Raw genomic sequence first — 57671 nt, forward strand, 5'->3', positions numbered from 1 at the left:
CCATATTCGCGAACAATGGTGTCTAAGGACTTGCCAGATTCAAATTCCTTAAGAATCTTTGCAATTTCGGTCGGACTAAATTTGCTGCTTTTCATAATACTTACCTAAAGTTAAAAAATATCACACTTTTTAAACTTTTAATCCGTACTATTTTTGGGGAAGCTTACAACAGAGGAACTACCAATGCTAAGAGTTAAAAACCATTAAAGCTTGGTAAAATTCTATTTAAATTAGAATAGTCTAACTTTTAAACAATTATTTATGGATTTATACATAAGTGAAATTTCTAATTTGGTACAACATTTTCAAGTACCACAATTGGTTTTTCTCAATGTTCTTACATGTGAAAAAGTCTTGCCTGTATATTCTTTATTTTCAGAATATAATTCATGGGGTAAGAAAGAAGCTCTTGAAGAAGCTATACTCTTACAATATCAGTATCTTCAAACTTATACCTTTTCAGAGCTTGAAATAGAAAATACTCTTGAAGATATAGAAACAGTTACGCCTGACCTTGATATGTTTGATAATGGATTAGCATCTTACGCACTTGATTCATGCATTATTTTTATTGAATCTCTCAATTTTTTACAAACAAAGAATATGGATGCTGTATTAAATGTTGCATCTTATGCAAGAGATTTAGTTGATATGTTTGTTCAAGAAAAGAATGATTTAGCGCCTAATGATAACCATCTTGAGCTAAAAATACAATCAGATGTATTCATGAAAAAAGAAATTGAAAGATATCATGAAGTTATAAAAAGAATACAAAGCTTAGGAAATATCTCTAGGCAAAATATAGACGAAATTAGAACTTTAAATTTGCAATTTGGTGAAATTATAAGTGTAGAAATATTAAATGACTTGTATTTAGATTAAATCCCACTATTACAGTCTTCTAAACTAGTACTAGCTAATTCTAAGGATTCCAATTCTGCTAGTAAAAGATTTAAACTTATCTGAAGTAAAGTTTTAAAACTAGAATAATAGAGAGCACAAGTCTAAGACTTGCGCAAGTGGGGCACCGAGTTAGCTATAATGGCTTCTTAGGTTTAAATGATTATATGAAAACGCTTAAACAGATGGATTACTTTATTTTTACTACTGATGGAGGAGATCCAAAGGTTACGGGTATGAATATGGGAACTAGTCAGGCATGGTTTGACGATGACTTTTGGTCTAAAAATCAGCAAATTAAAGCGTTCATGTGGCCTGATGACAGACAAGATTTGAGATTTCTATCGGGTACTAAACCAGAATTCAACCTAGATTTAATAGGCTTACCAATGCACAAAAATGCAAAACACACTGATTTGATCTATCTAAATTCATTGCTTCATGGTTACATAGTTTCTTCAAGGTTTCGAGAATTGTTAGAGCACTCTAATTTACCCCCACATCATTTTTACAAAGTCACTTTTTCCCAACCCAATAAGAAAACAAATGAAATTAATGAAGTAAATGAATATTGGTATTTTTATTTTCAAAATGAAACAGGAGAAAAAGTATTAGAATTTGACAAATCTGAGTTTGAAACAAATTTTCATACAAAATATCTCAACCTCCAAAAGGATGAATTAAAAGTTAGCACCTATGAAGAATATTTAGGTATTTTTCATAAAGGATTTCCAGCATTGAAGTGTAAAAAAATGGTATTTAATGGTACATTTGATAGAAATCTTGATTTTTGGGGATGCAGATTTTTATCTACCAAGAGTTATATTTCTGAAAATTTATTAAAATTAATTAAAGAGAAAAAAATTACTGGTGTAAAAACTATAAACCAAACACTTGCAAAAAGACGAGCAGAAATCTTAGGAGATAGTTATTGTGAACTAATATTTTCATAAACAGAAAAGTTATCTATCTAAAGACTGAGGTTTTAAACTTGTTTAAAAATATGTTTTCATTAGTTAAATACCTCGTTTGAAATTACAATTTTTAATTACACCTGCTAATCATCAAAGCCAGTACTTCCATTTCCAAGAATTCCCAAAAACTTCAAAATATCACTACAAGTCTTTGACTTTCTCTAGTTGGTAATTCTTACTAAAATTGAAAAATCCTACATGCTTCACTTCTAACACCTACAATTAAAGTATATTTGTGTTTTTTACACAAAACATCTTATGCTCTATGAAAAACCTCCTATGCTTAGTAAGCTTAGGCTTTATTCTTTCAATAAGTTCATGCTCAGTTGAGGAGACAGTCGCATTGCCAGAAAATAAATGTTTTAACGATGATGCTTCTGCCATCGAGCAGTTACCTTGGTTAAAAACGGTAGTATCCGAATTCCAAAAGCCTAAAAGTGGACCTGTGCAGGTAGTACTATACGTTTATAATCACGAGTACGCCAAAGACAAGTTTCAACTAGAGTATTTTATAGGAGTTTACAATTCATCGATAGCCTCTACTGATTCGTATATTTATACTTGTGCAGGCAAAACTATCGGAGAGGCTGCTATAAATGCAAAAGATTTCTATGCAAAAGCTACAGTTGTGAAGGTACTATTCGAAGGGAGTTATTAAATTTATACAAAAGTTTTAGGAAGCTATCAATAATCATGGATTATAGTTAACAGAACAGGGTCTTGCATTCATAATCCTGTTCTGTTAATCACACATAAATTTAGAAGAAAAATCATCAACACCTATAAATTACTCAATATCAAGTATTACGAACTGATAGTTATTTCCCCATATTTACAGAACTATTAATTTGCCATCCTGCGACAATCCAATTTTGTGGGTCGATTAATACACTTGGACTTTGAAGCATCGATTGAAGAAAAGTTAATTCTTCAAGAGATAACTCAGAAAAGACGTGTTCATTGCCAGTCTCATCCAAAATGGTTAGATATCCAACTTTATTAATAACGTCCCAACCGATGGTGTATGTTTTGATTGTTTGCATTGGTGTAAAGATTGGCTTTTTTTTTTAGTTGTAAAATACTGCCTGTTAGGTATATTAGATAATAATTATCGAATATGCTCAATATTCCCTATTCCCCTATCGATGTCTTTTATGCTCTTTAGAAGTGTACTGTTTTTATTTTTTGGGTGGTTAATTGTTACTGAGGCCAAATCTAATTCAGAATTGGATAGCCTGTACAAAACTCTAAAACAACTACCTCCAGTTGGTCGTAGCTTGAAGACTGATACGATTAGAGTTGTATTACTATGTGAAGTAGCATCTATTCAAGCCTCTACAGATTCAAAAAAAGCCTTAAATAATATTCTTGAGGCAGAAAAGATTTGTTTTAGCAGAACTTGGGAAAAAGGTCTTGCCCTTGTTAACTATTCTAAAGGATTTCATTTTATGAGTAGCGGTAAAAATATGTATGCTATAACATTTCTGTTTAAAGCTTTAATAAATGCAGAAAAAACTAAGGAATTTGAATTATCAGGTAAATCTTATGCTTTACTGGGATTGTGCTATTCTGATTTAAGAGATTTTGGATTAGCCAAAAAGTATATGACTCTAGCCATCCAAATTTATAAGAAAATTGAAAATAAAAGGCTTTATATTGAAGCTTTACAATATCTTGGACTTATTCAATTTGATTCCAAAAATTTTTTATTAGCCAAACAGACCTTCGAAAAATGTTTGTTTGAATGCAACAAGGAACAAGCTTTCCTTATAAAAATGTATTGTTTAAGTGGTATAGCACACTGCAATAAGGAATTAAAAAACTATGATGAAGCAATAAGAAATTTCAAAACACTTCAACAATTAGAGAATTCACAAAAAGACTACCCTGTTTATGATAAAATTACGACACTTACCAATTTAGGAGATATTTATAGAATCAAGAAAGACTTCAACAAATCAAAAAAACACCTAGATAAAGCCCTGAATTTACACCATGATGGAGGTAATGATGTTTATTCCAAAGATCTTTTTTTTACTCTTTATCATTATTATAAGGATATTTCTGATCATAAAAACTCACTGTTTTTTTACGAAAAATATATATCAATAAAAGAAAACGTTCATGAACAAGATATTCAACAGCAAATTAACAACCTAAAGTTTGAATATGAGAGTTCAAGAAAAGATGCGACGATTGCAATTACACAAAATAAATTACAACAAGAAAGCAGGTTAAAGAAAATTCTTTGGGGAGGCATAGTCATACTTTTTGTTATTGGGTGTGTACTTTGGTACTATTCAAAAATTGTAAGACAGAAAAATGCAAAAATTGAAGCACAAAGCCTTCAGATTGTTCAATCTAATCAACAACTAGAATTTCTTAATAAAAATCTTGAATCGTTAGTAAATGAAAGAACAATAGATTTGAAAAAAGCTAATACAGAGCTTATTCAGAAAAACAACCAAATACTAACAGCACTGGTTGAAGGACAAACAATTGAAAGAAAAAGAGTAGCCGTAGAATTACATGATAACTTAGGCGCTATGCTATCTGCAATGAAATGGCGTTTACAAGTTATTGATAAAGAAAAACTTAGCGAAAAGGAGAAAAGCATATTTGAAGGAATTCTGTCTATGATGGAAAGAGCTTACGCTGAAGTAAGGCTCATTTCTCACAATTTATTACCATCTGAATTAGAAGAAAAAGGTTTGTTGGGAGCTATTCAAAAATTAGTACAAGATATAAATTTGAGTGATAAACTAAGCGTAATTTTTGATTATTCTGGTTATAATTTACAAGCAAATAAACGATTTGAATTGGAGTTGTATTCTATTTGTCTTGAACTTGTAAATAACATATTAAAACATTCTTACGCATCAAAAGCATGTATTAATCTTTCTAATACTAAAAATGAGCTTTCCTTAAAAATATTTGATAATGGTATTGGCTTAAATGCTAACGTTAATGGTTTAAAAAGTGGTGTAGGACTATCAAATGTTAAAAATAGAGTTGAGTCCAATCATGGTACAATGGAAGTTATTTCTAAGGACTCAGGACTTGAAATCAATATTAAATTTGTTCTTTAAATAGCAGTAAGGGTCAAGTCAATAATATATCTGTGGCATAATCCGGCTATAACATTTTACCCCCTTCAAGTAACTAATATACTATTAATAAACAACGTCTTCTTACTTAAACTTTGGGTTGTTATCAAATGGTACTTCAGAAAAAATTCTAGGATTGTATAACAGAAGAAAAAATAGCCCGATACCCGCACTACCATCCAGTCCTGCACAAAAATCGTAGGTTCCGTGTAAGTTACGAATCGGAAGTCCCTCTTTTTCATAATACTTATGTAGAATATATCCCAATAAAGTTGCATCCTTTTCCGTGACCTTACTAAAATTCTTAAAACTGCCACCAATAACATCAACCATTAATCTAACATCACTTGGCTGAGTTTGATTATCTGATAATATTCTTTGAATTAGAAACTCTATGATATCGGAGTCAAGTTTCAAATCATTCAGTTCTTTCTTAGGAGACTGTTCTTGTATTAAATGTTTGAAAATAAATCTAATTTTACTTTTAGCTTTCTCCTTAACATCTATATCACTATTAACAATTCCATTACCACTAGGAATGGAAGTCCAAACTTTTTGATAAAAAACAGAATCCTCAACGTAAAGGGAGTATTTTGATAAAAAGAGTTTTACTGCATCAAGCTCTTCCTGTTCTGCTAAGCGATGATATGGCTTTGGGGTTGACATTTCTGAAGTTTTAAGATCAGCTGGATGGTATGTAATCCAAGTACATTCATTTGAACTTAACCAGACTGCTTTACTACAAAGGTCGTTTGCATATTTCTTAGCTATGTCCAAAAAAATAGAACGTTCAGAGTTTCCCCAGAAAGGAATTTGAGTCTTTCGAAATCGAGTATCGATTTTCTTTGGGAAAGAATATCTAAAACCTGTACTTGGATTTCTATAGGGAGCATCAATTGAGATTATATTATTTTTTTGTATGTAATCAATGATAGAATCAAGTGCTAATTCTGTGTTCTGATTCCCTTCTAAAAAATATTTTTTTAGATCATTCCCCTCAATAATTTCACTAATTTTTGTACATCTATCCATCCCAAAACTAGTTTCCTTATCTTTTTGATTATCAAAATCAACGATAGGCTCCTCTGCGAAGCCTATACCATTAAATAGTTTTTGGGTAAACAAGGGAATTTGTCTTCTTAGTAAGTTATTTTTTGTAATACCAAACTTCATACTTATTTCCCTTAAAAAAACATTCAATAAATTAAAGTTATTTTGAGAAACATACAAGACTGCTGAATCCGTTATTTTGTAGTCTTTTAAATTATTCAAATATTTACAGGAATATGGTATACCCTTTTCATCTAAATAATCAGCAATAAATTTAGAAAACTCAATGACTCCTCCTTTTATTGCTTTCAGATTGAAATAGACTCTAACAATATTTTTTCCATGTAGAAATGCACTTTTATCCCCAAATATATGAACCCAGTATTTACTATTACTATTATTTTCCGATGAAGTAATCTTCTTTTGAGTATTAATAAATATGAATTGATTATTTTTAATATTTGCGTCAATTTTACCCCCACTTGTATACTCTCCTTTTGGAACTGAAATGATGTGACTCTCTTTTTCGACTATAATCTCAGAATCAAGTTCCTTGACTACAAACCAAAACTTACTAATATTGTTTACCTGATCTGTAATTTGAAAACTCTCAATTACTTGATCTTTTAGTAAGTCACTATTTAAGTTAATACATCGATGATAATTATGATAAAGCAAATTTTCCAGAGTTACTGAGCTTTTATTGGCATGAACATTTTTCCATTCAGCTATATTATTATCATAGCTAATTCCATCAAGTAAGAATTTTATTTCAGTTCTAAGATTCATCATATTCTTCAACAAAGAAATTGATATTATTCATTATGGTATTTATGGTAGTAGGTTCTTGGACTATGAGTTCTAAATAATACATTAACCAGAATAACTTGACCTTTCTGATTTCGTTTCTTAGTTCTCCGTCTTTGAAGTATCCTTTGAAGAAAGCTGCTATAACACTTTTTGTTCTAATATACTCGTCATCACTTTTAACTATAGAACTAGCAAACCTTTCAGATTTCAAACAAAAACAATCAGTAATACTATTAAGTATGTTTACTATATCCCAAACTTTATCTCCTAAACCAGAGTGCTCCCAATCTATGAATTTAAAATAATTATTAACATAGAACATATTCCTAAATTTCAAATCAAAATGGATAAAGCTAGATATTTGCCAATTCTTGTTAAACTCTATAACATAAGACAAAATTTCCGGATTTAACAAATTCACAAACTCCTTAAGGGTATAATTTAAATCGGCTAAATTAGAGTATGATATCTGAGTTTGATCTTTTTGAGCAACTTGAATATTAGAAATCTCTGGGATATTACTTGGAAATATCTTTTGAAGTTTAACATCACCCATGAGCGATATATAATCATGCATTTCTCTCAAGGTATTCCCCAATTGCTCAAAAGTTTCAACACACTTGTTTAGAGTTTTATCAGTAAGGGGAGAATATAAACCTACGTATTTTGAAAACGGCTCTTCCTTTATATATTCAGTCACAAGAATGCCAAATTCTTTAAAATACTTATAAGGTTTAGGAGTAAATATCAAATGTTTTTCCTGTTTTTGAAAAAAGGATATCACTTTTAACTCATTTTTTAAAGAATCCAAATCTGTTTCCTTTTTTGCTTGCTTCATAAAGAAATGGCTGCCATTTCCATACAACTCCATATACCAATATCGTTTATAATCAACAGATTTTGGATCGTAGCTATTAGCTGTTGAGTAAAGAGACATACATCGCATATCCTTACTCTGATACATGTTAGAAACCTCTTCATAGAATGCTTCAGAACTCTGTGAGGGATAATTGGAAATGTACCAGAGTAAGAATTCCAATGTTCGATATTCACTATTTAGGATTAAATCTTTCATGAAACTCTATGGAAGTATAATGTCTCTTGTACCTCTGTGAGGTGGCTTAGAAATAGATAAATTGAGAGAACTAATTGCATTTTCCTTAAGAACTGAATCTTTTATAAACAAACCATTCTGGTCGAAACAATCTTTTATAAAAAGAGAAATAACTCTTTCGGGTTTCGCATCCTTATAGACAATAAAATACACTGGCGTAGCTCTTTCTAAACTAATCTCATACTCTTCTATGGTGGATTCTTTCCCATCTTTGATAGATTTTATACTTCTTCCTGTATTCACAATAGAAGTGTCAATATTATTAATAATAAGGTGTGAGGGGATATGAATTGTAATATACTTTGAAAGTGAGTTTTCGTTATCCTCAAGAATCACATCTTTTTGATCAAAAAGATGTACAACAGCAACTGAATCAGCAACTTGCTCTTTTTCCGATATATACTGGGCTTCGTACGAATTAGTTGGGATCATCAATACTCTGATTTGTTGTTTGCTCATAACAAAAGGTAGGTTGAAAAGTGATAGTTTAGATTATTATTTTAAGGTTCGACAAGCCCGTGTTTGATGGCCCATTGCATTAAGCCAATACTGGTATTGACTCCTATTTTTTTCATAAGATTTCTTCTATGAGTGTGTACTGTGTTTAAAGCCAAAAACAACTTTTCACTTATTTCTACACTCGATTTATTTTGTAAAACTAATCTCACAATTTCTAGTTCTCGTGGGGTTAGTGGCACTTCATCATTTAAAGTTGAATATCCACTTGGATTTTCTGGATTAGGAATTTCAGCAAGCTTTTTTACTATTTTTTCACTGAAATATTTTTGTCCGTTCGACACTGTTTCTATTGCCTGCAATAGCTCTGGACGCTCAGCACTCTTCATGACATACGCATAAATTCCAGCTTGTAAGCCTTCTTTTATATCGGTTGCCTCTTCGCTCATAGTTAACAGAATTACCTTCACCTTAGGATATTTTTCCCGTAAACGCATCGTCATGCTAATCCCATTTAGTAAGGGCATTTGTAAATCGGCGATAATGATGTCTGGCTGTGCACTTTCGACAAAGTTAAGAGCCTGCCAACCATTATTTACTGTTCCAATTACCTCTAGATCCTCTTGTAAATCGAGGAGCATTCCTAGACTTTCGGCTACTAATGGATGATCGTCAGCAATTAATATTTTGATTGATGGCATGATGAATGTGTGGCTTAAAAGTTCTTTACAAAGCACCAAACAAGAAACTATCAATTAGACCTTTGATAAGATAACCATCTGATGCACAGATTTATTACAAATAAATCTGTTAATAAAATGTTAAAGTGATTAAAGTCGCAAAAAATAATCAGTAGCAAGAACATTTTAGTTGAATTATTCAAAATTCAATTTTTATGGAGTATATTCCTATACCTAATAGTAAGTAAATTTAGGGGAGTAAATAGAAGATGGGAATCAATCTTAAAATGACATTATCCAAACTAGTCTACAGGATAAATCCTGAAGACTAAAGTTTAGAAGTGCCAACGAAATAATTGAAACATTTTACAATTATCTATAGTGCAATACATAAACTGACGATTTCTTACATACAAGTAAGTCTCAGTTTTTTGCTCAGTGAATATCCTTTTTATTGGATAAGTACCACTTGCTGACAGTACAGCTCTCTTAAATTAGATTTATTAACTTTGAATACCATCACAAAAGGTGAATTGTCTACTGATAGGTTCTGTTCTACGTCGTATTTGTCGGCGATGGCTTTCCAATATTGGCAAAGATAGCTGGTCATGGAGCGAGTAGATTTGTTTTCGATACCAGAAATAAAATAGGCCGTAATAATCCGATTATTGGGTAGTTGCATTGGGACTTTTGCCAAAAAACCTACATCAAACTCGGTATTACTTTCATAATAATCGCTCCAAAGTATTTGTTCCAAAATCTGATTATAATACCTTACTCTGAATCGTGTTTTATATTCATCGAACTCGATATAAGCGCCCAATTCTTGCTGTAAAGCCCATTTGACAAAATAATTAGAATAAAAACCTATCGCAAACACACAGTCCACTTTGTCCCAAGGAGCGTCTGATTCTTTCAAAAAATATTGTCCATGCTCTAGTTTTACCAAGTCTTGGTCATAATGCCTTTTGGGCAAAATGTAATTACTTTCGTGAAAAAGGTCTATGATTTCAAGCAAACATTCGGTATCTCTCGAATCTACTGTTTGTTCATCGCTTCTTGGCGATTTTCCTTCAAATAACCCACTTGGATTTTGTTGATCTTTAGCGTCAAATATCGCCTGAATCATCCAAATTTTACTTTCTTTTTTGATGCCAAAAAAGTCTAAAAGATTCATCGAAAACTGGTCGAGATAAGCCTGTGGGGTTTCATATCCAAGAAATTTCACAAACATGACCAAATAGTCTTCTTGAAAATTGACTACCTTTTTGGTTTGCACCTCATTCATTTTTCGCCAGAGGTACATATTATTAAAGGTTGCCGAAAAACTCAATCCAGTATTTTCTTCCAGTACTAATTGAAAATAGGTTTTCTCGAGCTTCGGTTCGGTCATTTTCCAAATATGTGTTTCAGACCCTCGAAACGTTTTCCCTCTCTTGGTAAGCTCTTGTTGAAGTTTAGTTTTTACTTCTGCATATAATTTTTCGCAAACGTTTTTCTCTATGTTCATCTTTTTCAGACTGTTCCAAATTGTTCCGATTTGTTACAAAAATAGTACAATATATTCAAAACATTCTTACTAAAAATAGAATAAAACAAATAATTAATTACACCACTACCTTTATATTTTTGCATTCATTCTTTGATAAATACCAAAACAGCTATCAGAAATTGGCATTAAGCTTTGGGCAGAAAAGCAGAAAGTGTTTAATAATGATTCTGATAAATGTTTTACTATTAAGGATACTTCAATCTCTAAAAAATAATCGATGAACAATAAACTGATACTTTGGGCAATTACGGTGGGTTTGGGGGGCTTCCTATTTGGTCTTGACACTGCTGTAATTTCGGGTGCTGAACTCGAAATTCAAAAATTATGGAATCTCGATAGCTGGACGCATGGTTTGGCAGTTGCCATTGCTTTATATGGTACGGTAATTGGCGCTGCGTTTGGTGGTATTCCTGCCGATAAGTACGGACGTAAAAACACACTATTGTGGATTGGTATCCTGTTTTTCCTATCGTCGGTTGGGGCAGCAATTGCTTCTGGCGTAAATATGTTTATGGTTTTCCGATTTATTGGGGGTTTGAGCATAGGGGCATCATCGGTGGTTGCGCCTGTGTATATTTCCGAAATTGCTCCGCCAAAATACCGTGGTCGTATGGTGATTTCATTCCAAGCAAACATTGTTTTTGGTATTCTGATTGCTTATGTGTCTAACTATCTACTTCAAGGCGGTGCCGATTCGTGGCGTTGGATGTTAGGTGTTGTGGCTTTTCCTTCATTACTATTCTCAGTTTTGATGCTATTTACTCCTGAAACACCAAGATGGTTATTGCTTTACAAAGGTGACGAAGCCAAAGCAAGAGAAGTATTGGCAATTACGGAAGAAAACGTCATGGGCGCTGTCAATGAAATTATGGTGTCAGCTAAACAAGAAGCATCAAGCAGCACAGATAAACTTTTCTCGAAAAAATACTTCTTCCCGCTCCTATTGGCCTTTTTATTCTCTTTCTTCAATCAGGCATCGGGTATCAATGCGGTGATTTATTATGCACCTCGTATTTTCGAAATGACAGGTTTGGGTAAAGAAGGGGCATTACTTTCAACCTCGGGAATTGGTGTTTTCAACTTAATTTTCACGATTATTGGTTGGTATTTGATTGACCGCTACGGCCGTCGAGTATTGATGTATATTGGTTCGATTGGCTATATTATCTCATTGGCATTGATTGCCATGGCTTTCTATAATGAATCTTACGCCTACGTTCCGTACTATGTATTCGCCTTCATTGGTGCACACGCAATCGGACAAGGCTCTGTGATTTGGGTATTTATTTCTGAAATTTTCCCTAACTCAGTTCGTGCTTCGGGTATGGCTTTCGGCTCATTGACTCACTGGGTATTTGCGGCGTTGATTGCCAATTTCTTTCCATACTTTGCAGACCATCTAGGTGGTGGTCCCATCTTCGCCTTTTTCAGTGTCATGATGGTTTTCCAATTGATTTATGTCTGGAAAATGATGCCAGAAACCAAAGGTGTTTCGCTCGAAGATTTGCAAAAAAGATTGATTCATTAATCAAAAACAGCATTTTCACTATGTCATTAGTCTTAAAAAAAATACAGCATATAGGTATTCCTGTCACTAATCTCGAAAAATCAGAGGCGTTTTATCAAAGTTTAGGTTTTGAAAACGTCATGGGTTCTTCCTTTGAGCACCCTGAGGGAAAAGGGAAAGTTGCCATGATGAAAAGTGGTGAAATTATCATCGAAATTTATCAATTTCCTGAGGTAGTTTTACCCGAAATTGCTAACAGAAAAGATGGACATGTTGACCATATTGCTTTTGATGTGGAAAATATAGACCAGACTTTTGAAACCTTAAAAGCTAGAGGATATGAAATTTTTGAAGAAGTGCCTGTTTTTCTTCCTTTCTGGAAAAATGGCTGTAAATACTTCAATATCAAAGGACCAGACGGTGAACGATTGGAGTTCAATCAAGTTTTATAAGTTTCACTGAATTTTGACAAACAAATAACGATTTAATTTTTCAGAAAAATGCAACAATATATCTGCTGTTTTGGTGAAGTTTTGTGGGATATGCTTCCCAGTGGCAAATTGCCTGGAGGTGCACCAATGAATGTGGCGACGCATTTGCAAAACTTGGGTATTCCTGCCAAAATGATTAGTCGAGTAGGAAAGGATGAGTTAGGAGCAGAAATTAAAGCTTTTCTGGAAAGTAAAAATTGTACTACTGAATGGATTCAAGAAGATGAAACGCTCAATACAGGCTGGGTAAAAGTGCAATTATCTGAAAAAAATGAGGCAACTTATACCATTGTTCACCCTGTGGCATGGGATTTTATTCAGACCAATGACACCGTTCAGCAATTAGTAAATCAGGCTTCTGCTTTGGTATTTGGCACATTGGCAAGTCGTGATGATACCTCGTATCAAACGCTTTTGAGTATTTTGAAAAATTTGCCACAAGAAACTCATGTTTTGAAGGTATTCGATATTAATCTTCGTCCTCCACATTACTCACAAAGTTTGATTGAAGAGTTTTTACAATATGCTGATATTGTAAAATTAAATGAAGACGAACTAAAAATTGTGGCAAAATGGTACGACATAGCAGGAGATGAAGAAAAGCAATTGCGTGAAATTAGCCAGAAATTCGACATTAAAACTTTAATAGTAACCAAAGGTGGCGACGGAGCGATTCTGTTAAGATTAGAAAATGATGGTAAAAAACATTTTTATCAACAAGCAGGATACAAAGTGGTCGTGGCAGACACCATCGGAAGTGGCGATTCATTTTTAGCAGGTTTTCTCAAAAATATTCTTAATGGAAAATCCTCAGAATACGCGCTCAATTTTGCCTGTGCCATTGGTGCTGTTGTAGCTTCTCACAGCGGAGCTAATCCTGCTATTTCCGAGGCTGATATTGAGGAAGTGATGGTAGGGGTTAGGGGTTAGGGAAAAACGCTCCCACATCCTATCTAATCACTTTTTCAACTTTTTTCGAAAAAAACTAAACCCTATACCCTCACCCCTAGTGCCTTAAAAAGATATTCTCTGAGTACAACCAAATATGGAGTTCAACTCCTTTGGGGACTTTAAACAAAGCCGCACAATTTGTCACTGAAGTCCCTACTTTATATTGTCGCATTAACCATTTATATAAATTTGATAGAGGAAAATAGGGCAGTCGATATTTGACTGCCCTATTTCCAAACAAAAATTTTAACACTATCTATCCCCTTTCAACAATGCCGTAGGAAGCTTCTGTTTCCTGCGGTTTTTTATTTTTATAGTGTTGCATTTCAGCACCTTACCAACATATACAAACCAGATACTCAATTAAAACCTTGCGATACATATTACATAAACTAAAGGTTTATCTTTACTAAAATTGAACCTTAAATAAAGCTTTACTTTATGAAAAAACATATACTTCTGTCGCTATTCCTCCTTTGTGTAACTTCCAATTTGACATTTTCTCAAAATGGGTTGTTTCATCGCTACACAGATTCTACATTATTGGTGAGAGATGCCAACGTGGTTAGACTCAAATATCAAATCAGAATTGCTCAAAAATTAGGTAATATTTTACCAAAAGCTAAGGCTATTTTAAACACGAGTCCCTATTTGGTGTACTGGGATAATGATTTGTTTACCGTTAATTTACCCATTTGGTCACAGGTAATCGAGCCTCAAAAAGCCTTTTTTACCGAACTAAACAAGAGTAAAAGTAAAGGAGAAGAAATGTTTGGGTTATTCTTCAATGGCTTTTATATCATCCATGAATTAGGGCATGGAACTGATGCTTATTTGACCAAAAAAGCTAATCGAAAATATTTAGATTTCTACGAGGGAGAATATTTAGCCAATCAAATTGCCATTGCTTATTGGCAAGAAGCAGGCTATGAGAAAGAATTACAAAAATGCTATCAGTATGCTTTGAAATTTACCAAACAGCTTGCCAATCCTATTCCAAAGGGGGAAGACCCAATTAAGTTTTTTAATAGCAAATATGAAGAGCTATCAAGGGATCCATACAAATATGGCTATTATCAATTTAAACAGTTTGTCGAGATTTATGAAAATAGAAAAACGCTTCGTCTCGACGATTTGCTTAAATAATTACCCTTTGTGACTATTTGTAGAAAACTCTTTATAACCTCACCAAGTGTGAGGTTATTTTTTTGTAATTTTGCCCTCCGAATTTTATCAACAACAAAACCATCCATTCTCTTGAATACTTTTCTCAATCGTTATAAATCTGATTTTAAAGCTACTTTTAACCTTGCACTACCCATTATTACCGCTCAAGTTGGGGTAATGTTAATGGGTTTTGCAGACACCGTACAAGTAGGTCGAATGGCACAAGGATCAGTACCTGCGCTTGCAGCTGCCGCCGACGCCAATGGAATTTTCTTTAATATTGCCATTATTGGCTATATCTGCTTACAAGTGGTGGCACCGCTTGTTTCCTCAGCTCAATCGTCAAACAACCCAGGCGAATGCAAGCAACTCTTACGTGCAAGTGTAGTGGTCTCACTCATTATGAGCGTGATATGCGCCGTGCTTATCGTGTTGATTGGATTGAATATTGATTTGTTGAAACAGCCGAAAGAAATCAAATCTATGACACTAGATTTTCTTTGGATAATAACCATTTCCATTTTTCCTTCTTTTGTATTTTCTGCCATTAAAAGTTTTACTGATGGACTTTCTCATACTAAGGTTGCGATGCAAATCACCGTAAGTGCCTTATTGCTTAATGTTGTCTTAAATCATTTTTTAATCAATGGTTACAAAGATATCATTCCTGCATTAGGCTTGAATGGCGCTGGTTATGCTACTTTAACTGCCAGAACTTATATGGCGATTGCTATTATAGTTTATACCCTTCGAGACAAAACATTCAAACCGTATTTACAAGCCTCCACACAAGGTTTGGATTCTATCAAAACACTGGTTGGCAAAATAATGAAGCTCGGAATTCCGAGTGGTTTTCAGGGATTTAGTGAGGTTGCAGCCTTCTATGGCGCAGTGGTAATGATGGGTTGGATAAGTTTACCACACAAAGCTGCACACCAAGTAGCGATTGGTTTTGTGTCCATGACCTTTATGGCTGCTACGGGTATAGGCGCTGCTGGAGGTATTCGTGTAGGTTCGGGTATGGGTGAAAAAAACAGAAAAATGATCATCGATGCAGGGACTTCTGCTCTATTAATGGGCTTGCTATTTATGGGCACTTGCAGTCTTATATTTTTGATATTCAATGATTTTTTGGCGAGTTATGTCAAAGATGACCAAGTTGTAGCACTTGCAGCCGAATTGATTATTTGGGGAGGAATATTTCAGCTATTCGATGGAACACAGGCTGTTAGTGTAGGTATCTTACGAGGCATGGCGGATGTAAATGTTCCTACCATTATTACTTTTATTGCCTATTGGGTGGTAGGTTTGCCGATGTGCTATTTCTTGGGTTTTGTGCTAGATTTAAAACATATTGGTATCTGGATTGGACTCACTTCTAGCTTATTTGTTTCAGCATCTCTATTGAGTTGGAGATTTTATGTAAAAGCCAATAAACTGTGGCATTAAAATATGAGACAGTTCCTGATTTATTGAATGTTGAATGAGTGATTTAGTGATTGTTTTAAAAATAGTAGAGACGCAATGCTTTGCGTCTTAAGCTGAGTCAGCCAGTATAGTAATATCAATATGCTAAACAACTCAAAATTAGACGCGAAATATTGCGTCTCTACAAATAAAATATGTAGTAAAAAATCACTCAATCACAATTCACTAAATTAATCATATCATTTATTTCCCTAACGCCAATTTAATATGTTCCAAATGATGTTTGGCATGCCAAGCACCCATGTCTAAGGCGTCGATAAGCTTGATATATATTTGACGAATCGGATGATAATATCCTCGCTGAAATTCTTCCTCAGACATTTGTTCGATGAGGTAAGTCCAACGAGCGTGAGTTCCTTCGATCATTTGTAAAGAAAATGCAATAGGAGCAGTTTTTGCCTCCTCCATTGTTGCCCAAGCATCAATTTTGGCTACAACGCCATTGGGATCGGTTTCAGTCAACGCGTGTTTGAAACGGATGTAATGCAAAAGGTGCATATCCGCCACATGATTGATTAATTGCTGAATAGTCCAACTTCCTTCACGATATTGTTTTTGCAAATCTTCATGTGACAAAGTTTCAGTTAAAGCACGATACTCTGCGGGAATATTCTTTAAGATATTGAGTCTTTCTTGAAACTCTTCTGGTGTGTACTCGCCTTTTGGCGACCATTTTCCGATGGGGAATTGTAATGCTGAAATGTCCATTTTTTCAAAGTTGTTTTGTTCAGAACGAATAAAGGGATGATTTATGATTTTGGATAAAGATGAATAATATCTCTCCTAAGTAACAAACAGTATATCAATAACATTTCATCTCAACTCCATAGTGGCGAAAATTTAATAGAAAAACCTACCCTATCTCAAAATGAAAGTTTGAATGATTCCACTTAGCGGGTGAATTTATTCACCCGTGACAAAAAATTTGAATACCATCAACAAAAAGGCGGTCGAAAAACTAATTTCGACCGCCTTTTTTGATACTATATTTCAGAATGATACATTTTTAGACGCAAGCATTGCGTCTCTACGCGTGAATTTCTTTTTACACTCGCAATACACCATTCTAAATTATCCTACAACACAACGTTAACAATACGTTTTGGCACAACGATAACTTTCTTAGGTGTTTTTCCTTCAAGCCATTTTTGTACTACTTCGTTTGCCAATACGCCAGCTTCGATTTCTGAACTTGCCAAATCTACAGGGAAAGCAATGTTTGTTCTTACTTTACCATTGATAGAAATTGGGTATTCAAAACTTGATTCTACCAAGTATGAAGGTTCAAATTTAGGGAAAGAAGCCTTTGAAACAGTTCCAGCTTCATGACCTAACAACGACCATAATTCTTCAGACAAGTGTGGTGTATATGAAGACATTAAGATTACTAATTGTTCCAAAATTTCCTTTTTAGAACATTTCAAAGAACCCAAGTCATTTACACAAATCATCAAACTTGAAACAACAGTATTGAACGAATAACGCTCCAAATCGTCTTCAACTTTTTTGATGGCTGTATGCAATACTTTCAACTCTTCTTTAGTAGCTTTTTCGTCCTTCACTTTCCATTTGCCCTGCTCATCGTAGAACAAACGCCATACTTTTTTGATAAATCTGAAAGAACCATCGATACCATTTGTATTCCAAGGTTTGGCTTGCTCCAATGGTCCTAAGAACATTTCATACAAACGTAAGGTATCTGCTCCTACTCTATCTACTAACACATCTGGGTTTACGACATTGTATTTCGATTTTGACATTTTCTCAACCTCTACTCCACAAACATATTTGTCGCCTTCCAAGATAAATTCAGCCTCTGCAAAATCTGAACGCCAAGCTTTGAAAGCCTCAATATCCAAGATTTCGTTGTTTACGATATTCACATCTACGTGCAATGAAGTCACATCGTATTGGTCCTTCAAGCCAGCCGAAACAAAGACAGGCTTTTTACCTTCGCCATTTGAAGATTTGATACGATACACAAAGTTAGAACGACCTTGAATCATACCTTGGTTAATCAACTTTTTGGCAAATTCTTCTTCGTTTACTAAACCAATATCTTTCAAGAATTTATTCCAGAAACGGCTATACAACAAGTGACCTGTAGCGTGCTCAGAACCACCTATGTACAAGTCAACTGCTTGCCAATAATCGATAGCCTCTTTGCTTGCCATTGCTTCCTCGTTCTGAGCATCCATATAACGGTACCAATACCAAGATGAACCTGCCCAACCTGGCATCGTGCTCAATTCGTATTCGTATTCGCCTTTATATTTCCAACCTTCTGCACGACCAAGTGGTGGCTCGCCTGTTTCAGTTGGCAAATATTTATCAATTGAAGGTAATTCTAATGGCAATTCAGATTCTTCAATTAAATATGGTAAACCATCTTTGAAATATACTGGCACTGGCTCACCCCAATAACGTTGACGGCTAAATACGGCATTGCGCAAACGGAATTGTGTTTTACCTTTACCAATACCTCTTTCTTCTAATGACTGAACCAAAGTAGCTGTAGCCTCTTTGTATTCCATGCCATTGATGATACCAGAGTTGATATATTTACCTTCTTTGGTATTGTCAGCTTGCGTTTCAATTTCTTTTTGCGCATCCAAAACAGGAATAATTGGCAAATTGAAATGGGTAGCAAAATTCCAGTCACGTTGGTCACCTGATGGTACGCCCATTACAGCACCTGTACCATAACCAGCCAATACATAATCAGCTAAATAAATCGGTACTTTCTCGTCATTAAATGGATTGATAACGTAGCTTCCTGTAAACGCACCTGAAACACGTTTTACCTCCGACATACGATCTAACTCTGAACGAGATTTTGCCCAATTTACATAAGCCTCAACTTCTTCTTTTTGAGCATCTGTAGTCAAATATGGAACATAATCGTGCTCTGGAGCAATTACCATAAAGCTTACTCCATAAATTGTATCAACACGTGTAGTAAATACCTCGATAAATTCTGGTGCTTCTTCTGTTACCGTAGAACGGTCAACTTTGAAGCGAACTGAGGCTCCTTGTGAGCGACCAATCCAGTTACGTTGTTGTTCTTTGATAGCATCTGACCAATCTACTTCATTCAAGCCATCTATCAAACGGTCGGCATACGCGGTAATACGCATAGACCATTGCTTCATTTTCTTTTGCTCAACAGGAAAACCACCACGCTCAGAAACGCCGTCTTTTACCTCGTCATTTGCCAAAACAGTTCCTAATCCTGGGCACCAGTTAACTACAGATTCATCAGGGAAAGTCAAACGGTATTTCAACAACATTTCTTGTTGCTGATGACCTGACATATTATTCCAGTCCTCAGCAGTGAATACTGGAGTTTCCTCATCACAAACCGCTTTTACGGCAGTGTTTCCAGATTCTGCAAAACGTTCCACCAAAGAATCAATAGACAAAGCTCTATTGGCATCTTTGTCATAATAATGGTTGAAAAGTTGCATAAAAATCCACTGAGTCCATTTGTAGAACTTAGGATCAGAAGTACGCACTTCTCTTGACCAGTCATAGCTAAAACCGATTTGTTTCAACTGACGGATATATGTAGCAATATTATCTTCGGTTGTAATGGCAGGATGCTGTCCCGTTTGGATAGCATATTGTTCAGCAGGCAAACCAAAAGAGTCAAAACCCATCGGGTGCAACACGTTGAAACCTTTGAGACGACGATAACGGCTCACAATATCACTTGCGATATACCCAAGCGGGTGACCTACGTGCAAACCCGCTCCTGATGGATAAGGGAACATATCCAACACATAATACTTTGGTTTTGAGTGGTCGATTTCAGTTTTGTAGGTTTGGTTTTCATCCCAAAACTGACGCCATTTTTGTTCTACTTCTCTAAAGTTGTATTCTGCAGACATTTCTATAAAATTGAATGATTGGAGCATAAAATGTAGTTAAGCATTCTGCGCTCGAAAATTTTGGCAAAATTACAGATTTTTGTCGGAATTTCCTGTAGGAGATTTTCTAGAGGCTAGGTTTAAAGTTTTTCCGTTAAAAATAAATACCATATTGCTCATGAGGATTTCAGCCATAAAATACCCAAGGCTTTATTACAGACATTATTCATGGCATGAAATAAACACACTTTCAGTATTATACTGTTTTCAAGATCCGTATTCTACTTAGCCAATTAATTTATGCACCCATAATTTCAATGCAAGACGCAAACATTGCGTCTCTACAGTGGGAATAAAATAATTCTCCAACAAAATATTTAATCTACCATATTTGTAGAATAATAAAACTCTATTAACTTTGTAGGAAATATTGATTTTATAGACCAATGATAGAAGGCTCGACACAAGCAGAAATTCAGGAAACAAAAACAATTGTCCCGAAAAAATCCTCTAAAAATCCATTTGAGGAAGCTATTATTAAATTATGGAAGCGTGAAAGAACCCCCGCAGAAATTGTTATTCATATCTTCAATGCCATAGCACTTATGTTGGTGGGTCATTTTTTATTTACCTATCTGACAGTTCAAAATATTACAACAGCATTTAGCGAAGTTACCTCCGATATTCTCTTTTTCATCATGGCCGGATTCATCGCCCAGATGGTTGATGGAGCATTGGGTATGGCTTATGGCGTTACAGCTTCAACATTTTTGGCTAACGTAGGTGTTTCGCCTGCGGTAATCAGTATGAGTGTACACGCCTCAGAAATCTTTACGAGTGGAGCCTCTGGTTATATGCACTTGAAATTTGGGAATGTAAACTCAAAATTATTCAAGGCAGTCTTGATACCAGGTGTAATAGGTGCGATACTAGGTGCCTATTTGCTTTCAACATTATTAGAGCAATATATAGGATATGTAAAACCAGCGGTATCCATTTACACACTCTGCTTGGGTATATTAATTATCAAAAAAGCATTAGTAAAACGTCAGGCTAAGAAAAATGTAAAAATGATTGGACCATTAGCATGGTTTGGTGGTTTTATGGACTCGGTAGGCGGTGGCGGCTGGGGACCGATTGTATCTTCTACGCTCATTGCTTCAGGACGTCATCCTCGTTATACGATTGGTTCGGTCAACTTAGCAGAGTTCTTTATTTCTCTTTCATCCTCATTAACCTTTATTTTCGTCATTGGATTTTCACAGTGGCAGGTTATTTTAGGACTGATTTTGGGAGGGATGGTCGCTGCTCCAATCGCTGCTAAATTATCCACTAAGATACCTACCAAAGCACTCATGATTCTAGTAGGTATTGTGGTAATTCTAGCGTCATTGAAAAAGATTATAGGATAAGAAATTTTTCAAAAACAATCGATAGATACAGCCTTCTCAGCCTAGTTGAGAAGGCTTTTTTTGTATTATTCGACCGCTTAGTCAGAATATCACTAAGTAGATAGACCTAATCTTGGTGATTCAAAATATTCCCATTAATTTTCATAAAAATTGATACCCTTAACATAGCTACTTTGTTTAACTTCCTTTTTCGGCATTAAACCTGCGTTTCTTTGAAAGGCTATTAGTTTCCAAAACTTTCGAGAACACTTCTCAATTCACTTGCAAGGCAATGCTATATCTCAAACTAATATAAAATTGCTCGGTATTAAAATCTGATATTTATTTTTTATGAGTATTATTAAACGTTTTTTTCAGAAAAAATCTGCACCCAATAACCCGTATCAAGAGTTCTGGAATTGGTTTTCGGAAAATGAAAAAAAGTTTTTTGAAATTGTTAAAGATGGAGAAAAAATCGATGAAGCTTTTTTTGCCATTTTAAGTCCTAGGTTAGAACAATTACATAAAGGAATCTTTTTTCTTTCGGGAATGTATGACGAAGACGTTGCCGAACTTATCCTTACCGCCGACGGCATTGTAAAAAACATTGTTTTTATTGAAGAACTCATTGAAGCAGCACCAGCATTTCCGAATTGGAAAATAACGGCACTCAAACAAGCTGTAGATATGGCAGATTGGCAGATTGGCATTGAAGAATTAATCATTAATTCACCAAGCCTAAGCTTTTTTCCTGACGAATATCCGCAATATCCCGACGAGATTGCGATTACGATTGTGTATCAGGACTACTCAACCGAAGAACATGGTACGATTGTCTCTGGTATTTATATGTTTTTAGATAACCTTTTAGGGGAACTAAACGCTGGTGTGCAACTGGACCAAATCAAAATTCAAGGACCAGACCCTTCCTATCCCGATTTGATTCCTATTTCCAAGCTTCCTGCCTACCTGAATTGGAGAGAAAAAGAGTTTATCGAAAAATATGAAGCTACCGAAATCCCTGACGATGATATTCCGCTCACTACACTTCAAGCAACTAGTGAAAACGAAATGCCCTTGATTGCGACCATCAATATGCCGCTCCTCAACTGGGATGCCAAACCTTCATTTCCATGGGTTTTGCGTTTAGAGTTACAATATAATGGTCAAGAAAACGATGGGCTACCAAATGAAAGCGATTTTGAAATTCTGAATGAATTGGAGGATACCTTACTCGATAATTTGTTGGATTCGGGCATGTGCTTGTACACAGGTCGACAGGTAGGTTCGAATATGTGTGAGTTTTATTTTACTTGCAAAAACTTCAGAGAGCCATCCAAAAAGGTGTATGAACTTACGCCCGAAATAGAACAAAACTTCAAGTTTGAATACTTTATTTATCGAGATAAATATTGGCGCTCCTTTGAGCATTTTCGCGTAGCGCTCTAATATCTAAATTGAGTGATTATTTTCATATTTGTCTTCTAGCTGTAGAGATGTAATACTTGCGTCTTAGGCAGAGGCAGATATAGCATAGTGGTATCAAAAAAGGCGGTTGGAAAATCATTTCCGACCGCCTTTTTGATGAAATCTAGGGAGCCATCTTAGATATGACATTCAGGATATTTCATTTTATCAAAATCAACTAAGCAGTTTTAATCGCTTCTTTCAAGGCTGATAAAACTTTGGCATCGACATTTCCAAAAAGAGAAACGCCTGAAGCGCCATTTTTTAGGGCTAGTTGAATACCTTTCACAATTTCTCCTTGATTATCAAAATCTGGTAAAAATAATCCTGCATATAAAGGGAACTTTCCATGGAGAGTTCTTACTCCTTCTTCTACTGCATCGCCAATCCAATTAACATCTTCTTTGTAGAATTTGTGATAAATCATAGGACAAACTCCTGACAAATTCCAGTTAGTCCAATCTTGACGAACGATGCGCTTGGCTACCTCAGGCGTTGGAAATACCGCAGCCGTAATAGGCTTTTTGAACGTGGCCGCTGTTGCAGACAAATGATTGACGATTCGGGTAATATTGTCATAACGGAACTTACGCCAAGAAAGATTTTGGTCTGGATTTTCTGACTTTAGAATATCAATTCCTTTTAATTCCTTGAACTTCGAGCGACAAGTATCACAGTAGCAAAAATCATATTCAGGTAGCTCCTGATTTTGCTGTATGCCGTAATTTTTCCAAAGATTTACAGGTAAAATAACGTCACAATAACGTACATAATCCAAGTGAATACCGTCAACGTAGGGCTTACTTAATTCTGTTTTTACCACATTTTCAAGATACGCTTTTGTTTCTGGTTTGGATGGACACAACCAACGATAATAATCCACATACGGAGGTTTCGTCGCACAAGAATCGCCCTTACGACTCACAGCATACATTTCAGGATGAGATTTCAACAAACTTTCTTCCCCACGATTCATAGTCCAAATCCAACGGTGTGTTTCCAGACCTTGTTTTTTGGCAATAGTAAAATGTTTTTCGTCATCGGCTTCAAAGAAAATACCGGTAATACCACTTTCTTGAAACTCTCTATACTGCTTGATCAGCGCTTCTTCTGTCGCTTTGTGGTCTGGATTTATCCAAATCCAAAACTTACGTTTTGCTTTTGCTGAAAAAATTTGCTGTTCTCCAGTTGCGACAGCAGTGCTAGAACCACCCGCCAAGGCCAAAGACCCTAAGCCAATTTGCTTCAAAAATGTTCTTTTTTTCATAGTTTTTAAAAATTGAAAATTGGAAAAATTAAGGTAAGATTGTTAGGTTGAAAATGAAAACTCTCAGATTAAGCCATATTGGAGTTTTGTACCATATACTTGTATTAGTAACAGATTAACTGAACCCTATTCTTAATAATTGACTAGTTGCTAACGCCAGATTTGTTGGAGAAAAACTCCAACAAAGGCTGAAAAGGCCGAAAACCTGTTGAAATTATCTTTCAACCCTTAACTTAGGTAAATTTATAAATCTCGCACTAAAAGTCTGCCATCCTGTGTGAGTGTCAGCAGTTTTCTGTTAGTCAAATCTTTTAGCAAAATCATAAATAGATGTTCAGATGCTTCTATTTTGACTTCATACTCTTTTGGCCAATTCAAACCTAACTGACTCGGGTCAGAGGTGTATGTTTTATTTTTTCCAAAAAAAGCTTGTTGAGCGTCATATCCAGCCCAAACCCATCTTTTAGCCGTTTCGATACTTGGCAATTGGTATTGAATAGGACTTTCTGAAACCTTTTTATCAGAGAAAACCAAATACCCCCAGCGATCAGGGATGTGCATATTAATCGCATCTTGTGGCGACCATACCCAGTTATATTCTGGCAATACACCCGTTCCATCTGCTTTAGCTTTTCTCACATATTTGCCATTTTTAACCTCGTGCTGCCATTCTACTCTGGAGAAATTGATACGCCATAGACTTAAATCTTTTGGAAATGGCACCTTCAATCCCATACCCACCGATTCAAAAGGAATAGCAATTTCGACCGTCCAAAATTGATCTTCATCTTTAGGGTTATTAACTGTTCCATTACAATAAACCGCTGTTTTCATACCTTTTATATCCCAAGAAATAAGGGCATCGCCCCCGTTTCTGTATGATTTGGGCAAAAACAAATCGAAGGTATTATTAATAGGATTGACTTCGAGCTCAAAATAGTCATGTCCGTCACCGTCAGGATCGATAAATACTTCAAAATCATTTTCGAGAAATACGACTTGGTCTTTCTTATTTTGATATGACCACAAATGTTTTTCGTCCAATTTGGCAGCGATGTACAAATACTTGTCATCCCACAACATTTTGGCTTTGGTCGCTTGCAAGGGCAAAGGCTGTTTGGCACCTTCTATGTCCACAAACTCGGTGGTCCAACTTGCTTTTTGCCAAGCTTCTTCATCTAGTTTTCCATCAATTTTTAGATTTTGAGGAGTTTTGTAGCAAATATATTGCTTGGGAAAATAAGGAACCTGCGCAAAGTTTTGAAAACCAAAGATGCCTAGACACAGGGTAAAAAAGAGTTTTTTCATAAGATATTAATAAAGAAAATTGGAAGTGTTCTATCTAGGTTTTGTACAAAATAGAATCGTACAATATTCTGACAGTTTTGTGTATTAACTATACCGAACTGTAGCGATTCCCATTCTAAGCTTTGATTTCAAGATTCATACTTTTATATTTCAAAATGGTATCAACTCAATCAAACTTCATCATGTCGAATTTATCGCTTCATTTTGCACAAAACTTTAATCATAAATTGGATTGTGAATATTTTACCTCGATTCGCCCACAACGAGATATTTATCAAGTCGGTGCAGAAATAGACATTTATTGTCAAGAGCATTTTCTCAAAAAAGCAGTCATCATCAACCTCAAAACATTAACTCTTGTAGAATTAGACGATTGGACGGCTTTTCTCGATGCGGGTATGAATAAGCATGAACTGATTACTCTACTCAAAACCTTTTATCCTGAAACCGAAGGTTTACTCTTTAACGTATTACTCTTAAAAAGCTGTTGAGACTAAAAGACAATTTACAAAAGCAGATAAAACCTTGTTTATCAATCAAAAAAAAGTCATAATTTTCCTTTTTTAAATTTTATCCAAAATCCCAAAATTCTATGAAAAAACCGTTTTCAACCTTCAAAGCTGGAGCATTTGCCCTTCTCCTCCTCGCTTCGGGAGGGCTCAAAGCTCAAGATAAACCCCATAATGTAATTCCTGAGCCTGTCAAGATTAGCACAAGCAAAGGGCAATTCTTCGTAAAATCAAGTACTACTATTCTTATTCAACAAGAAGAAGCCAGAACTACAGCAGAGCTTTTGGCAGCACGTTTGAACAAAGCTACAGGCTGGAATTTTACCGTAAAAAAAGGGCCACATCAGCCAAACGCGATTAGTTTTTCACTACACAAAAATCCTGTGGAAGAGCTAGGAAAAGAAGGCTATAACCTAGAAGTAGATGCCAATGGAGCTAAAGTAACTGCCAATCAAACAGGGGGCTTGTTTTATGGGATGCAAAGTATTTTGCAACTATTGCCAACAGAAATAGAAAGTAACACTGCCGTTAAAAAAGACTGGACGATTCCTTTTGTCAAAATCACTGATTATCCGCGTTTTGCTTGGCGTGGTATCATGTTTGACGTAAGTCGTCATTTCTTCACCAAAGACGAAGTGAAGCGTTTTATTGATGTAATGGCTCGTCTCAAATACAACACCTTCCACTGGCATTTGACTGATGATAATGGTTGGAGAATCGAGATAAAATCATTGCCAAAACTCACCGAAGTGGGTGCTTGGCGTGTGCCACGTATTGGTAAATTTAATCAGTTGGATGCTCCAAAAGATGGCGAGGCAGCAACTGACGGTGGTTTTTATACCCAAGAAGACATTAAAGAGGTAATCAAATACGCTTCAGACCGTAACGTAACCATCGTACCAGAAATAGATGTTCCAGGGCATAGTATGGCGGCAATTGCAGCCTATCCTGAACTTTCTTGTAGCAAAGACCCAAAAACCAAGGTAAACCCTGGAAGTAAATTTGCGGAATGGTATGGCAATGGTAAATTCAAGATGTTGACAGATAATACGCTGAATCCTTCTGATGAAAAAGTCTATGAATTTTTAGACAAAGTTTTTACAGAAGTAGCAGCACTTTTTCCTAATCCTTATATCCATGTGGGTGGAGATGAATGTTACAAGGGTTTCTGGGAAGCCGATGCCAATTGTCAGGCATTGATGCAGAAAGAAAACATGAAACATGTCGAGGAATTGCAAGGATATTTTATGAAAAGAGTGGAAAAAATCTTGAAAACTAAAGGTAAAAAACTCCTAGGTTGGGACGAGATTTTGGAAGGTGGAATTGCGCCAGAAGCCACGGTTATGAGCTGGAGAGGCATCGAAGGCGGTATTGAAGCAGCCAAATTGGGACACAACGTAGTCATGACGCCTTCTCCTTATGTGTATATTGACTTTATGCAAAGTGACAGAACGTTGGAACCACCCATTTATGCAACATTACGTTTGAAAAAATGCTATGATTTCGAACCAATTCCTGAAGGCGTAGATGGCAAATTTATCTTAGGAGGACAAGCCAACCTTTGGACTGAAGGCATTCCTACTCTGGCGTATGCGGAGTATATGACTTATCCTCGTTGCTGGGCGTTATCAGAAGTATATTGGTCGCCAAAAGAGAAAAAGAATTGGGAGAAATTTGTTACTAAAATGGAAAATCATTTCGACCGTGCCGATTTAGCAGGTATCAATTACGCTCGCTCTGCTTATGATGCAGCCATCAAACCGAGTATGAAAGATGGAAAATTAGTCGTAGAACTCGAAGCTGAAATTCCGAACCTAACAATTCATTATTCTATTGACGACACCGTGCCTAGCAAATTTAGCCCTGTGTACAAAGACCCTATCCAAATTCCAGAAGGACCTATTACTTTACGTGTAAACACCTACCGTAATGGGAAACCGATTGGACGAATGATTACTTTGAGTCGTGAGGAATTAGCCAAACGCTCAAAATAATTTTTCATCGTACTTTTTTCTCGATTGAGACTCTCAAACGTGTATTACATCGAATCATACGGTTGTGATTGATGGATTGTCTAAGAATACCTGTATTTTTAGGAAAAATCACTTATCCAACCTTCATCGCAACTGTATGGTTCTCCTAACTTCCAAAAAGAGAATCGTTGAAGTCGAGAAAAAAGTACTTAACAATGAAAAAAACCTTTATTCTGGCTGGGCTACTCGCTTTTTCGAGTTGTGCTTTTGCCCAAAGCTCCTATTCAACCCATGCGCAACTGAGCACACGCCTCAAAACCCTCAGTAGCAAATACGCCACCACCGTCAAATTAGAATCTATAGGTAAAAGCAAAGGCGGAAAAGACATTTTTGCCCTAACACTTAGTAAAGGCGATGCAAGTAATAAACCAGCTATAGCTATCTTGGCAGGTGCAGATGGAGCGCATTTAGCAGGAACAGAAGTAGCCTTGCAACTAGCCGAAAAATTTGTGGCTTCCGATTCTCTTGCTAAAGTTTTAGAATCAAAAACCTTCTATATTATTCCTAGCATCAACCCTGATGCACAAGAACAATTTTCAGCAAAACTCAAATTCGAGCGTAGTGGCAACGACGTAGATACCGACGACGACCGTGATGGACGCTTAAATGAAGATCCTTTTGAAGATTTGAACAACGACGGACAAATCACATGGATGCGCATTGAAGACCCAACGGGGAGCTATATCATCAGCAAAGAAGACCCAAGAGTCATGGTAAAGGCCGACCCAAGCAAAGGGGAAGTGGGCAAATATATCCTCCTAAGCGAAGGTATCGACAATGACAAGGATGGTGTTTTCAACGAAGATGGTGTAGGAGGTGTTAATATCGACAAAAATGGTACTTACGATTATCCATTTTTTACCCAAGGTTCGGGAGAATATGCTGCATCTGAATCAGAAACGAAAGCTTTATTAGACTTTTTGTACACCACCAAAAATATTTACGCAGTATTTACATTTGGTCCTGCCAACAACTTGAGCGAAGCCACCAAGTTTGATAAATCTAAAACATTGAAACGAATTGTCACAGGTATTTTAGAAAAAGATGCTTCGGTAGGAGAACAAATTACCAAACTCTACAATACGCAAACAGGCTTGAAAGATGCACCTGCTATGCCACAAACCAAAGGAAATCTTTCTCAAACGGCCTACTATCACTACGGAAGATTAAGTTTTAGTACGCCAACATGGTGGGCTCCAAAGGTTACTGCAACAAAAGATTCTACCAAGAAAGAAGTAAAAGATATCAAAGCAAGTGACAATGAGGATATTCGCTTTTTGAAGTGGGCTGATGCACAGCAACTAAAAGGAAGTTTTGTTTCTTGGCAAAAAATCAATCATCCAGACTTCCCAAATCAAACTGTTGAAGTTGGAGGAATTGCTCCTTATGCAAAAATGAACCCTCCTATCAGTTATTTGAATGACGCCACAGACAAACATATCAAGTTTTTCAAGGCATTTGCTTCTCAAATGCCAGATGTACAGATTCTTAATATAAAAACTGAATCTGTTTCTGCTGGTTTAACTCGCGTAACTGTCCAAGTAACCAATAAAGGTTTATTGCCAACTGGTTCAGAAATCGGGGATCGTGTGCGTTGGGTACAAAAGGTGCGAACAGAGGTGAAAACTTCAAGTTCTCAAACCATTATTTCAGGTAAAAAAGTCAACCTTCGTGGTGCTATGTCGGCTGGTGAATCACAGGAATATAGCTGGTTGATTAGCGGTTCGGGCAATATCACCATCGAAGCTGGTAATGCTATGACAGGTATTAAAACGGTATCTGTAGCGCTGAAATAGTTTTTTATCCTTCACAACGTACAATATTCAACAAATTATCTTAGCATTTTCTTATGAAAAAATATATATCCCTATTCTTGCTGTCATGCTCATTGGGTGCAGCAGCGCAAGAAAAAACCATCAACGATGACCTCACAGGGCTTCGTGCTATAGGAACTCCCGCTTCGCCAAAAGTAAAAATTAGCTGGAATCATTACAACGATTATGCGATGATTACTCGTTTTTGCCAAGATTTAGCAAAAGCTTATCCAGACTTGGTAAAGGTGGAGTCTATCGGAAAATCCACTCAAGGAAAAGAAATGTGGGTTTTAACGATTTCGGATTTTAAGTCAGGAAATGTAGATCGTAAACCGGGCTTTTATATCGATGGCAATATCCACTCCAATGAGATACAGGGAACTGAAGTGGCAATGTACACAGCTTGGTATTTGGCAGAAAGTTTTAATTCCGTAGATTTTATCAAACAACTTTTAAAAGATAAGGTCTTTTATATCGTTCCAACCATCAACCCAGATGCACGTGAGGATTTCTTGAAAAATCCTAATACCCCACACTCTCCTCGTTCGGGAATGTTGGCTTTTGATGATGATGGAGATGGGAAAGCGGACGAAGACAAATTTGATGACCTCGATGGCGATGGCAATATCGTAATGATGCGTCGCAAAACACCTTATGGTCGCTGGAAGGTTGATTGTGATAATCCACAACGTATGATTCCCGCTAAACCAGACGAAAAAGGCGAATACGAAATGTTAGGCTATGAAGGTATCGACAATGATGGCGATGGTGCTGTCAATGAAGACTTAATTGGTTATTATGACCCTAACCGTGACTGGGGCTGGAACTGGCAACCAGACTATATTCAACGTGGAGCCTTGTATCACCCAGGCACGTTGGCTGAGACGCGCAATATCAAAAATTTTGTATATGCTCACCCTAATATAGCTGGGGCACAAAGTTATCATAATAATGGAGGTATGTTTTTACGTGGACCAGGTGCCGAAGAAGACGCAGGATTTTATGTGCCTCAAGATGGTGCTGTGTATGATTATTTTGGAAAAATTGGAGAGAAAATCAATCCGGGATATAAGTACTTTGTGATTTACAAAGACCTATACACCGTATATGGAGGCGAAATTGACTGGCTTGCACTAGGTCGTGGAGTATTTACTTTCTCGACAGAGTTATTTACTTCTTATAAATTATTCGGAAAACAAAGTGAGGAGGGTCGTGGTCAGAATAATGATTTTGAAGAGTTTAGCAAAAATCTCTTATTCAATGATGCTTATGTCGCTTGGAAACCGTTCAAACACCCACAATATGGCGATATTGAAATTGGTGGACCAAAGAAAAACTACACACGAAACCACCCTGGTTTTATGTTGGAAGAAGACGCTCATAGAAACATGGCTTTTACGGTTTTGCATGCTTCGCAGATGCCTAAATTAGAAGTATCAGAGATTCGTCAAAAAGCCTTAGCAGGTGGTTTTACCGAAGTAACAGCCGTAGTTACCAACGCCAAAGTTATTCCAACTCACTCAGCACATGATTTGAAATACAAAATCGAAAGACCCGATTATATTTCTTTGAAAAATGCTAATGTAGTAGCTGGTATGATTGTTGAAAACGAAGACATCAATTTGACTAAAGAACAAAAATACACACCTCAAACGATTGAAGTTTCGAACATTTCAGGAATGAGCGCTGTGAAAGTTCGCTGGATTGTTAAAGGAAAACTGGATAAAGCAACCGTGGAAGTTGACAGTCAAAAAGGAGGCTTAACGAGTAAAACTTTGTAAATATACTCTAGGCTGTAAGCCGTAGGCATTAGGCTAAAAAGCTTAAATTATTTTATTAGAAATTCTTGTCAACTTTTAACCTACAGCATAAAAGCGGTTGGAAAGTATTTTCCGACCGCTTTTTTAATTAAAACTTGGAGGATAATCCCAATCTTAATATTCAGGAATACTCAGTTTTATTCCTACATATTGGCTGGCATTCAAATTTTAGTAATCAATCACAAATCACTCCGTTAGGATGGCTCATGATTTATGAACAGTATCTCGAATCCGAATAAGCCTAAAAATTCAAAACAGTATAACACAAGTTTTTCAAAATATAATCACATACCAATTTATAACTCTGACCGTTTACTAACTACACCTCTAGATTTACCCCTAAATAGCTGCTTTTCAATCTTCTGAGAAATACCATATACTATCTTTGTAAACAAAATTCTTCTTTGCCCTCTCTAATTCCTAAAACTTTATGACTCATCCTCTCAAAATTATCTTTCGCACATTTATACTTGTTCTTATTCTAGGGCTAGCTATTTATCAATTTTTACCCGAAACTCCACTCCCTAAAAATGCACAAATTGATAGTCTGGTTGTATTAAAATCAAAGCGACAATTATTAGCTTTTTACGATGGACAACTTCTCAAAACTTACTCGATTGCCTTAGGTCAACAACCGCTTGGTGCCAAAGAATATGAAGGCGATTTAAAAACCCCAGAAGGCAGTTATATCATTAATGACAAAAATCCGAAGAGTGCTTATTATAAAAACTTGGGTATCTCCTACCCCAACGCAAAAGATATAGCACACGCACAAAAGTTACACCGCCCAGCGGGAGGCGAAATTAAAATTCATGGACTAAAAAATTACATGGGACTTTTAGGCAAATTTCATCGCTGGTTTGACTGGACTTTAGGTTGTATAGCCGTTCAAAATTCCGAAATAGACGAATTATATAATGCCGTTCCTGTTGGTACTCCCATTATAATTTTTCCCTAAACCTCTTCAAATTCCACTGGTTCTTTCAAAGCATCTTTGGTATCTGCTTTTTTATTGACTGGAGTACTACAATTCCCTGCGGCACAACACCCAGTATTGGTAATAGCTTGAAAAAGTACAAAAGCACTTAACCCTAATAGTAAAAAATCCTTTTGCATCATCCCGTTTGTCAAAGCCCATGCTCCAACTGCCAAACGTAGAAATCGCATCACACTCCAATTCTTTAAATCCATGTCATTATTATTTAATTGCTCAAAGTAGTAAAAATTCATCAATTTTACACAAATATATGAACATATAATCATTTAATAAAGTTTCAAAAAAGGCTTTCCAGCCATTTTTGAATATACTAAACATTAAGCTTTTATATTATTTCGAATACGACTCAAGCTATCGGGATGAATACCTAGAAAAGAGGCCAAATCTTTTACAGGAATGAGCCTCAAAGCATCTGGTTGATAAGTAATCAAATTGAGATAGCGCTCTTCGGCACTTTGCGAAATCAAACTATAAGTACGTTTAGTTTCACGAATATATAAGCCCTCCGCAATTCTTCGGTGGAAGCGTTCTGCATTTTTGGAACGTTCTAAAAGCTCCAAAACAGGTTGATAACGAAGGCGCATAGCTGTAACCTTAGTAACCGCCTGAATGCCTATGAATGACGGTGTTTGTGATAAACATGAGGAAAAAGAGCTAACAAAATTTCCTTTAAAGCCTAAATCCACACAAATTTCTTTATCCTCTTTGAAGGAAATATATTTTACAGCACCATCCACGATAAAGTAAATACATGACTCTACCTGTCCAATCTCTGTTAAAAACTCTTTTTTCTTAAATTGAACTTCTTCTATATGACTACGATAGAAGTCCCACTCTTCTGACGAGAAGTTTGCTAGTCTGAAGATTGCCTCTTTCACGATTTCTATTTTTTGGGGATTTACTATCATCTCATTACATCTAATAGTGGGTTAATTACGCAATGTTTAGTCCTCAGGATAAGGAATATACACAAAACTAGCAAAATCATTATCAAAGACAAACAAACAGCAAAACTCATCTGGGTCTTTGTAACTTGTTTCAAAAACCTCAATACTTTCAGATGAAATAATTCCCCTTTGTATAAACTCCTCGGCAACTGTGGCATTATAGTTCCAAGTATTTCCATTCATTTCGTTGATACCGATCAATTTTGAACCAACAGGCACAACGGTACGAGATACTGCAAAAATAGGATATTTAGAAAAACCTCTTGTTCTAATTTGATAAGAAGCTTCCTTAACAAATTCTGCCACTAAGGCGAAGTCTGTTGAAATAATGCCCAAGTACTTTCCATTCAAATCAGGAGAGTTGGGGGCATTGGATATAGCTTGATAATCTTCAATCATTTTATTTAAAATTTTACTTTTCAAAAATTAATACCTCTGGAAGCATTAGTAAAAAAGGAATCGATTTTTCATAATCTAAGCCTTCATAATAAATACCTAACCTTGCTAGATTCTTATAGTAAGTATTTACGTTTTTGTAATAATACTTTTCGGATTGAATAAACCATGCACTTCTCCCTAATTTTTCAGCTAAAAACCACTTTTCTAATAATCGAGCTAGTCGTCCATTACCATCACTAAAAGGGTGAATATTTACAAATACCAGATGGATAAAGGAAGCGTAATAAAATACCTCTTCAACTGGCATTGGTTCTTGCAATAATTCATCTATTTCAGTCCAAAAAGCTTCAAATTCTTTCTCTATTAGTCCAAGTGGAGCTGCCTCATACTGAATTCTACCAGTTTTATGCTCCATAACAAGCATTTCGGTTTTCCGTAGCGTACCTCTTAGCCTTTCAGGAAGTAAATGAGCTGATATCAGCTTATCCGCCTCTAAGAAATTGGCGTACGTTAAGGGATAATCTTGAGCAAACAGGTATGCATTATATAAATCATTAGGCTTTTCTGTTAGCTCAGGAAGGTATTCAATTTGTAAAAGTTTGTGCTTCACAAAACTATCAACCTCAAGCTGTTCTCCTTCTATCTTAGAGGAAGACATTACTGAAACAGAAGTATAAAATGTAAAGCTATGAGGTTCCAAACGTATTTGTTCTACCTCCGAAAATTCATCCTGAATATCGAGGTCTAACAATGATTTCCAAGTCTTCAGATATCTTGAGGTAATCAATTTTCCCATCGATAAATTTAGTTTTATTTAGAACCTAGCAGCCGCCAACAAACTTAGGTCTTTATAAGCTATTCCTAGTTTTTTTGCTATTTGAGCATTTGTCAAACTTCCTTTGTAACTATAAACACCTTTCATGAAAGCTTTGTTGGCAAAAATTGCTTCTTCTATTCCACCTGTTTTTCCTGTCTTGAGCAAAAACGAGGTAAAAATATTGCTCAACGCCTGTGTAGCAGTATGTGCCACACGTGAAGGAATATTAGGCACGCAATAATGAATCACATCATATTTACGATAGGTAGGATTTGCTAAATCTGTCAACTCAGATGTTTCAAAACAGCCTCCTTGGTCGATACATACATCTATTAATACCGAGTCAGGTTTCATTCTCGACACCATTTCTTCAGTAATAATGCATGGTGTAAAGCCATTTTCGGCACGTAACGCTCCTATCACCACATCTGCTTGAATAATGGCCTCTGGCAACACATGAGAATCGATAATACAAGTATAAACGTGTTGACCAATGGCATGTTTGAGGCGCTGAAGTTTATAAATATCTTTATCGAAAATCTTCACATCAGCCCCCAGACTAATCGCTGTACGAGCGGCGTATTCTGAAACGGTACCAGCACCTAAAAAAACTACTTTCGTGGGTGGTACGCCTGTTATTCCTCCCAAAATTACACCCATACCATTATTGGCGCTACTCAAACATTCGGCAGCAATCAACATAACGGTACTTCCAGCAATTTCGGACATCGCACGAATCAAAGGCAATCCGCCTGCATTGTCTTCAATAAACTCATACGCCAATGCTGTGACCTTCTTACGATTCAGTTTCTCAAAATACTCTTTGGTTGATTTTTGCATATTGAGTGCCGAAATCAAAGTTGCTCCATGTTTTAAGTATTCGAGTTCTTCTTCCGTAAGTGGCTGAATTTTCACAATCACATCGGCTTTATACAGTTCCTCTTTCGAATAGGCAATCTGAGCACCAGCTTCGGAGTACTGAGAGTCTTTAAATTTGGCTCCTTCGCCTGCGCCAGTCTCAATCAAAACCTGATGACCATTTTTTACCAAAAGCGATACGGCATCGGGGGTTAAGGAAACACGTTTTTCGTGTAAGGTAATTTCCTTTGGTAAGCCAATGAACAAGCTCTTCGCATTTTGCTTGGTCCATAACAACGCTTCTTGAGGCATTAGAGCCGTTTGAGTAAGACCTGTTTGGGCGAGTATTTCTTTAAATCCAGATTGTTTAGCCATTGCTTTATTCAACACAAGATTGGGTTAGTATAGCACGAAAATAAAGTGTTGCTTGACCTTTCCAAAATTCTATCGTGAAGGTTTACTAATTTTTTTTCAAAATAATAAGGCGACTTCCATCAGTTTGCACCGAAATTTCAATGCTTAAATAATTCAAGGGCCACAAGTTTTCAATCTTTGAAGGCCATTCAACAAAGCAATAGTTTCCCGAATCAAAATACTCCTCCACACCCATATCCATGGCTTCTACTTCATTTTTTAACCGATAAAAGTCAAAATGATAAAGCGTTTCTCCATTTTCGGTAACATATTCGTTGACAATTGAGAAGGTTGGACTTTGTACATGATTGGTAACACTCCAATGAGCACACAAGGCCTTAATCAACGTAGTTTTGCCTGCTCCCATCTGTCCTTCAAACAACCAAATCAACTCGCTTTTGCCAAATTCTGCAATTTGAGTCGCTACTTCTGGTAATTGATCTAGACTTTGATATTGAATTTGTTTTTCCATTTCCAAAATTAATTCTACGATTTCAAAAGGTAGGATATTATTTAGTGATTTGTGAATGAGTGATTTCGACGTTTTGGGAGTTCCTGCCTTTGTTGGAGTTTTCTCCAACAAACTTGCGTTAGCAACAGCCAAAACCTATCCTCCACACTCAGGTAGTTGCTGACGCTTATGTCGTTGGAGATAACTCCAACGAGGGCAGAATTCACAACTCACTCATTCATTATTAAATATCTTCGCCGTTGTTGGAGTTTTCTCCAACAAACTTGCGTTAGCAACAGCCCAATACTATCCTCTACATTTGGTGAGTTGCTGACGCTAGGATCGTTGGAGAAAACTCCAACGAGGGCGGATAAATCACTAATTAACAACTTACTAATTCACCATTAAATATCTCCCAATTGTGGGCGTAATAAAATTTCTTCTAAAACCGTGCTGGCTGGCATTTTGTGTGCCGTCCAGATTACTTCTGCGACATCTTCAGAACGCATAAAACGCTCCGTTGGCAAATCGACACCTGCCCATGAATTGGTCAAGGTCGCTCCTGGAAGAATACTTGTAACACGTACATTAAAAGGCTTTAGCTCTTCACGCAATACCTTACTCATACCCAAAAGCGCAAATTTCGAAATACAATAAGAGCCACCATTTGTATAGGCTGTAATACTTGCAGTAGAACAAATATTAAAAATATGTCCCGAACGCAAAGCAATCATCTGATTTACAAATTGTCGAGTTAGATGATAAGCACTGTAAACATTGGTTTCAATCATTGCCTCAAGCGTCCCTTCCTCTTCGTTATGAATTTGACCGGGGATAAAGAAACCAGTATTATTTACCAAAATATCTACATTTTCGGTATGCTGACGAACAAAGTCTGCAAATGCTATCACCTCGCTACGTTGTGATAAATCTGCCTTGAAAAAATAGACATTCGATAATTCTTTTAAAGACTCATCTTCGGTACGAGCACACGTGAACACTTGATATTGTTCTTGGGCAAACTTTTCAACAATAGCTCTTCCGATACCTTTTGTTCCGCCCGTTACTATAATTGATTTCATAAATGATTGTTTATGGCATATATCTTCAATAATACCTTAACCTGAATTATTTTCCCATTCATAATAACAACATCAGTCATAAAAACTCTGTTCCCTTCACCGATTATTCCTGTAAGGTTTGTTATCTTTGAGGGCACAGCTTGCTAAAGTTGTCATAGCTACAAAAAACGTAGCAACGAAGTTACTAACTTATAACGCTTAACAGAAAACGAAGTGACAAGAATAGGTAGATATTTCATTTTCATGGGGAATTTATTTAAAAATCCTGAAAAATTTAAGGTTTATTTTGATTTGGTATTTGAGGAGGCTTATGAAATTGGAATTAATTCTCTACTCATTGTTTCAATTGTTTCCTCCTTTATTGGTGCTGTAACCTGTGTACAAACCGCTGCTAACTTGTCGAATCCTTTTGTACCGAAGTACATTATTAGTTTGATTGTACGAGATTCTACAATTTTGGAACTTGCACCAACCATTACTGCCATTGTTTTGGCAGGAAAAGTTGGCTCGCACATCGCCAGTCAATTAGGTACTATGCAAATTACTGAACAGATTGATGCCTTGGAGGTAATGGGTATTAATTCTACTTCTTATTTGGTTTTACCCAAAATCATTGGTGCCATTATTACTTTTCCAATGTTGGTAGCCTTAGCAGGATTTCTTTCTATTTATGGAGGTTATTTAGCAGGGTGGCTTTCGGGTGCTATTTCACCATCGGAGTATATTCAAGGCTTACGTTTTGACTTTCATCCTATATATGTACCTTTTGCGATTATCAAATCAGTGGTTTTTGCCTTTTTGATTGCTTCCATTTCGGCATTTCAAGGCTATTTTACCAAAGGTGGAGCATTAGAGGTAGGGCAGTCATCGACCAAAGCCGTGACAAATAGCTGTATTGCCGTATTAGTAGCCGATTATTTACTTGCGCAATTACTTGTAGGAAGTTGAGATAGGCATCTCTAATTTAGCGATTTAGTGATTGAGCGAGTGATTAAGTAAAAAATTGTATTCTATCAGTAGAGACGCAATGCTTGCGTCTTAAGCTGAGTAAAATCTAGTATGATAGCATCAAAAAGGCGTTCGAAATTTGTTTTTCGAACGCCTTTTTGATGAACGCTTGGCAAATAACCCAAATGGCAAAATTCGGGATAACTCATGTTTAATAATGAATAATAGTGCCAAATAAAATCCAACTAACCAACAAAATAACATACTGAAAATCAATTAGTTAAGACAATAACTCATCACTCATAATTCATTACTCACAACTACAAAAACTCCTCCAACTCGCCCAGTCCTTGACGAATCACTTCAAAATCGTCGGAGGTAGCATCTACAATCGTTGAAGGAATATTATTACCAAATCCTCCATCAATTACAATATCAACTACATTTTGAAATTTTTCAAAAATTAGTTCAGGGTCAGTTGAATACTCCACAATATCGTCCTCATCACGAATCGAAGTTGTGATAATTGGGTTACCTAACTCTTTGACAATTAATCGTGTGATTTCGTTATCAGGAATACGTATCCCAACGGTTTTCTTTCCTTGAGCCAACACTTTCGGTACCTTGTTGTTACCATCCAATACAAAAGTAAACGGTCCGGGCAAGGCTTTTTTCATGAGCTTAAAAGCGGCATTCGAAACCTTAGCATAATCCGAAATATGACTCAAATCATAACAGATAAAAGAGAAATTATTTTTGTTCGGCTTTATTCCTTTGATTTGACAAATACGTTCAACGGCACGGGTATTATGAATATCACATCCCATTCCATACACCGTATCGGTAGGGTATATAATGACGCCACCGTCTTTTAGGCACGAAATAATCTGATCGATTTTTCGCATATCTGTACCTTTTTCGTACAGCTTAATAAACTCTGCCATGGTACCTCCTTCTAAAAAATGTTCTGTGGATTGCGATTTATTGATGTAACAAGGTGGGAACTTGATGTCAAAAAACAAAATAGAACTACTTTTTTTTCAAAAATGCTTCTATTTCTTTCGAAAAGTAAAAATTTGGCACGATTATGGCGGAAAATTGATTATCAATGCTAAAAAGTAGGAATACTTCATTGATTTTTATGGGTTAGGGTACAAAAAGCCGTGCTTACTTTGAGTGCGGCTTTTTCAATTTTCAACCGATAAAAACTCCTCCTCGCTATCTGGTGGCACATTAATCGCATGATCGATACTCGCATTTATTTCAAAACCAAGAATCAATACCAACGCAATCAGATATAGCCAAACCATCAGGGCGATAAAGGTACCAATTGTTCCATAAAGCCTGTTGTAAGAGGCAAAGTTGGAAAGGTAATAGGAAAATCCGTTCGTAATAACAATTGTCAAAATAGAGGCCGTAATTGAGCCGACATTAATAAATTTCCATTTTTTGTGTACAGATGGTCCCCAATAATACACAATGGATATCACCAGAAAAAACAGCGCAAATATTACGAAATAGGTTAATGCTTGTAAGATATAAAACGTAAAATTGGGATCAATCATCCCTCCTTCAAACAGCATATCAACTAAAAGTCGTCCTACAATCAATACCACAATTGATACAAACAACACCATTGTCAACAAGAAATTCATCATAACGGCAATCAATCTAGCTTTGACAAAACCTCTTTTTTCTTGTGTTGTCAGGGTTAAATTAAAAGCTCGCATCAGCGCCATTGTCCCACTTGTAGAAGCATACAAGGCAAAGAAAAAACCGAGTGATAAAACACCTCCTCGTGGCTTACTTATAATCTCGACTATTGTACGTTTGGCTTCTCCATAAATTCCTGCAGGCATTACGTCTGAAAGTAAATTAAGAATTCTTTCGTCTAGATTCTCAACAGGAATATAGGGAATTAAAGAAAAAAGAAATATCAAAGTAGGGAAAACCGCCAAAGTAAAATTATACGCCACCGCCGCTGCACGAACGTCAATATCGAACTGAATGATTTTTTGAATCAAGATTTTCAGTACGTAATAAACAGTTGCAGTAGTATTTTTTAAATGTGTTGTTTGTAAAAAATAGATTACGAGGGAGTATAATTTAGTATTTCTTAGTCGTTTGAGCATTCCGGTATCTTTTACTTTCCTTCAAAAAATCTTTTAGATTTAGCCCGCAAAATAAGGTTGTAGCAATATTGTTAATTCTTTGGGGGCTTTTGTTAAGCGATTGGTTTCACGATTTACAAACACCAAGATGGTTTCACCAGTATGGACTAATTTTCCTTCCGTATTGAATATTTCATAATTGAAAACAACACGTGCGGATGGCATAGTTTGTAAACTTGTTTTGATAGTGAGCAGTTCGTCATAAAGCGCTGGCGCAATATATTTGGATTTGTTTTCATACACTGGCATCATGACACCAGAATCTTCCATTTCTTTATAACTAAAGCCTAAACTTCTCAGTGCTTCTACCCTACCAATTTCATACAAACGGGCATAGTTACCATAATATACATAGCCCATTTGGTCGGTATCCGCATAGCGAACTCGGTATGTGAATTCGTGAATATACATAAGAATTACGAAATTTTGAGGAAATTGGATGCTTTGATTTGGTATAAAAAACAAAGACTACAAAGTTGCCATGTATGCCATACTTTATAGTCTTTGGGTCTTTGAGAATTATTTTTTAGTACTATGAATATTGAGTTTATTCAAAGCATCTTGATAAATACGAGCGTTATTCAAGTGATCTTCGAAGCTCTCAGCAAAATTGTGATAACCTGAAAAATCTTCTTTTGCACAGAAATACATGTATTTATGATGTTCATAATTCAAAACAGCATCAATTGATTTCAAATCTGGCAAGTTAATTGGACCTGGAGGCAAGCCAATAACCTTGTAGGTATTATATGGCGATTTGATGCTTGTCAAGGTACTATTCACACGCTTTATCGTAAAATCTTGGTGCGCAAAAACCACCGTTGGGTCGGCCTGTAGAGGCATTTTTGCATTCAAACGATTCATATATACTCCTGCTACTCTTGGCTTTTCGTCTGGCTTTTTGGTTTCGGCTTCGACGATTGATGCCATAATTTGCGCTTGAATTGGCGTCAAACCAATGGCAGCGGCCTTTTGTTTGCGTTCTTCTGTCCAGAATTTTTTGTACCAACCGTGCATTGTATCAAAAAACTCATTGGGTGTAACGGTCCAATAAACTTCGTAGGTATTTGGTAAAAACATACACATGATAGTCTCATTTGTAAAACCATATTTATTAGCTACAGCACTATCATTCAGCATTTTGGCAAATGTTAATGAGTCGAATTGGAAACGATTACCTATTTTGTGTACCAAATCTTTTTTCAAACGAATATTATTGAAAGTCAAGCGAATAGCATCCTGACGACCAGAGCGAAGTTTTTTCAACAACTCATAATTACCCATTTCAGCCGTAATCATATAACGACCTTCATGTACATTTTCATGAAACTTTAAAAGTTTAGCTAAAAACTTAAATGATAGCTCATCTCTTACAATTTTATGAGCACTTAAAGAGTCCCATACTGTTTCAAATGTGGCTCCTTTAGGAATCAATAAAGCGAACCCTTTCTTTTCATCTACCTGATAATTAGGCGTTTTGGCTATTTGCCAAACATAATAAGAGAACATCGCCGAAAACAAAGCAACTGTAATAATCAGATAGCGAATGAGTTTGTTATTCTTTTGCATTTTTGATTTGATAAGCTATTTATTGAGTTAATCTTGAGATTGCTTTTTTTAAAATTTTATGCCAAAGCGAGTTGCCAAAGCATTTAGGTCATTAACAACAGGCTCCAACAAATTAATTCCATTGGCTTTGCGTTCAGCCTCTAATTCACGCTCTGGATCACCTGGAATAATTACATTTTTTCCGTCTACTGCTGGTGCTGCTTTAAAACGATTGATCCATTTGTCCATATCAGCTTTAAACTCGTCTGCTGGTCTAAATCCATCAATACGCATCGCACCCAAGAAATGTCCTGTACCTTTTCCTACTTGTTCGCCAGCAGCCATAAATCCAGCTGTAGCAAAAGGCGGAACCCAAGGACCAAAATTGGCTCCAGAAAGTACACCAGAGAATATATCGACAATCGCACCTAAACCATATCCTTTGTGAGACCCATGTTCGCGGTCGCCACCTAATGGTAACAATGCTCCTCCATTTTTCACTGCGTTGGCATCGTCGGTCGGATTTCCGTCTTTATCTTGTACCCAACCAAGTGGAGCAGGCGCACCTTTACGTTGTAAAATCTCCATTTTGCCATAAGCTACTGCTGTAGTGGCAAAGTCGGCAACAAAAGGAGGATTTTCAGCCGCAGGAACAGCCACAGCAATAGGGTTTGTACCCAATAATTTTTCCTTTGAAAACGTTGGTGTAACTAAAGGGGCAGCATTGGTCATAGCCCAGCCAATCATATCTTTATGTAAAGCCTTCATAGCATGATAACCCGCAATGCCAAAGTGGTTGGAATTTTGAACCGAAATCCAGCCAGAACCTACTTTATCAGCCTTTTCCATCGCAATTTCCATTGCTTTGGGAGCAACCACCAAACCGAGTCCTTTGTCACCATCTATAACGGCAGTTGAAGGTGTTTCGTGTATGATTTTGATAATTGGCTTAGGATTAAGTCGACCGTTGTCATACAATCGCACATAGCCACTTAAGCGAGCGATACCGTGCGAATCTACCCCTCTTAAATCAGCTGAAATTAATACTTGAGACGCCAACAAGGCATCTTCTTCGCTACATCCAATCGACAGAAAAACCTGTTGGATAAATTCTTGTAATTGTGTATATTGAAAATTCATTATCTAAAACTTTGACTATTTCTTTTGAGATTTCTGATGCAAAATTACAAATAAATGTTCGTTGAATGACTCAATTTTGAAAAATCACTATTATTAGCCATTATCCTTATTTTAAAGCCTTTGAAAAATATTTTGGTAAAATTCTTGCAAAAAACTTTAAAGACGGCACTTTTCACCCTCTTTTTTTGTACTTGTTACAGCATTCTAGCTCAAAAAAACAAGTCGCAAAAGTTACGCCCCATCAACAAACCCGATACACTTTCGTTGAGTGTTGAGGAAAATCTTAGAATTAAAATTAGACGTGATATTAAACATCATACCAAACAGGTAGACGATGAGCTCATTCACGAATATCGCTCCATAGCTATTCGAGTATATAATCCATGGTTGAAGACTTTAAATATTGTGGTAGGCGAAACCATTCCTAATATTAAGGACACTGATATTGTTTTTGAAATGGAGGAAAATTCAGATGCCACTGTTGATTACAACCGAAATAAACTTTTATGGGATTTTGCACTCAAACCCAAAGAAGCCAAAACAATCGTACTGAGTTATCGAGTTCATTATCCAAAAGGCAAAACCATAATAGATATAAAAAATGTCTTTCAGATTCAAACGTATAAGCGCAAAGCTTTTTAGTTATTTTGTACAAGGTCTACTTTTACTAGCACCAGTTTATATTACGGGCTATATTATTTTCAACCTACTATCTTCTCTTGACGAACATTTTTACTTTCATTTTCGAGGCACAGGACTTGTGGTTCTTTTAGCCATCATAATGGTCGTGGGCTTTTTGGGTTCATCATTTTTGGCGGTGCCTGTCCTCAAGATTTTTGAAGAAGGGCTTTCCAGATTGCCCCTTGTCGGACTTATTTATTTCTCGCTTAAAGACCTAGTCGAAGCTTTTGTGGGAGACAAAAAGAAGTTTAATCAGCCCGTACTATTTACGATAAATAAAGAAAATGGCATCAAAAAAATTGGCTTTATTACCCAAAGCGACCTGAGTTTTTTATCACTCGATGGCGATGTGATGGTGTATTGCCCACATTCTTATGCTTTTTCTGGCGAAATGATGATTGTGCCCAAAAGTAGTATTATTCATTTGGATATTCCATCCTCGGATGCCATGAAAATGATTATTTCGGGTGGTGTATCACTTACACAAGACAAGTAGGCATATCATGAAACTGTGCGCTTTATTACTTTTCCTTTCTATCTTAAAACGAGCTTAGAATACACCAATGGGCTTAATAAATCACACATATTTGAGTAGTTTAGAGTCTTAATTCTTTTTAACCTAAAGCAACAATAATTCCAATCAACTTTATGGATTTCATTCAAAATTTACACTGGAGCGTCTGGATTGTGATACCAATTGTAGGACTGGCAATCCGTGATATTCTACAGAAAAGGCATACTATCCAGCACAATTTTCCTGTAATTGGGCATATCCGTTACATGCTCGAAAAAATTGGCCCTGAATTGCGCCAATATATCGTTGCTAACAACCGTGAAGAATTGCCTTTTAATCGAGGTGAAAGAGCCTGGGTATATGCATCTTCCAAAAAAGAGAATAACCTACAAGGTTTTGGCTCAGACCAAGACTTCAACTCGGTAGGATATATCTTTATCAAACATGCCATGTTAGGGCTAAAGCTCCCAAAAGACCACCCTAACTTACAAGACCCAAGCGCGGTGCCTTGTGCCAAAACTATTGGGGAATACCACAATCGTAAACGTCCTTACAAGCCTTATTCAATTGTGAATATTTCGGGGATGAGTTATGGTTCGCTCTCGGCAAAAGCTATCGAATCCTTGAATAAAGGGGCTATCAAGTTTGGTTGCTATCACAATACAGGCGAAGGCTCGCTGTCGCCCTATCATAAATTTGGGGCAGATGTCATAGTCAATATTGGTACGGCCTATTTTGGTGTGCGTGATGATGAAGGGAATTTCTCAATGGAAAAACTCATCAAAATGACACAAGATAACCCTTTTATCCGTGCTTTAGAACTCAAGCTTTCACAGGGCGCAAAACCTGGTAAAGGCGGTGTTTTACCCGCTTCAAAAATCACCCAAGAAATTGCAGACATCCGTCACATCCCGATGGGAAAAGATGTTATTTCGCCAGCCTATCACTCTGCCTTTTCTACCATACCTGAAATGGTAGAATTTATCGAGAAAATGGCACACAATACAGGGTTACCAGTCGGTATCAAATCTGCGGTAGGTAAAGTAGAAATGTGGGAAGAATTAGCACAATATATGGTTAAGACAGGTAAAGGTCCTGACTTTATCACCATCGACGGTGGCGAAGGCGGTACTGGTGCAGCGCCACACGCCTTTGCAGACCACGTTTCGCTGCCATTTACGTTTGCGTTCAGCAAAATTTATAAGATTTTCCAACGCTATGGATTGGCAGACAAGGTGGTATTTATTGGTTCTGGAAAATTAGGTTTTCCAGAAAAAGCCATGATGGCATTTGCTATGGGCTGTGACTTGATCAATGTTGGTCGTGAGGCTATGATGTCGATTGGCTGTATTCAAGCACAAGTTTGTCATACCAACCGTTGCCCAACGGGCATTGCCACTTCTAGCAAATGGTTGCAGGGAGGTATCGACCCTGCTTTAAAAAGTGAGCGTCTTTACAATTACATCAAAACGCTTAACAAAGAAATGCTCGAAATTGCCCACGCTTGTGGTTATGAGCATCCTTCACAAATGACCATGAAAGACGTGGATATGGCCATGGGTGACAATAACAAAACTCAGTCATTAGCTACAACCTTCGGATACGACAAAACTACAGTACCATTCAAAGGTGTTTCTGACTTATTAAAATCGCCATATCTCGGCGGAAACAAAGCTACAAAATAAGCATTTTCACGCAGTTGGGGTCTTCCTCCCAACTGCGTCCTTCACTCATCACCTCCTATACTTCCTTATCACAAAAAAATTGAATTTTTTGACATTTTTTACGTATTTTACACTTTCATTGAGTTTTTTCATCACTGGGAAAATTCAATCCTTTCTGATACCTTAACAACTTAGTAACACACGCTTTGTATTTATAACCAGTAAATAAAAATTTATGTACACCCACATTAGAAAAGTAGTTTCACAATTCGTTTCGGACTTTACGAAGGAGGAGTTAGATTTAATTGAAAAGAATTTTTATCCAAAGAAACTAGGCAAGAATGAACATCTATTACAAATTGGAGAAGTGGCAAAGGAGGTGTTTTTCATTAATAAGGGTATCATGAGAAACTATGTTCCAGTTGTAAACAAGGGACAAATCACAAATTATTTTGCAGAGGAAAGTATGTTTAACACTTCGGCGGTGAGTTTTTTTACACAACAACCCTCATACGAAGCTGTTCAAGCAATTGAACCCTGCGAAGGTCTTGCTATTCAATTTGAAGATTTACAAAAGTTGTATGACCGTTTTCACAATTGGGAACGATTGGGTCGGTTATTTTTACAAGCCATTCTGATACAGCAAGATTTACGTTTGCGATGGTTTATCGAGAAATCCGCTAATGAAAGGTATGAAGCTTTTTTGCAAACTTACCCTCATTTGATGCAACGTATTCCACAATATCACATTGCATCTTATCTGGGTATCACCCCAGAATCGCTAAGTAGATTGCGTTCAAGAAGTCAAAAAATTTCGACAGATAAAATATGATAAAATTCTTCCGAAATTGACACGCCCTTCTACACTTAAACGGTTTTTGACCGCACTCTTCTTGTAAAGGTGCGGTCTATTTTTTTTAGATTGAACTAAAAACTTTCGCAGCGAATTAAAAGAACATAGACCTAAGATAAAACGCTATAAGCCTTGAAAAAAATCGTTGCTATTGTTGGCAGTGCCAGCGCCAACTCCTCTAATTTGAGTATTGTTAAGTATCTTGAATCTTTATGTTCATCCGAAATTGAATTTGAGATTTTTGAAGACTTAAAACACTATCCTCACTTCAGCCCTGAGCTCTCTGTTGAAAATACACCTTCGGAGATAGTCAAGTTTCGAGAATCTATTATGCATTCAGATGGAGTGATTATTTGTACGCCCGAATACGTTTTTTCGATTCCGAGTGGTTTAAAAAATCTCTTAGAGTGGTCGGTGTCTACGGTTATTTTTTCAGATAAACCTGTTGGCTTAATTACGGCCTCCGCCAATGGTGCTAAAGGGCACAAAGAGCTACAATTAATTTTAAGTACATTAGGAGCATCACTTCATGAAAACACGCAGCTGCTGATTCAGGGAGTAAAAGGGAAAATAACGCCAGAAGGTGACATTACGCATCAGGAGACGAAGAGATTATTGGAGGAGTTTTATGGGTGTTTCTCTAGTAGTCTCAAATAACGAATAAACAATCAATGACCATCTATTCAAATAAAACCTTTTATTAAAATAATAATTACCTATGAAAAATATCTACAAATTAATAGTACTCGCCATTGTAAATTCCTCATGCTCTTCATCGAACCAAAATATAGAACCAGAATTCACATACCCAATGGGAGTTGGTTCAAAATGGGTATATAGTTTCAAAACTGTCATATTGGAGGATGAAGGCAATCTTTATCCCAAAAATGTGATAGATACCACTACTAGAACTATTAAAATTGAAAAGGATAGTGTCATCAACGATACTCTTACCGTGAAGGTTTTCTCAATCAAACGAAATATCCCTAACCTAAGCTCGTATGACCAAGAGCTAAAATATATTGATAAACAAGGTGTTAGGGGGTATGCTACTAATGCTATTATGATTCCTCAACAAAGCAATACACCTAAAAAGAAAGATTTTATGAATACTTTTCTTGATAAAAATATTAATCTTACTCAAGGAATAAATGGGTTAGAAACGCCTCCAACCTTAGAATATAAACTACCCTATAAAGTTGGAAATACGTGGGCGTATAGGGATGGTACAGATGCCTCAGGCTACTATATTACCAAAACAATCGTGGAAAAGGAAACGGTAACGATAAAGGGTAAAGCGTTTGACTGCTTTAAAATTGAATGGAAATACGTAAGACAAATTGGAGAGATCGATATCATAGTCAGAGAGTGGCTTTCTGAGATTGGACTGGTAAAAACCGAAATCGAACAGTCATTTATTTACAAAAAAGGTTTCACTAATCCCAACGACCCTATCGTATTAGCCAAGGAGCATTTTATCACCACTACTTTGCTAGAAAGTTATTCCATAAAATAGCTTTCTATACCATCAACCACCAGCACCTTCTTTTCCACAATTTCCACTATCTTTGTGATATGTTATCTATTAATAATTTATCATTCTATTTCGGGAGTCGCCCGATGTATTATGAAGCCAACTTACACATCAAACCCAAAGACAAAATCGGTTTGATTGGGGCTAACGGAACAGGGAAATCAACTCTTTTGCGGCTTATCTCAGGCGAATATCAGCCAGATGGTGGAAATATTTCAAAATCAGGCAATTGCACTATCGGGTTTTTGAATCAAGACTTACTTTCTTATCAATCCGACGAATCTATCCTTTCGGTAGCCATGCAGGCTTTCGAACGTCAGAATTTCCTGCAAAAAGAAATCGACCGTATCCTGCACAAAATGGAAACGAATTACGAGGATACTGATGTCGATAAATTAGCTAGAGTACAAGACGAATTTGATGCCTTGGGTGGATACACCATGCAGTCTGAAGCCGAAGCGATTCTGGAAGGTTTAGGGTTTACCACTGCCGATTTAAGTCAACCGCTTCGTACCTTCTCTGGGGGGTGGCGTATGCGTGTGATGCTTGCCAAATTACTCTTGCAACGACCTTCGTTATTGATGCTCGATGAACCTACCAACCACCTTGACTTACCATCGATTGAGTGGGTAGAAAACTATATCAATAATTATGAAGGAGCTATCATCGTAGTATCTCACGACCGATATTTCTTGGATAATACCGTGAATACGATTGTGGAAGTAACTGGTTCTAAATTGATACAATATTCTGGAAACTATACATTTTATGTGGAAGAAAAAGCCATGAGAAATGAAATCCAGAAAGGTGCTTATGAAAACCAGCAAGCTATGATTCGTCAGACAGAGCGTTTTATTGAGCGTTTCAAGTCTAAAGCTACCAAAGCTCGTCAGGTACAATCACGTGTGAAATCATTAGCTCGTTTGGATGTAATTGATGATGTGATTGATGAAGCGGCAAAAGTGAATTTCAAATTCAACTTTGGCACCCAGCCTGGTCGCTTTATCATGAATCTGGAAGATGTAAGTAAAGCTTACGGTCCCAAACGTATTTTGAGTGGTGCCAATGCGGTAATCGAACGTGGTGATAAAATTGCCTTAATTGGGGCAAACGGAAAAGGTAAATCAACCGTTTTACGAATCATTGCAGGTACCGAGAACCTCGATGGCGAACGCAAGCTCGGACATAATGTGATTGACTCCTTTTTTGCACAGCACCAACTTGAAAGTTTGGATGTCAATAATACACTGTTGGATGAACTCAAAATGGCAGGAACTGCCAAGCTAGAAACAGAATTAAGAAGTGTTTTAGGCTGTTTCTTGTTCACTGGCGAGGATGTTTTCAAGCGTATTAAGGTACTTTCCGGAGGAGAAAAATCACGAGTAGCTTTGGCAAAAGTGCTAATTTCAGAAGCCAACTTTTTACTACTTGATGAACCTACAAACCACCTCGACATGATGTCGGTGAATATCCTGATTCAGGCATTACAACAATATGAAGGTAGTTATGTGGTAGTTTCTCACGACCGTTTCTTTGTTTCCGAAATTGCTAATAAAATCTGGTATATCGAGGATGAACAAATCAAGGAATATCCTGGAACTTACGATGAATACGAAATCTGGCAAGCCGAGCGACAAGCCAATGCCGCACCTGCTCCAGTAGAGAAAAAAGCAGAAGCACCTAAGGTCGAAGCGAAAACTCAGGTAAGTGATTTTGCGAAAAAGGAAGCTCAAAAACAAATCAAAAAGCTGAATCAAAAAGTAAGCGATTTGGAAGACAAAATTTCGAAATTAGAAGAAAAGAAAACTGATTTAGAACATCAATTGGGTGACCCTGCAATTTATAACGATAGTGCAGCGTTAGCCAAAGCAAATGCCTCATATCAAGAAGTTCAACAAAATTTAGCACAAGCCAATCAGGATTGGGAATCTGCCATGATTGAACTAGAAGAGGTAGAAGCTAGCATAAACTAAGGAATGATTGAGAGATTGGGTAAATTGATTCGAAACAGTCGCTCAATCATAGGCAGAACTGCATCAAGGATTTTAAGAATCATCTATTTGGGATATTAGATATTGGATTTCGGAAGTGTAACTTACTGTATTTTGTAAAAAACATTGGTATTTCATTTCCGAAATCAGAAATCCTCAATCCGAAATTGCTTAATAATTCACGTACGCTACTAAATTTACCAATACTCCGTTGATCTATGTCCAATATAATCTTATCTGCAAAGCCTGTTTTTAGTAAAATTTTACTGAAAACAGGCTTATTACTTTTAATAAGCTTTGCGGTATTTGCCCAAAAAGGTAAAACTTTGATTTATGACAATCAGATTTATGAGCCTTATATCAAGACCCCACTCCTCTACCCTTTCGATGGTACGAATAACGTACAGGCAACCTTGAATCCTCCAGTGATTGGTCTAAATAATAATCAAAATCTTAAACTAGAATTTGATTGTTTGAACCCTGCTGTCCAAAATTTTCGCGTAAAAATCTTTCATTGCAATGCCGACTGGCAGCCTTCGAGCCTCAACGAAATAGAATATCTTTCTGAATACAATGATATTCCGATTTATGATTACTATAATTCTTTTGCTACCAAAATCCAATATAATCACTTTAGTCTGATATTGCCGAAAGTGCGTGTTTCGGGCAATTTTATCGTGGTCGTTTACAAAAATCGTAATGAAAAAGATATAGTTCTATCCAGAAGATTTCAAGTATACGACAGTCGTGTAAGCGTAGGTGGAAAAATCGTTTTCTCAAACGTTCCAGACAAACGACGTACACATCAGCAGATCAACTTTGCTATTAATTATTCAGGCTACGAAATTCTTGATCCAAAGAATGACTTAAAAATAATTATTCGTCAAAACTTTCGAGACAATAAAACCCTCAAAAACCTTCAGCCTTTTATGGTTGATAATTTTAATAGAAAACTTGATTATCAGTTTTTTGATGGCGAAAATAGTATTGAAGGCATTAACGAATTTCGCCTATTTGATATTCGAAGCTCACAACAAAAATTGGTCGGCATTTCACATATTTTCTATGGAGATAAAGAAAATGTCTTTGAACTTTTTACTGATAAACCTCAAAATGGCTTGGCTTACGTGGATACAAAAGACTTTGACGGAATGTTTGTGATTGATAATTACGAAACCAACAAAGGCGCCACCGAAGCAGACTATGTGAGGGTTAGTTTTCAGTTAAAAACTGATTCATTAATCAATAAAAAAGTATATATTTTGGGTGCTTACAACGATTGGAAGCTCAATGAAACCAATCAAATGCATTATGTTCCCGAAAGTAGCGCTTACGAATCTTTTATTCAGCTCAAACAAGGTATTTATAATTTTCAGTATATTACTGTAGACAATAAGGGAATTATAAACGAAGGTGATATTGAAGGTAGTCATTCACAAACTGAAAACTCGTATGAAATCTTTGTATATCACCAATCTATAGGTGGACGAGCAGATAGTTTGGTAGGTTATTCGCTCATCAAATCAAGGTAGAATTGTAACAACCAAAGGCACAAAACCCATTATTTATTAAGTCCAAATTCACTCAATAATTATATCCGTCTTATGAAAAAATTTCTCATTATTTTAGGATTTGTTCCATTATTCCAAAGCTGTGTAAGTATGCAACCAAGCGGAGGATATGGAGGTACAGATAGCGGAAATAGTGGTGGCAATCAATATCCGACTCAAACACCAACACCTCAAAGGTCAAATACGAGTATCAGAATCAATAATGTTCGTCTGACCAATCAATATACCATTTTAGACATGAGTTTCAGAAACTCAGACCCAACTACGCGCGACCCACAAACAGGTCGTGTGAGTACAGTCCCTATTGCGATTAGTGCTGAGTCACGATTGCTAGCTTCTAATGGTAGATCATTTCGATTTATCAAATCTGAGGGTATTACAATTGCTCCTCAAATGACACAGGTTTCGGCACAGCAAGAAGTAAATTTTAGTGTTTATTACGAAAGATTAAATCCAGGGATTGAGATTTTCGACTTATTTGAGTGCGAAGATAGCAATGGGACGGAATGTTGGAACTCCTACAATATTCGTGTGAGTAATCCTGCGACTTCACAGAATTATCCGCAACAACCCAACAATACCCAAACCTATCCAAATAATACACCAACGTATCCGAACAACTCGCCAAGTTATCCTTCCAATACGCCTTCGATTCCAGCACCAAGTGGCTCAAACGGTACCCCTACCAAAAAGCCAAAATCTGGAAAAGTAGGTGAAGTGGATAACAGTACCAAACCAACTGAAACAAATACCATTTTGGTAATGGGAATTGTACGTGATGCCAAAAGCAAAAAAGCAGTGAGTGCAACTATTAATTTTGTACAAACCAATAACAATAAAAAAGTCGACTCTACCCAAAGTTTTGTGAGCACAGGGATTTATCGCTCTAATCTGGCAGCAAATCAATCTTTTGTGATTACTGCTTATGCTAGAGGTTATGCCACCTTTACTGAAACAATCGATTTGAGTAAGTTGGCTGTTAATGGCAAATTAAACAAAGATATTTACCTAAACCCACTGGCTGTAGGTGACAAAATCACGTTGCAGAATATCAATTTTGAACTATCAAAATCCGATTTACTACCAGCCTCTTTTGTAGAACTCGACAAGGTAGTAACCATGATGAAGGATTTTCCACAAATGGAAATCAGACTCGAAGGGCATACAGATGTAGTAGGTGACCCAGATGCCAATCAGGAGCTTTCGGAAGAAAGAGTAGAATCTTGTAAGAATTATTTAGTCAAAAAAGGAATAGCACCAGCTCGTATCCAAACGATTGGTTATGGTAGTTCAAAACCCATCATCAAAAGTGGAACAGAAGAACAACGCAAAGTAAACAGACGTGTGGAGATGAGTGTATTGAAGATGTAAATCTGAATAAGGATATTATCAATAAAAAAGGACAGCCCGTATAGGCTGTCCTTTTTTATTGGTCAATATTTTATACTCAGTAGCAGGAACTAATATCTCTGTAACAATTGCCCTCTAATTTTGAGTACTCAAATAACTGATATACTAATAACTTTCTATTATCTACACATTGAAGCGGAAGTGCATAATATCACCGTCAGCAACTACATATTCTTTGCCTTCTACGTTCATTTTACCTGCTTCTTTACAAGCTGCTTCAGTTTTATATTGCTGATAATCAGACAATTTAATTACTTCCGCACGAATAAAGCCACGTTCAAAATCAGTGTGGATAACACCTGCTGCTGCTGGTGCTTTCCATCCTTTTTGGATAGTCCATGCACGAACTTCTTTCACACCTGCAGTGAAATAAGTAATCAAGTTTAATAAGGCATAAGACGCACGAATCAACTGAGAAAGACCTGACTCTTTCAAGCCATATTCTTCCAAAAACATTTGACGTTCATCCAAATCTTCAATTTCTGAGATTTGAGACTCAACCGAAGCACAAATTACAATTACTTGAGCATTTTCGTCAGCAACTGCTGCTTTCAACTCTTCCACGTATTCGTTTGTACCAGATTGAATCGAAGTCTCATCAACGTTTGCTACATAAATAACTGGTTTATCAGTCAATAAGAACAAATCACCAATAGCTTCTTCTTTCAAATCAGCATCTAAGTCTTGTACTGTTCTTGCAGACTTACCCATTTCCAAAGTTGATTTGTATTGGCTCAACGCTCCTACAATCTGTCTTGCTTTGGCATCACCAGCTTTGGCTGCACGTTCAAACTTTTGTAATTTTTTATCTACTGACTCAAGATCTTTCAATTGAAGCTCAAGGTCAATAATTTCTTTGTCAGAAACTGGGCTAACACGACCTTCTACGTGTACGATATTGTCATCATTGAAACAACGTACTACGTGAATGATAGCATCAACCTCACGGATATTTGCCAAAAATTTGTTACCCAAACCAGCACCTTGAGAAGCACCTTTCACCAAACCTGCAATATCTACAAACTCGATTACAGTTGGCAACACACGTTGTGGATTTACCAATTGTTCGAGTACTTGAAGACGTTCATCTGGAACAGTCACAACACCTACGTTGGGCTCGATGGTACAGAAAGGATAGTTGGCCGCTTCGGCTTTATTAGAAGAAATTGCACTAAACAAAGTAGATTTTCCGACGTTCGGCAAACCTACGATACCGCATTTTAAACCCATTGAAGTTTTGTTATTGATAGGGCCAAGCGAAATAATTCACCTTGGCGTTTTAAATTCTTTGATTTTGGAGGTGCAAAGTTACATGAATATTCCTGTAACAACAAAAAGCCTCTGAAAAATCAGAGGCTAAGTCTTTTTAGAGAGCATACTAAGTAGAAAAGGTCAATAGTGTAGCAAGTACAGCGTCTTACATAGAGCTGCTCTCTTACGATTCATCATAGCTTGGGTACACTAGAATAAATTTGACCTAGCATTCAATTTTCTGCCTACTCCCACTTTAGTTCACTACCAAAACCTTCGTCTTCTTCACGGTTGAACTGTGAAAAATCTACATCTGGCAACAGTTCATGCTTCACATGATCTACAGCTTCTCTTAAACCTTCCAAAAACTTATCGAAGTCCTCTTTGTACAAGAACATCTTGTGTTTTTCGTAAGCAAAGCCATCATCTTTTTGGTAGCGACGACTTTCAGTGATGGTAATGTAATAGTCGTTTGAGCGAGTTGATTTCACATCGAAGAAATACGTCCTTTTCCCCGCTCTAATGCGTTTTGAAAACAATTCTTCTCTTTCTCTTTCTTCCACTGTACTATTAAAATTTAGGGTTTATGGATTGGTAAAAGTAAAAATTTTATTGATTCTAACAAAAAAATCGAATAAAATAAAATTTGCATTTTGGACTTTTAAACTAAATATTTACCAATAAAAATATAACAAAACCAATAAATATTTTTATTTTGATTCCAAAAAGCATAGATTTGTAATTAGTGCCTTTTTCTAGTAATAACTAACTCTTTCGCACACATTCATCAAGTATATACTAATCACTTACAATGAAGAAACAACACTTTGGAATTCTCAAGATTTCGTTGATTCTATCAGTAGCCTCCACTGCAAGTGCACAAAAATTAGGCGACGAATCGTATGGAATTGCCTCTTTTTATGCTAATAATTTTTATAACAAACCGACATCCACTGGTGAGATTTTGAAAGAAAATCAATATACAGCGGCCCACATGACCCTACCCTTTGGTACCATGTTGGAGGTGACTAATCTTGCCAACAAACGCTTTGTAATTGTGCGCATCAACGACCGTGGGCCTTACAAACCTGGTCGTATTATTGACCTCACTGAGAATCCTGCTAAGTGGCTCAAAATGAGAAAGGACGGTTTGACCAATGTACGATTAAAAGTTGTAGGGTTTGATGGAGATATTATGCTAGAATCTTATGACTCTTTGCGCGTAGTAGCCACCCCTAAGTTGGAATCTAAATACTATCAAAAACCTATTCTTCAACATACAAAATACTACCGTTTGCGAAAAAATTGGCACAAACGTAAATATCCTCATCTCAAAAAGAGACGCTTAAAAGTAAACTCTTATCTACGAAAATTAGCTAGAAATAGAAAAGCTGAACAAAAAAGTAAGTCAAAATAATACACGCTTAATTAAGCGTATTTCAGTCATATAGCACACTCTTTTAGACAATTTTAGTACTATTTTGTACGTTTAGCACTTGGCATAAAAGCGATATACAGGGGACAAATCTTGTATCGTCTGATGTGTTTTTTGTCGGATAGAAATTGTAAAATTTAAAGATAATGATTTTTATCTTTATTAAACTTTTTTTAGAATTCAAGCTCTTGGGGGTATTTCTTACAATTTGTCTTTTTTTAATATGCTCAATTAGACTTTTCTCACAAATGACAAGCCATGCCAAGAAAGTTTGTAAATTGGCATAATATTGGACTACTGCCTCCTATACAACAGAATTATGGATTTAGCAAAAATCAGAGAATACGGAAATATTGAGTTCTTAGCCAAACAAATGGTTGAGGGGTTTATCACAGGTCTACATAAGTCTCCATTTCATGGCTTTTCGGTAGAATTTGCAGAACATCGATTATACAACACTGGTGAAAGTACACGTCATATAGACTGGAAAGTTTATGCCAAAACTGACCGTATTTATACTAAGCGCTATGAAGAGGAAACAAATTTACGTTGCCATTTGCTAATAGACACTTCATCCTCTATGTACTATCCTGCGCCCGGTTATGGTAAAATTACTTTTTCCATTATGGCTGCTGGTGCGTTGGCATATATGCTGCAAAAACAAAAAGATGCTGTTAGTTTAACGACCTTTTCTGATAAAGTAGAAATTCAAACTCCTATAAAATCAACGCCAACGCATATCCACAAGATACTTTTGGATTTACAGGAGTTGATGCAAAAACCTGACGCCTCCAAAAGCACAGGAGTCGCATCTGTGATTCATGAAATTGCAGAGAAAATACATCGTCGTTCTTTGGTGATTTTGTTTAGTGATATGTTCGACAATATTACCGAGTCAGAAAAGCTATTTTCGGCACTACAACACCTCAAGCACAATATGCATGAGGTATTAATTTTTCATGTTACCGACAAAAAGACTGAGTCGGATTTTGCTTTCGAAGATCGCCCTTATGAATTTATTGATTTAGAAACAAATGAAAAGATCAAGCTTAATCCTGCACAAGTGAAAGACGATTATCAGAAAACATTACAAAGCTTTTATCATGACTTGAAGCTCAGATGTGGACAATACAAAATTGATTTTATTGAAGCTGATATAGCACAAGGTTTCGAACAAATCCTTTCAGCTTATTTGGTTAAACGAGCCAAAATGAGATAGCTCAACCATAAACAATACGGTATTTTACTATAATGTTTATTTCCATTTGTA

Annotated in this window: 52 protein-coding genes; 28 read left to right on the top strand and 24 right to left on the bottom strand. The window is 36.4% G+C overall.

Translation table 11 applies throughout. From position 1 onward, the window contains the following. The first annotated feature begins 261 nt into the window (after positions 1–261). From GVN22_RS12880 to GVN22_RS12890, 3 genes are all read left to right on the top strand, one after another. Entirely contained in the window at positions 262–882 is a 621-nt protein-coding gene (locus GVN22_RS12880) for a DUF416 family protein (protein WP_166551436.1), read from the top strand. A 185-nt stretch (positions 883–1067) separates the two neighbouring features. Further along, the gene (locus GVN22_RS12885) at positions 1068–1853 is read left to right on the top strand and encodes a hypothetical protein (RefSeq protein ID WP_166551437.1); all 786 of its coding nucleotides are present in this window, start codon (positions 1068–1070) and stop codon (positions 1851–1853) included. A 286-nt stretch (positions 1854–2139) separates the two neighbouring features. Next, complete coding sequence (locus GVN22_RS12890; protein WP_166551438.1) at positions 2140–2532, top strand: hypothetical protein; 393 nt, start codon at positions 2140–2142, stop codon at positions 2530–2532. 160 nt (positions 2533–2692) lie between these two features. On the opposite strand, the gene GVN22_RS12895 is transcribed toward GVN22_RS12890, so the two are convergent. After that, positions 2693–2917 (bottom strand): hypothetical protein, encoded by a 225-nt coding sequence (locus GVN22_RS12895; protein ID WP_166551439.1) that lies wholly within the window; start codon positions 2915–2917, stop codon positions 2693–2695. 111 nt (positions 2918–3028) lie between these two features. Between GVN22_RS12895 and GVN22_RS12900 the strand changes: the two genes are divergently transcribed. Then, positions 3029–4963, top strand: coding sequence for a tetratricopeptide repeat-containing sensor histidine kinase (locus GVN22_RS12900; RefSeq protein ID WP_166551440.1), 1935 nt, complete (start codon positions 3029–3031; stop codon positions 4961–4963). Between the two features lie 102 nt (positions 4964–5065). On the opposite strand, the gene GVN22_RS12905 is transcribed toward GVN22_RS12900, so the two are convergent. From GVN22_RS12905 to GVN22_RS12925, 5 genes are all read right to left on the bottom strand, one after another. After that, a complete protein-coding gene (locus GVN22_RS12905) occupies positions 5066–6823 on the bottom strand; it encodes a T3SS effector HopA1 family protein (RefSeq protein WP_166551441.1) in 1758 nt (585 codons plus the stop codon). Next, a complete protein-coding gene (locus tag GVN22_RS12910; RefSeq protein WP_166551442.1) occupies positions 6810–7916 on the bottom strand; it encodes a phosphotransferase in 1107 nt (368 codons plus the stop codon). Before GVN22_RS12910 ends, GVN22_RS12905 begins: the two co-directional genes overlap by 14 nt. 6 nt (positions 7917–7922) lie before the next feature. Beyond that, positions 7923–8414, bottom strand: a complete 492-nt coding sequence (locus tag GVN22_RS12915) for a hypothetical protein (protein ID WP_166551443.1) — start codon at positions 8412–8414, stop codon at positions 7923–7925. Positions 8415–8455: 41 nt separating this feature from the next. Then, a complete protein-coding gene (locus GVN22_RS12920; RefSeq protein ID WP_166551444.1) occupies positions 8456–9112 on the bottom strand; it encodes a response regulator transcription factor in 657 nt (218 codons plus the stop codon). 430 nt (positions 9113–9542) lie between these two features. Continuing rightward, complete coding sequence (locus GVN22_RS12925; RefSeq protein WP_166551445.1) at positions 9543–10601, bottom strand: hypothetical protein; 1059 nt, start codon at positions 10599–10601, stop codon at positions 9543–9545. 259 nt (positions 10602–10860) lie between these two features. Here GVN22_RS12925 and GVN22_RS12930 point away from each other — a divergent pair, with 259 nt between their 5' ends. From GVN22_RS12930 to GVN22_RS12950, 5 genes are all read left to right on the top strand, one after another. Continuing rightward, on the top strand, positions 10861–12171 hold the full coding sequence (locus GVN22_RS12930) for a sugar porter family MFS transporter (RefSeq protein ID WP_166551446.1): 1311 nt from the start codon (positions 10861–10863) through the stop codon (positions 12169–12171). Between the two features lie 20 nt (positions 12172–12191). Then, on the top strand, positions 12192–12602 hold the full coding sequence (locus GVN22_RS12935) for a VOC family protein (RefSeq protein WP_166551447.1): 411 nt from the start codon (positions 12192–12194) through the stop codon (positions 12600–12602). A gap of 48 nt (positions 12603–12650) precedes the next feature. Further along, on the top strand, positions 12651–13571 hold the full coding sequence (locus tag GVN22_RS12940; protein ID WP_166551448.1) for a carbohydrate kinase: 921 nt from the start codon (positions 12651–12653) through the stop codon (positions 13569–13571). Between the two features lie 462 nt (positions 13572–14033). Beyond that, a complete protein-coding gene (locus GVN22_RS12945; RefSeq protein WP_166551449.1) occupies positions 14034–14738 on the top strand; it encodes a hypothetical protein in 705 nt (234 codons plus the stop codon). 111 nt (positions 14739–14849) lie between these two features. Continuing rightward, on the top strand, positions 14850–16208 hold the full coding sequence (locus GVN22_RS12950) for an MATE family efflux transporter (RefSeq protein WP_166551450.1): 1359 nt from the start codon (positions 14850–14852) through the stop codon (positions 16206–16208). Positions 16209–16430: 222 nt separating this feature from the next. Here the strand turns inward: GVN22_RS12950 and GVN22_RS12955 are convergent, their stop codons facing one another. After that, positions 16431–16955, bottom strand: a complete 525-nt coding sequence (locus tag GVN22_RS12955; protein WP_166551451.1) for a YfiT family bacillithiol transferase — start codon at positions 16953–16955, stop codon at positions 16431–16433. A 368-nt stretch (positions 16956–17323) separates the two neighbouring features. Then, complete coding sequence (gene leuS / locus GVN22_RS12960) at positions 17324–20137, bottom strand: leucine--tRNA ligase (RefSeq protein WP_166551452.1); 2814 nt, start codon at positions 20135–20137, stop codon at positions 17324–17326. Positions 20138–20562: 425 nt separating this feature from the next. On the opposite strand from leuS, the gene GVN22_RS12965 reads away from it, so the two are divergent. Beyond that, complete coding sequence (locus tag GVN22_RS12965) at positions 20563–21528, top strand: sulfite exporter TauE/SafE family protein (RefSeq protein ID WP_166551453.1); 966 nt, start codon at positions 20563–20565, stop codon at positions 21526–21528. 330 nt (positions 21529–21858) lie between these two features. After that, complete coding sequence (locus GVN22_RS12970) at positions 21859–22956, top strand: DUF695 domain-containing protein (RefSeq protein ID WP_166551454.1); 1098 nt, start codon at positions 21859–21861, stop codon at positions 22954–22956. A 196-nt stretch (positions 22957–23152) separates the two neighbouring features. On the opposite strand, the gene GVN22_RS12975 is transcribed toward GVN22_RS12970, so the two are convergent. Together GVN22_RS12975 and GVN22_RS12980 are read right to left on the bottom strand one after the other, a co-directional pair. Next, a complete protein-coding gene (locus GVN22_RS12975; RefSeq protein WP_166551455.1) occupies positions 23153–24241 on the bottom strand; it encodes a family 10 glycosylhydrolase in 1089 nt (362 codons plus the stop codon). Between the two features lie 243 nt (positions 24242–24484). Further along, on the bottom strand, positions 24485–25549 hold the full coding sequence (locus GVN22_RS12980) for a carbohydrate-binding family 9-like protein (protein ID WP_166551456.1): 1065 nt from the start codon (positions 25547–25549) through the stop codon (positions 24485–24487). A 182-nt stretch (positions 25550–25731) separates the two neighbouring features. Between GVN22_RS12980 and GVN22_RS12985 the strand changes: the two genes are divergently transcribed. The 5 genes from GVN22_RS12985 (at position 25732) to GVN22_RS13005 (ending at position 32683) form a co-directional block, all read left to right on the top strand. Further along, the gene (locus tag GVN22_RS12985; RefSeq protein WP_166551457.1) at positions 25732–26040 is read left to right on the top strand and encodes a hypothetical protein; all 309 of its coding nucleotides are present in this window, start codon (positions 25732–25734) and stop codon (positions 26038–26040) included. Between the two features lie 101 nt (positions 26041–26141). After that, positions 26142–28052, top strand: coding sequence for a beta-N-acetylhexosaminidase (locus GVN22_RS12990; protein WP_166551458.1), 1911 nt, complete (start codon positions 26142–26144; stop codon positions 28050–28052). A 194-nt stretch (positions 28053–28246) separates the two neighbouring features. Beyond that, a complete protein-coding gene (locus tag GVN22_RS12995) occupies positions 28247–29887 on the top strand; it encodes a M14 family metallopeptidase (RefSeq protein ID WP_166551459.1) in 1641 nt (546 codons plus the stop codon). 53 nt (positions 29888–29940) lie between these two features. After that, positions 29941–31686 carry a M14 family metallopeptidase gene (locus GVN22_RS13000; RefSeq protein WP_166551460.1) on the top strand — a complete coding sequence of 582 codons (1746 nt, stop codon included), beginning with the start codon at positions 29941–29943 and terminating at the stop codon, positions 31684–31686. A 469-nt stretch (positions 31687–32155) separates the two neighbouring features. Then, on the top strand, positions 32156–32683 hold the full coding sequence (locus GVN22_RS13005) for a murein L,D-transpeptidase family protein (RefSeq protein WP_166551461.1): 528 nt from the start codon (positions 32156–32158) through the stop codon (positions 32681–32683). Here GVN22_RS13005 and GVN22_RS13010 read toward each other — a convergent pair. The 7 genes from GVN22_RS13010 to GVN22_RS13040 form a co-directional block, all read right to left on the bottom strand. Further along, positions 32680–32916: a hypothetical protein gene (locus GVN22_RS13010; RefSeq protein ID WP_166551462.1), complete on the bottom strand. Its 237-nt coding sequence runs from the start codon at positions 32914–32916 to the stop codon at positions 32680–32682. The two genes, GVN22_RS13005 and GVN22_RS13010, sit on opposite strands and share 4 nt — an antisense overlap. Before the next feature lie 123 nt (positions 32917–33039). Beyond that, positions 33040–33600, bottom strand: a complete 561-nt coding sequence (locus GVN22_RS13015; protein WP_166551463.1) for a Crp/Fnr family transcriptional regulator — start codon at positions 33598–33600, stop codon at positions 33040–33042. A 66-nt stretch (positions 33601–33666) separates the two neighbouring features. Then, a complete protein-coding gene (locus GVN22_RS13020) occupies positions 33667–34068 on the bottom strand; it encodes a hypothetical protein (protein WP_166551464.1) in 402 nt (133 codons plus the stop codon). Positions 34069–34081: 13 nt separating this feature from the next. Continuing rightward, positions 34082–34864 carry a Fic family protein gene (locus tag GVN22_RS13025; protein WP_166551465.1) on the bottom strand — a complete coding sequence of 261 codons (783 nt, stop codon included), beginning with the start codon at positions 34862–34864 and terminating at the stop codon, positions 34082–34084. An 18-nt stretch (positions 34865–34882) separates the two neighbouring features. After that, positions 34883–36118, bottom strand: a complete 1236-nt coding sequence (locus GVN22_RS13030) for an alanine dehydrogenase (RefSeq protein WP_166551466.1) — start codon at positions 36116–36118, stop codon at positions 34883–34885. An 85-nt stretch (positions 36119–36203) separates the two neighbouring features. Then, positions 36204–36629: a tRNA (adenosine(37)-N6)-threonylcarbamoyltransferase complex ATPase subunit type 1 TsaE gene (tsaE, locus tag GVN22_RS13035; protein WP_166551467.1), complete on the bottom strand. Its 426-nt coding sequence runs from the start codon at positions 36627–36629 to the stop codon at positions 36204–36206. Positions 36630–37012: 383 nt separating this feature from the next. Continuing rightward, positions 37013–37690 carry an SDR family oxidoreductase gene (locus tag GVN22_RS13040; protein WP_166551468.1) on the bottom strand — a complete coding sequence of 226 codons (678 nt, stop codon included), beginning with the start codon at positions 37688–37690 and terminating at the stop codon, positions 37013–37015. 243 nt (positions 37691–37933) lie between these two features. Between GVN22_RS13040 and GVN22_RS13045 the strand changes: the two genes are divergently transcribed. Beyond that, the gene (locus GVN22_RS13045) at positions 37934–38638 is read left to right on the top strand and encodes an ABC transporter permease (RefSeq protein WP_205690883.1); all 705 of its coding nucleotides are present in this window, start codon (positions 37934–37936) and stop codon (positions 38636–38638) included. Between the two features lie 320 nt (positions 38639–38958). Here GVN22_RS13045 and GVN22_RS13050 read toward each other — a convergent pair whose 3' ends face one another. The 5 genes from GVN22_RS13050 to GVN22_RS13070 all read right to left on the bottom strand — a co-directional run bounded on the left by GVN22_RS13050 (position 38959) and on the right by GVN22_RS13070 (position 43497). Continuing rightward, on the bottom strand, positions 38959–39582 hold the full coding sequence (locus GVN22_RS13050; protein WP_166551470.1) for an L-threonylcarbamoyladenylate synthase: 624 nt from the start codon (positions 39580–39582) through the stop codon (positions 38959–38961). Between the two features lie 243 nt (positions 39583–39825). Beyond that, positions 39826–40662, bottom strand: a complete 837-nt coding sequence (locus GVN22_RS13055; RefSeq protein WP_205690884.1) for a YihY/virulence factor BrkB family protein — start codon at positions 40660–40662, stop codon at positions 39826–39828. 147 nt (positions 40663–40809) lie between these two features. After that, the gene (locus GVN22_RS13060; RefSeq protein WP_166551472.1) at positions 40810–41220 is read right to left on the bottom strand and encodes a thioesterase family protein; all 411 of its coding nucleotides are present in this window, start codon (positions 41218–41220) and stop codon (positions 40810–40812) included. Between the two features lie 108 nt (positions 41221–41328). After that, positions 41329–42378 (bottom strand): endolytic transglycosylase MltG, encoded by a 1050-nt coding sequence (mltG, locus tag GVN22_RS13065; protein ID WP_166551473.1) that lies wholly within the window; start codon positions 42376–42378, stop codon positions 41329–41331. Between the two features lie 48 nt (positions 42379–42426). After that, positions 42427–43497: an Ldh family oxidoreductase gene (locus GVN22_RS13070; RefSeq protein WP_166551474.1), complete on the bottom strand. Its 1071-nt coding sequence runs from the start codon at positions 43495–43497 to the stop codon at positions 42427–42429. Between the two features lie 144 nt (positions 43498–43641). On the opposite strand from GVN22_RS13070, the gene GVN22_RS13075 reads away from it, so the two are divergent. From GVN22_RS13075 to GVN22_RS13115, 9 genes are all read left to right on the top strand, one after another. Beyond that, positions 43642–44139: a DUF4139 domain-containing protein gene (locus GVN22_RS13075; RefSeq protein ID WP_166551475.1), complete on the top strand. Its 498-nt coding sequence runs from the start codon at positions 43642–43644 to the stop codon at positions 44137–44139. Next, entirely contained in the window at positions 44099–44674 is a 576-nt protein-coding gene (locus GVN22_RS13080) for a DUF502 domain-containing protein (protein WP_095163200.1), read from the top strand. The genes GVN22_RS13075 and GVN22_RS13080 overlap by 41 nt, the downstream gene beginning before the upstream one ends. A gap of 152 nt (positions 44675–44826) precedes the next feature. Next, positions 44827–46377, top strand: coding sequence for an FMN-binding glutamate synthase family protein (locus GVN22_RS13085; RefSeq protein WP_166551476.1), 1551 nt, complete (start codon positions 44827–44829; stop codon positions 46375–46377). Between the two features lie 214 nt (positions 46378–46591). Continuing rightward, the gene (locus GVN22_RS13090) at positions 46592–47188 is read left to right on the top strand and encodes a Crp/Fnr family transcriptional regulator (protein ID WP_166551477.1); all 597 of its coding nucleotides are present in this window, start codon (positions 46592–46594) and stop codon (positions 47186–47188) included. A gap of 153 nt (positions 47189–47341) precedes the next feature. After that, entirely contained in the window at positions 47342–47866 is a 525-nt protein-coding gene (locus GVN22_RS13095; protein ID WP_166551478.1) for an NADPH-dependent FMN reductase, read from the top strand. 61 nt (positions 47867–47927) lie between these two features. Then, a complete protein-coding gene (locus GVN22_RS13100) occupies positions 47928–48725 on the top strand; it encodes a hypothetical protein (RefSeq protein WP_166551479.1) in 798 nt (265 codons plus the stop codon). Positions 48726–48784: 59 nt separating this feature from the next. After that, on the top strand, positions 48785–50716 hold the full coding sequence (gene abc-f, locus GVN22_RS13105; protein WP_166551480.1) for a ribosomal protection-like ABC-F family protein: 1932 nt from the start codon (positions 48785–48787) through the stop codon (positions 50714–50716). 236 nt (positions 50717–50952) lie between these two features. Further along, complete coding sequence (locus GVN22_RS13110; RefSeq protein WP_166551481.1) at positions 50953–52266, top strand: DUF5103 domain-containing protein; 1314 nt, start codon at positions 50953–50955, stop codon at positions 52264–52266. A 72-nt stretch (positions 52267–52338) separates the two neighbouring features. Continuing rightward, positions 52339–53676: an OmpA family protein gene (locus GVN22_RS13115; protein ID WP_166551482.1), complete on the top strand. Its 1338-nt coding sequence runs from the start codon at positions 52339–52341 to the stop codon at positions 53674–53676. Between the two features lie 162 nt (positions 53677–53838). Here GVN22_RS13115 and ychF read toward each other — a convergent pair whose 3' ends face one another. Further along, positions 53839–54945 (bottom strand): redox-regulated ATPase YchF, encoded by a 1107-nt coding sequence (gene ychF / locus GVN22_RS13120; RefSeq protein ID WP_166551483.1) that lies wholly within the window; start codon positions 54943–54945, stop codon positions 53839–53841. Positions 54946–55211: 266 nt separating this feature from the next. Next, on the bottom strand, positions 55212–55529 hold the full coding sequence (locus GVN22_RS13125; RefSeq protein WP_095163185.1) for a DUF3276 family protein: 318 nt from the start codon (positions 55527–55529) through the stop codon (positions 55212–55214). Positions 55530–55777: 248 nt separating this feature from the next. On the opposite strand from GVN22_RS13125, the gene GVN22_RS13130 reads away from it, so the two are divergent. Both GVN22_RS13130 and GVN22_RS13135 read left to right on the top strand, forming a co-directional pair. After that, positions 55778–56383, top strand: coding sequence for a septal ring lytic transglycosylase RlpA family protein (locus tag GVN22_RS13130; protein ID WP_166551484.1), 606 nt, complete (start codon positions 55778–55780; stop codon positions 56381–56383). Between the two features lie 337 nt (positions 56384–56720). After that, a complete protein-coding gene (locus tag GVN22_RS13135; RefSeq protein ID WP_166551485.1) occupies positions 56721–57620 on the top strand; it encodes a DUF58 domain-containing protein in 900 nt (299 codons plus the stop codon). Positions 57621–57671 lie beyond the last annotated feature (51 nt).

This window comes from Cellulophaga sp. BC115SP (assembly GCF_009905545.1).
In the GTDB taxonomy this organism is placed as follows: domain Bacteria; phylum Bacteroidota; class Bacteroidia; order Cytophagales; family Spirosomataceae; genus Flectobacillus; species Flectobacillus rivi.

What these genes read in the sequence shown, in the direction of transcription:
- GVN22_RS12880 (WP_166551436.1), top strand. Translation starts at nt 262, where the DNA reads ATGGATTTATACATAAGTGAAATTTCTAATTTGGTACAACATTTTCAA.
- GVN22_RS13090 (WP_166551477.1), top strand. Translation starts at nt 46,592, where the DNA reads ATGTACACCCACATTAGAAAAGTAGTTTCACAATTCGTTTCGGACTTT.
- GVN22_RS12895 (WP_166551439.1), bottom strand. Translation starts at nt 2,917, where the DNA reads ATGCAAACAATCAAAACATACACCATCGGTTGGGACGTTATTAATAAA.
- GVN22_RS12900 (WP_166551440.1), top strand. Translation starts at nt 3,029, where the DNA reads ATGCTCTTTAGAAGTGTACTGTTTTTATTTTTTGGGTGGTTAATTGTT.
- GVN22_RS13005 (WP_166551461.1), top strand. Translation starts at nt 32,156, where the DNA reads ATGACTCATCCTCTCAAAATTATCTTTCGCACATTTATACTTGTTCTT.
- GVN22_RS13135 (WP_166551485.1), top strand. Translation starts at nt 56,721, where the DNA reads ATGGATTTAGCAAAAATCAGAGAATACGGAAATATTGAGTTCTTAGCC.
- GVN22_RS13040 (WP_166551468.1), bottom strand. Translation starts at nt 37,690, where the DNA reads ATGAAATCAATTATAGTAACGGGCGGAACAAAAGGTATCGGAAGAGCT.
- GVN22_RS12975 (WP_166551455.1), bottom strand. Translation starts at nt 24,241, where the DNA reads ATGAAAAAAAGAACATTTTTGAAGCAAATTGGCTTAGGGTCTTTGGCC.
- GVN22_RS12920 (WP_166551444.1), bottom strand. Translation starts at nt 9,112, where the DNA reads ATGCCATCAATCAAAATATTAATTGCTGACGATCATCCATTAGTAGCC.
- GVN22_RS12930 (WP_166551446.1), top strand. Translation starts at nt 10,861, where the DNA reads ATGAACAATAAACTGATACTTTGGGCAATTACGGTGGGTTTGGGGGGC.
- GVN22_RS13060 (WP_166551472.1), bottom strand. Translation starts at nt 41,220, where the DNA reads ATGTATATTCACGAATTCACATACCGAGTTCGCTATGCGGATACCGAC.
- GVN22_RS12990 (WP_166551458.1), top strand. Translation starts at nt 26,142, where the DNA reads ATGAAAAAACCGTTTTCAACCTTCAAAGCTGGAGCATTTGCCCTTCTC.
- GVN22_RS12890 (WP_166551438.1), top strand. Translation starts at nt 2,140, where the DNA reads ATGAAAAACCTCCTATGCTTAGTAAGCTTAGGCTTTATTCTTTCAATA.
- GVN22_RS12885 (WP_166551437.1), top strand. Translation starts at nt 1,068, where the DNA reads ATGAAAACGCTTAAACAGATGGATTACTTTATTTTTACTACTGATGGA.
- abc-f (WP_166551480.1), top strand. Translation starts at nt 48,785, where the DNA reads ATGTTATCTATTAATAATTTATCATTCTATTTCGGGAGTCGCCCGATG.
- GVN22_RS13070 (WP_166551474.1), bottom strand. Translation starts at nt 43,497, where the DNA reads ATGAATTTTCAATATACACAATTACAAGAATTTATCCAACAGGTTTTT.
- GVN22_RS12995 (WP_166551459.1), top strand. Translation starts at nt 28,247, where the DNA reads ATGAAAAAAACCTTTATTCTGGCTGGGCTACTCGCTTTTTCGAGTTGT.
- GVN22_RS12980 (WP_166551456.1), bottom strand. Translation starts at nt 25,549, where the DNA reads ATGAAAAAACTCTTTTTTACCCTGTGTCTAGGCATCTTTGGTTTTCAA.
- GVN22_RS13085 (WP_166551476.1), top strand. Translation starts at nt 44,827, where the DNA reads ATGGATTTCATTCAAAATTTACACTGGAGCGTCTGGATTGTGATACCA.
- GVN22_RS13020 (WP_166551464.1), bottom strand. Translation starts at nt 34,068, where the DNA reads ATGATTGAAGATTATCAAGCTATATCCAATGCCCCCAACTCTCCTGAT.
- GVN22_RS12945 (WP_166551449.1), top strand. Translation starts at nt 14,034, where the DNA reads ATGAAAAAACATATACTTCTGTCGCTATTCCTCCTTTGTGTAACTTCC.
- mltG (WP_166551473.1), bottom strand. Translation starts at nt 42,378, where the DNA reads ATGCAAAAGAATAACAAACTCATTCGCTATCTGATTATTACAGTTGCT.
- tsaE (WP_166551467.1), bottom strand. Translation starts at nt 36,629, where the DNA reads ATGGAAAAACAAATTCAATATCAAAGTCTAGATCAATTACCAGAAGTA.
- GVN22_RS12935 (WP_166551447.1), top strand. Translation starts at nt 12,192, where the DNA reads ATGTCATTAGTCTTAAAAAAAATACAGCATATAGGTATTCCTGTCACT.
- GVN22_RS13130 (WP_166551484.1), top strand. Translation starts at nt 55,778, where the DNA reads ATGAAGAAACAACACTTTGGAATTCTCAAGATTTCGTTGATTCTATCA.
- GVN22_RS12925 (WP_166551445.1), bottom strand. Translation starts at nt 10,601, where the DNA reads ATGAACATAGAGAAAAACGTTTGCGAAAAATTATATGCAGAAGTAAAA.
- GVN22_RS13025 (WP_166551465.1), bottom strand. Translation starts at nt 34,864, where the DNA reads ATGGGAAAATTGATTACCTCAAGATATCTGAAGACTTGGAAATCATTG.
- GVN22_RS13045 (WP_205690883.1), top strand. Translation starts at nt 37,934, where the DNA reads ATGGGGAATTTATTTAAAAATCCTGAAAAATTTAAGGTTTATTTTGAT.
- GVN22_RS12910 (WP_166551442.1), bottom strand. Translation starts at nt 7,916, where the DNA reads ATGAAAGATTTAATCCTAAATAGTGAATATCGAACATTGGAATTCTTA.
- GVN22_RS12915 (WP_166551443.1), bottom strand. Translation starts at nt 8,414, where the DNA reads ATGAGCAAACAACAAATCAGAGTATTGATGATCCCAACTAATTCGTAC.
- GVN22_RS13010 (WP_166551462.1), bottom strand. Translation starts at nt 32,916, where the DNA reads ATGGATTTAAAGAATTGGAGTGTGATGCGATTTCTACGTTTGGCAGTT.
- GVN22_RS13115 (WP_166551482.1), top strand. Translation starts at nt 52,339, where the DNA reads ATGAAAAAATTTCTCATTATTTTAGGATTTGTTCCATTATTCCAAAGC.
- GVN22_RS13030 (WP_166551466.1), bottom strand. Translation starts at nt 36,118, where the DNA reads ATGGCTAAACAATCTGGATTTAAAGAAATACTCGCCCAAACAGGTCTT.
- GVN22_RS12965 (WP_166551453.1), top strand. Translation starts at nt 20,563, where the DNA reads ATGATAGAAGGCTCGACACAAGCAGAAATTCAGGAAACAAAAACAATT.
- GVN22_RS13000 (WP_166551460.1), top strand. Translation starts at nt 29,941, where the DNA reads ATGAAAAAATATATATCCCTATTCTTGCTGTCATGCTCATTGGGTGCA.
- GVN22_RS12970 (WP_166551454.1), top strand. Translation starts at nt 21,859, where the DNA reads ATGAGTATTATTAAACGTTTTTTTCAGAAAAAATCTGCACCCAATAAC.
- GVN22_RS13100 (WP_166551479.1), top strand. Translation starts at nt 47,928, where the DNA reads ATGAAAAATATCTACAAATTAATAGTACTCGCCATTGTAAATTCCTCA.
- GVN22_RS13110 (WP_166551481.1), top strand. Translation starts at nt 50,953, where the DNA reads ATGTCCAATATAATCTTATCTGCAAAGCCTGTTTTTAGTAAAATTTTA.
- ychF (WP_166551483.1), bottom strand. Translation starts at nt 54,945, where the DNA reads ATGGGTTTAAAATGCGGTATCGTAGGTTTGCCGAACGTCGGAAAATCT.
- leuS (WP_166551452.1), bottom strand. Translation starts at nt 20,137, where the DNA reads ATGTCTGCAGAATACAACTTTAGAGAAGTAGAACAAAAATGGCGTCAG.
- GVN22_RS12905 (WP_166551441.1), bottom strand. Translation starts at nt 6,823, where the DNA reads ATGATGAATCTTAGAACTGAAATAAAATTCTTACTTGATGGAATTAGC.
- GVN22_RS12985 (WP_166551457.1), top strand. Translation starts at nt 25,732, where the DNA reads ATGTCGAATTTATCGCTTCATTTTGCACAAAACTTTAATCATAAATTG.
- GVN22_RS13050 (WP_166551470.1), bottom strand. Translation starts at nt 39,582, where the DNA reads ATGGCAGAGTTTATTAAGCTGTACGAAAAAGGTACAGATATGCGAAAA.
- GVN22_RS12940 (WP_166551448.1), top strand. Translation starts at nt 12,651, where the DNA reads ATGCAACAATATATCTGCTGTTTTGGTGAAGTTTTGTGGGATATGCTT.
- GVN22_RS12955 (WP_166551451.1), bottom strand. Translation starts at nt 16,955, where the DNA reads ATGGACATTTCAGCATTACAATTCCCCATCGGAAAATGGTCGCCAAAA.
- GVN22_RS13080 (WP_095163200.1), top strand. Translation starts at nt 44,099, where the DNA reads ATGTCTTTCAGATTCAAACGTATAAGCGCAAAGCTTTTTAGTTATTTT.